The sequence below is a fragment of the Neobacillus sp. 204 genome (assembly GCF_046562815.1).
Classification (GTDB): domain Bacteria; phylum Bacillota; class Bacilli; order Bacillales; family Cytobacillaceae; genus Neobacillus.
Genome location: NZ_JBJORY010000016.1, coordinates 1 through 57,671, shown reverse-complemented (window position 1 = coordinate 57,671; position 57,671 = coordinate 1). Strand labels below are relative to the sequence as shown.

The 57,671-nt window shown below is 37.2% G+C and carries 50 protein-coding genes, 13 tRNA genes and 2 pseudogenes; 16 read left to right on the top strand and 49 right to left on the bottom strand.

Annotated features, from left to right (window positions below; genetic code table 11):
* Positions 1 to 6: 6 nt before the first annotated feature.
* Positions 7 to 141, bottom strand: a complete 135-nt coding sequence (locus ACJ004_RS25305; protein WP_410895891.1) for an FbpB family small basic protein — start codon at positions 139 to 141, stop codon at positions 7 to 9.
* Positions 142 to 587: 446 nt separating this feature from the next.
* Here ACJ004_RS25305 and helD point away from each other — a divergent pair, with 446 nt between their 5' ends.
* A complete protein-coding gene (gene helD, locus ACJ004_RS25300) occupies positions 588 to 2,924 on the top strand; it encodes an RNA polymerase recycling motor HelD (RefSeq protein WP_410895890.1) in 2,337 nt (778 codons plus the stop codon).
* Between the two features lie 106 nt (positions 2,925 to 3,030).
* Here the strand turns inward: helD and ACJ004_RS25295 are convergent, their stop codons facing one another.
* The 3 genes from ACJ004_RS25295 to ACJ004_RS25285 are packed head-to-tail and all read right to left on the bottom strand — an operon-like array spanning position 3,031 to position 4,260.
* The gene (locus ACJ004_RS25295) at positions 3,031 to 3,285 is read right to left on the bottom strand and encodes a DnaB-like helicase C-terminal domain-containing protein (protein WP_410895889.1); all 255 of its coding nucleotides are present in this window, start codon (positions 3,283 to 3,285) and stop codon (positions 3,031 to 3,033) included.
* The gene (locus ACJ004_RS25290) at positions 3,282 to 3,623 is read right to left on the bottom strand and encodes a DnaD domain protein (protein ID WP_410895933.1); all 342 of its coding nucleotides are present in this window, start codon (positions 3,621 to 3,623) and stop codon (positions 3,282 to 3,284) included. The genes ACJ004_RS25295 and ACJ004_RS25290 overlap by 4 nt, the downstream gene beginning before the upstream one ends.
* Before the next feature lie 52 nt (positions 3,624 to 3,675).
* Entirely contained in the window at positions 3,676 to 4,260 is a 585-nt protein-coding gene (locus tag ACJ004_RS25285) for a TetR/AcrR family transcriptional regulator (protein WP_410895888.1), read from the bottom strand.
* A 295-nt stretch (positions 4,261 to 4,555) separates the two neighbouring features.
* On the opposite strand from ACJ004_RS25285, the gene ACJ004_RS25280 reads away from it, so the two are divergent.
* The 5 genes from ACJ004_RS25280 to ACJ004_RS25260 all read left to right on the top strand — a co-directional run bounded on the left by ACJ004_RS25280 (position 4,556) and on the right by ACJ004_RS25260 (position 10,025).
* Positions 4,556 to 5,236 (top strand): NAD(P)H-dependent oxidoreductase, encoded by a 681-nt coding sequence (locus ACJ004_RS25280; RefSeq protein ID WP_410895887.1) that lies wholly within the window; start codon positions 4,556 to 4,558, stop codon positions 5,234 to 5,236.
* Positions 5,237 to 5,778: 542 nt separating this feature from the next.
* On the top strand, positions 5,779 to 7,323 hold the full coding sequence (locus ACJ004_RS25275; RefSeq protein WP_410895932.1) for a spore germination protein: 1,545 nt from the start codon (positions 5,779 to 5,781) through the stop codon (positions 7,321 to 7,323).
* Positions 7,316 to 8,407, top strand: coding sequence for a Ger(x)C family spore germination protein (locus tag ACJ004_RS25270; protein WP_410895886.1), 1,092 nt, complete (start codon positions 7,316 to 7,318; stop codon positions 8,405 to 8,407). Before ACJ004_RS25275 ends, ACJ004_RS25270 begins: the two co-directional genes overlap by 8 nt.
* Entirely contained in the window at positions 8,404 to 9,492 is a 1,089-nt protein-coding gene (locus ACJ004_RS25265; RefSeq protein ID WP_410895885.1) for a GerAB/ArcD/ProY family transporter, read from the top strand. Before ACJ004_RS25270 ends, ACJ004_RS25265 begins: the two co-directional genes overlap by 4 nt.
* An 80-nt stretch (positions 9,493 to 9,572) precedes the next feature.
* A complete protein-coding gene (locus tag ACJ004_RS25260) occupies positions 9,573 to 10,025 on the top strand; it encodes a nucleoside hydrolase (RefSeq protein ID WP_410895884.1) in 453 nt (150 codons plus the stop codon).
* Between the two features lie 412 nt (positions 10,026 to 10,437).
* On the opposite strand, the gene ACJ004_RS25255 is transcribed toward ACJ004_RS25260, so the two are convergent.
* Positions 10,438 to 10,608, bottom strand: coding sequence for a hypothetical protein (locus tag ACJ004_RS25255; protein WP_410895883.1), 171 nt, complete (start codon positions 10,606 to 10,608; stop codon positions 10,438 to 10,440).
* A gap of 399 nt (positions 10,609 to 11,007) precedes the next feature.
* Between ACJ004_RS25255 and ACJ004_RS25250 the strand changes: the two genes are divergently transcribed.
* A complete protein-coding gene (locus tag ACJ004_RS25250; protein WP_410895882.1) occupies positions 11,008 to 11,466 on the top strand; it encodes a BclA C-terminal domain-containing protein in 459 nt (152 codons plus the stop codon).
* 221 nt (positions 11,467 to 11,687) lie between these two features.
* On the opposite strand, the gene ACJ004_RS25245 is transcribed toward ACJ004_RS25250, so the two are convergent.
* The 20 genes from ACJ004_RS25245 to garR all read right to left on the bottom strand — a co-directional run bounded on the left by ACJ004_RS25245 (position 11,688) and on the right by garR (position 37,740).
* The gene (locus ACJ004_RS25245) at positions 11,688 to 12,896 is read right to left on the bottom strand and encodes an acyl-CoA dehydrogenase family protein (RefSeq protein ID WP_410895931.1); all 1,209 of its coding nucleotides are present in this window, start codon (positions 12,894 to 12,896) and stop codon (positions 11,688 to 11,690) included.
* Between the two features lie 15 nt (positions 12,897 to 12,911).
* Positions 12,912 to 14,099, bottom strand: coding sequence for a CaiB/BaiF CoA transferase family protein (locus ACJ004_RS25240; protein ID WP_410895881.1), 1,188 nt, complete (start codon positions 14,097 to 14,099; stop codon positions 12,912 to 12,914).
* A gap of 236 nt (positions 14,100 to 14,335) precedes the next feature.
* Positions 14,336 to 14,665 carry a DUF3870 domain-containing protein gene (locus tag ACJ004_RS25235; RefSeq protein ID WP_410895880.1) on the bottom strand — a complete coding sequence of 110 codons (330 nt, stop codon included), beginning with the start codon at positions 14,663 to 14,665 and terminating at the stop codon, positions 14,336 to 14,338.
* Positions 14,666 to 14,747: 82 nt separating this feature from the next.
* Complete coding sequence (locus ACJ004_RS25230; protein WP_410895879.1) at positions 14,748 to 14,909, bottom strand: hypothetical protein; 162 nt, start codon at positions 14,907 to 14,909, stop codon at positions 14,748 to 14,750.
* Positions 14,910 to 14,978: 69 nt separating this feature from the next.
* On the bottom strand, positions 14,979 to 19,106 hold the full coding sequence (locus tag ACJ004_RS25225) for a carbohydrate-binding protein (protein ID WP_410895878.1): 4,128 nt from the start codon (positions 19,104 to 19,106) through the stop codon (positions 14,979 to 14,981).
* A 78-nt stretch (positions 19,107 to 19,184) separates the two neighbouring features.
* Entirely contained in the window at positions 19,185 to 19,601 is a 417-nt protein-coding gene (locus ACJ004_RS25220) for a hypothetical protein (RefSeq protein ID WP_410895877.1), read from the bottom strand.
* Positions 19,602 to 19,654: 53 nt separating this feature from the next.
* Positions 19,655 to 20,491 carry a carbohydrate ABC transporter permease gene (locus ACJ004_RS25215; RefSeq protein ID WP_410895876.1) on the bottom strand — a complete coding sequence of 279 codons (837 nt, stop codon included), beginning with the start codon at positions 20,489 to 20,491 and terminating at the stop codon, positions 19,655 to 19,657.
* A 13-nt stretch (positions 20,492 to 20,504) separates the two neighbouring features.
* The gene (locus ACJ004_RS25210; protein WP_410895875.1) at positions 20,505 to 21,437 is read right to left on the bottom strand and encodes a carbohydrate ABC transporter permease; all 933 of its coding nucleotides are present in this window, start codon (positions 21,435 to 21,437) and stop codon (positions 20,505 to 20,507) included.
* A gap of 108 nt (positions 21,438 to 21,545) precedes the next feature.
* A complete protein-coding gene (locus tag ACJ004_RS25205) occupies positions 21,546 to 22,805 on the bottom strand; it encodes an ABC transporter substrate-binding protein (protein ID WP_410895874.1) in 1,260 nt (419 codons plus the stop codon).
* Between the two features lie 186 nt (positions 22,806 to 22,991).
* The gene (locus tag ACJ004_RS25200) at positions 22,992 to 24,788 is read right to left on the bottom strand and encodes a glycoside hydrolase family 2 protein (protein ID WP_410895873.1); all 1,797 of its coding nucleotides are present in this window, start codon (positions 24,786 to 24,788) and stop codon (positions 22,992 to 22,994) included.
* Positions 24,789 to 24,812: 24 nt separating this feature from the next.
* A complete protein-coding gene (locus ACJ004_RS25195) occupies positions 24,813 to 26,570 on the bottom strand; it encodes a glycoside hydrolase family 2 protein (protein ID WP_410895872.1) in 1,758 nt (585 codons plus the stop codon).
* Between the two features lie 284 nt (positions 26,571 to 26,854).
* Complete coding sequence (locus ACJ004_RS25190; RefSeq protein ID WP_410895930.1) at positions 26,855 to 27,916, bottom strand: GntR family transcriptional regulator; 1,062 nt, start codon at positions 27,914 to 27,916, stop codon at positions 26,855 to 26,857.
* Between the two features lie 287 nt (positions 27,917 to 28,203).
* Positions 28,204 to 28,995 carry an XdhC family protein gene (locus tag ACJ004_RS25185; protein WP_410895871.1) on the bottom strand — a complete coding sequence of 264 codons (792 nt, stop codon included), beginning with the start codon at positions 28,993 to 28,995 and terminating at the stop codon, positions 28,204 to 28,206.
* A 109-nt stretch (positions 28,996 to 29,104) separates the two neighbouring features.
* On the bottom strand, positions 29,105 to 29,974 hold the full coding sequence (locus ACJ004_RS25180) for an FAD binding domain-containing protein (protein WP_410895870.1): 870 nt from the start codon (positions 29,972 to 29,974) through the stop codon (positions 29,105 to 29,107).
* Positions 29,959 to 30,435, bottom strand: coding sequence for a (2Fe-2S)-binding protein (locus tag ACJ004_RS25175; protein ID WP_410895869.1), 477 nt, complete (start codon positions 30,433 to 30,435; stop codon positions 29,959 to 29,961). The genes ACJ004_RS25180 and ACJ004_RS25175 overlap by 16 nt, the downstream gene beginning before the upstream one ends.
* Complete coding sequence (locus tag ACJ004_RS25170) at positions 30,432 to 32,624, bottom strand: xanthine dehydrogenase family protein molybdopterin-binding subunit (RefSeq protein WP_410895868.1); 2,193 nt, start codon at positions 32,622 to 32,624, stop codon at positions 30,432 to 30,434. Before ACJ004_RS25170 ends, ACJ004_RS25175 begins: the two co-directional genes overlap by 4 nt.
* A 312-nt stretch (positions 32,625 to 32,936) precedes the next feature.
* Positions 32,937 to 33,518: a nucleotidyltransferase family protein gene (locus tag ACJ004_RS25165; protein WP_410895867.1), complete on the bottom strand. Its 582-nt coding sequence runs from the start codon at positions 33,516 to 33,518 to the stop codon at positions 32,937 to 32,939.
* Positions 33,519 to 33,907: 389 nt separating this feature from the next.
* Positions 33,908 to 35,227, bottom strand: a complete 1,320-nt coding sequence (locus ACJ004_RS25160; protein ID WP_410895866.1) for a gluconate:H+ symporter — start codon at positions 35,225 to 35,227, stop codon at positions 33,908 to 33,910.
* A 180-nt stretch (positions 35,228 to 35,407) separates the two neighbouring features.
* On the bottom strand, positions 35,408 to 36,844 hold the full coding sequence (locus ACJ004_RS25155) for a four-carbon acid sugar kinase family protein (RefSeq protein ID WP_410895865.1): 1,437 nt from the start codon (positions 36,842 to 36,844) through the stop codon (positions 35,408 to 35,410).
* Positions 36,841 to 37,740, bottom strand: a complete 900-nt coding sequence (garR, locus tag ACJ004_RS25150; protein WP_410895864.1) for a 2-hydroxy-3-oxopropionate reductase — start codon at positions 37,738 to 37,740, stop codon at positions 36,841 to 36,843. Before garR ends, ACJ004_RS25155 begins: the two co-directional genes overlap by 4 nt.
* Before the next feature lie 309 nt (positions 37,741 to 38,049).
* On the opposite strand from garR, the gene ACJ004_RS25145 reads away from it, so the two are divergent.
* On the top strand, positions 38,050 to 38,673 hold the full coding sequence (locus tag ACJ004_RS25145; protein WP_410895863.1) for a GntR family transcriptional regulator: 624 nt from the start codon (positions 38,050 to 38,052) through the stop codon (positions 38,671 to 38,673).
* A gap of 324 nt (positions 38,674 to 38,997) precedes the next feature.
* Here the strand turns inward: ACJ004_RS25145 and ACJ004_RS25140 are convergent, their stop codons facing one another.
* Positions 38,998 to 39,942, bottom strand: coding sequence for an alpha/beta hydrolase (locus tag ACJ004_RS25140; RefSeq protein WP_410895862.1), 945 nt, complete (start codon positions 39,940 to 39,942; stop codon positions 38,998 to 39,000).
* A 37-nt stretch (positions 39,943 to 39,979) separates the two neighbouring features.
* Positions 39,980 to 40,264 (bottom strand): dehydroquinate synthase/iron-containing alcohol dehydrogenase family protein, encoded by a 285-nt coding sequence (locus tag ACJ004_RS25135; RefSeq protein ID WP_410895861.1) that lies wholly within the window; start codon positions 40,262 to 40,264, stop codon positions 39,980 to 39,982.
* A 391-nt stretch (positions 40,265 to 40,655) separates the two neighbouring features.
* Here ACJ004_RS25135 and ACJ004_RS25130 point away from each other — a divergent pair, with 391 nt between their 5' ends.
* Entirely contained in the window at positions 40,656 to 41,096 is a 441-nt protein-coding gene (locus ACJ004_RS25130) for an iron-containing alcohol dehydrogenase (RefSeq protein WP_410895929.1), read from the top strand.
* An 891-nt stretch (positions 41,097 to 41,987) separates the two neighbouring features.
* On the opposite strand, the gene ACJ004_RS25125 is transcribed toward ACJ004_RS25130, so the two are convergent.
* The 6 genes and pseudogenes from ACJ004_RS25125 to ACJ004_RS25100 all read right to left on the bottom strand — a co-directional run bounded on the left by ACJ004_RS25125 (position 41,988) and on the right by ACJ004_RS25100 (position 47,575).
* Positions 41,988 to 42,224 (bottom strand): hypothetical protein, encoded by a 237-nt coding sequence (locus tag ACJ004_RS25125; RefSeq protein WP_410895860.1) that lies wholly within the window; start codon positions 42,222 to 42,224, stop codon positions 41,988 to 41,990.
* A gap of 683 nt (positions 42,225 to 42,907) precedes the next feature.
* Positions 42,908 to 43,757, bottom strand: a pseudogene (locus ACJ004_RS25120) (transposase).
* A 413-nt stretch (positions 43,758 to 44,170) separates the two neighbouring features.
* Positions 44,171 to 44,368 (bottom strand): hypothetical protein, encoded by a 198-nt coding sequence (locus ACJ004_RS25115; RefSeq protein WP_410895859.1) that lies wholly within the window; start codon positions 44,366 to 44,368, stop codon positions 44,171 to 44,173.
* An 87-nt stretch (positions 44,369 to 44,455) separates the two neighbouring features.
* Positions 44,456 to 45,850 carry an amino acid permease gene (locus tag ACJ004_RS25110; RefSeq protein WP_410895858.1) on the bottom strand — a complete coding sequence of 465 codons (1,395 nt, stop codon included), beginning with the start codon at positions 45,848 to 45,850 and terminating at the stop codon, positions 44,456 to 44,458.
* The gene (locus ACJ004_RS25105) at positions 45,847 to 46,452 is read right to left on the bottom strand and encodes a YitT family protein (protein ID WP_410895857.1); all 606 of its coding nucleotides are present in this window, start codon (positions 46,450 to 46,452) and stop codon (positions 45,847 to 45,849) included. Before ACJ004_RS25105 ends, ACJ004_RS25110 begins: the two co-directional genes overlap by 4 nt.
* Positions 46,433 to 47,575 (bottom strand): aminotransferase class V-fold PLP-dependent enzyme, encoded by a 1,143-nt coding sequence (locus tag ACJ004_RS25100; RefSeq protein ID WP_410895856.1) that lies wholly within the window; start codon positions 47,573 to 47,575, stop codon positions 46,433 to 46,435. Before ACJ004_RS25100 ends, ACJ004_RS25105 begins: the two co-directional genes overlap by 20 nt.
* A gap of 61 nt (positions 47,576 to 47,636) precedes the next feature.
* On the opposite strand from ACJ004_RS25100, the gene ACJ004_RS25095 reads away from it, so the two are divergent.
* On the top strand, positions 47,637 to 48,299 hold the full coding sequence (locus ACJ004_RS25095; RefSeq protein ID WP_410895855.1) for a Crp/Fnr family transcriptional regulator: 663 nt from the start codon (positions 47,637 to 47,639) through the stop codon (positions 48,297 to 48,299).
* 168 nt (positions 48,300 to 48,467) lie between these two features.
* Here ACJ004_RS25095 and ACJ004_RS25090 read toward each other — a convergent pair whose 3' ends face one another.
* Together ACJ004_RS25090 and ACJ004_RS25085 are read right to left on the bottom strand one after the other, a co-directional pair.
* Positions 48,468 to 49,238: a cyclase family protein gene (locus tag ACJ004_RS25090; protein ID WP_410895854.1), complete on the bottom strand. Its 771-nt coding sequence runs from the start codon at positions 49,236 to 49,238 to the stop codon at positions 48,468 to 48,470.
* A 434-nt stretch (positions 49,239 to 49,672) separates the two neighbouring features.
* Positions 49,673 to 50,983 carry a Crp/Fnr family transcriptional regulator gene (locus ACJ004_RS25085; protein WP_410895853.1) on the bottom strand — a complete coding sequence of 437 codons (1,311 nt, stop codon included), beginning with the start codon at positions 50,981 to 50,983 and terminating at the stop codon, positions 49,673 to 49,675.
* 206 nt (positions 50,984 to 51,189) lie between these two features.
* Between ACJ004_RS25085 and ACJ004_RS25080 the strand changes: the two genes are divergently transcribed.
* From ACJ004_RS25080 to ACJ004_RS25055, 6 genes are read left to right on the top strand one after another with little or no spacing between them, the layout of a single operon-like run.
* Positions 51,190 to 51,765: a 2-oxoacid:acceptor oxidoreductase subunit gamma family protein gene (locus tag ACJ004_RS25080; protein WP_410895852.1), complete on the top strand. Its 576-nt coding sequence runs from the start codon at positions 51,190 to 51,192 to the stop codon at positions 51,763 to 51,765.
* Positions 51,762 to 52,067 carry a 4Fe-4S binding protein gene (locus tag ACJ004_RS25075; protein WP_410895851.1) on the top strand — a complete coding sequence of 102 codons (306 nt, stop codon included), beginning with the start codon at positions 51,762 to 51,764 and terminating at the stop codon, positions 52,065 to 52,067. Before ACJ004_RS25080 ends, ACJ004_RS25075 begins: the two co-directional genes overlap by 4 nt.
* Positions 52,068 to 53,330 carry a phenylglyoxylate dehydrogenase gene (locus tag ACJ004_RS25070; RefSeq protein WP_410895850.1) on the top strand — a complete coding sequence of 421 codons (1,263 nt, stop codon included), beginning with the start codon at positions 52,068 to 52,070 and terminating at the stop codon, positions 53,328 to 53,330. It abuts the gene before it with no gap.
* Complete coding sequence (locus tag ACJ004_RS25065) at positions 53,330 to 54,370, top strand: thiamine pyrophosphate-dependent enzyme (RefSeq protein ID WP_410895849.1); 1,041 nt, start codon at positions 53,330 to 53,332, stop codon at positions 54,368 to 54,370. Before ACJ004_RS25070 ends, ACJ004_RS25065 begins: the two co-directional genes overlap by 1 nt.
* Entirely contained in the window at positions 54,358 to 54,648 is a 291-nt protein-coding gene (locus ACJ004_RS25060) for a hypothetical protein (protein ID WP_410895848.1), read from the top strand. Before ACJ004_RS25065 ends, ACJ004_RS25060 begins: the two co-directional genes overlap by 13 nt.
* 32 nt (positions 54,649 to 54,680) lie before the next feature.
* Positions 54,681 to 55,100, top strand: coding sequence for an acyl-CoA thioesterase (locus ACJ004_RS25055; protein ID WP_410895847.1), 420 nt, complete (start codon positions 54,681 to 54,683; stop codon positions 55,098 to 55,100).
* 381 nt (positions 55,101 to 55,481) lie between these two features.
* On the opposite strand, the pseudogene ACJ004_RS25050 reads toward ACJ004_RS25055, so the two are convergent.
* The 14 genes and pseudogenes from ACJ004_RS25050 to ACJ004_RS24985 form a co-directional block, all read right to left on the bottom strand.
* Positions 55,482 to 55,986, bottom strand: a pseudogene (locus ACJ004_RS25050) (DDE-type integrase/transposase/recombinase); the annotation flags it as partial.
* A 381-nt stretch (positions 55,987 to 56,367) separates the two neighbouring features.
* Positions 56,368 to 56,449: transfer RNA gene (locus ACJ004_RS25045), tRNA-Leu, on the bottom strand.
* Between the two features lie 53 nt (positions 56,450 to 56,502).
* A tRNA-Trp gene (locus tag ACJ004_RS25040) sits at positions 56,503 to 56,573 on the bottom strand.
* A 3-nt stretch (positions 56,574 to 56,576) separates the two neighbouring features.
* Positions 56,577 to 56,661: transfer RNA gene (locus tag ACJ004_RS25035), tRNA-Tyr, on the bottom strand.
* 24 nt (positions 56,662 to 56,685) lie between these two features.
* Positions 56,686 to 56,778 (bottom strand) — tRNA-Ser (locus tag ACJ004_RS25030).
* A 21-nt stretch (positions 56,779 to 56,799) separates the two neighbouring features.
* A tRNA-Met gene (locus tag ACJ004_RS25025) sits at positions 56,800 to 56,876 on the bottom strand.
* A 22-nt stretch (positions 56,877 to 56,898) separates the two neighbouring features.
* Positions 56,899 to 56,974, bottom strand: a tRNA-Ala gene (locus tag ACJ004_RS25020).
* Positions 56,975 to 56,994: 20 nt separating this feature from the next.
* A tRNA-Pro gene (locus ACJ004_RS25015) sits at positions 56,995 to 57,071 on the bottom strand.
* 6 nt (positions 57,072 to 57,077) lie between these two features.
* Positions 57,078 to 57,151: transfer RNA gene (locus ACJ004_RS25010), tRNA-Arg, on the bottom strand.
* A gap of 24 nt (positions 57,152 to 57,175) precedes the next feature.
* A tRNA-Leu gene (locus ACJ004_RS25005) sits at positions 57,176 to 57,264 on the bottom strand.
* 5 nt (positions 57,265 to 57,269) lie between these two features.
* Positions 57,270 to 57,344: transfer RNA gene (locus ACJ004_RS25000), tRNA-Gly, on the bottom strand.
* 36 nt (positions 57,345 to 57,380) lie between these two features.
* A tRNA-Leu gene (locus ACJ004_RS24995) sits at positions 57,381 to 57,465 on the bottom strand.
* Between the two features lie 22 nt (positions 57,466 to 57,487).
* Positions 57,488 to 57,563, bottom strand: a tRNA-Thr gene (locus tag ACJ004_RS24990).
* Between the two features lie 21 nt (positions 57,564 to 57,584).
* A tRNA-Val gene (locus tag ACJ004_RS24985) sits at positions 57,585 to 57,660 on the bottom strand.
* Positions 57,661 to 57,671: the final 11 nt, after the last annotated feature.

Genomic DNA, 57,671 nt, shown 5'->3' with positions numbered 1-57,671 from the left:
TAGTACTCATGCATATTTCAACTTTTCCGAATGTTTATCATCAATTTTCGTCTCAATTCTTTCCATTGCTTTAAGGTCACTTTTGATTTCCTGTTTATTATCCATCACCAATTCCTTAAAGCTAAGTTTACGTTTTCTCATTTATTCCTCCGCCTTTCTTTGTTTCTATTATACCTAAGGTATGAACATCAGAATCATCTTAAATATTACAATTTTTTGAACATTAGTAACCTTTCGATTTTTTTATTAGCTGCAAAGACTAATTTGCCCCATATGGAAAAAGAAAAAGAGTAGTATTTACGTTGAAAACGTTAAATACTACTCTTTTTTATACTGAATGTAAGGATAGTTTAATTGATGAAGAAACAGCAAAGCTTAAAACTTAATCGTGCAGATTCTTTATAAGAAAATAGAAATAATCACTCATAAATCAAGTCCAATACATTGAAAAAAAAGAAATCTTGTGGTAAATTTATATAGATACACATTATATATTTATATTTTCATATATTACCCCTACTATAATTATACAACATAATCCTTTCTTTAGTCAACCCCTAAATTTATTTTTTTAAGGAGTGCTTGCTATGAATTCAGAGTTTCAGCAGGAGCAAAAACGAGTCAAAAGTGTAATGGAAATTATTAAGGAGCAAATCAGCAGATTGGAGGAAGAAACTACCCAGCGCCAGAACGAAGTAGTTCATATCCGCAAACACTTTTGGGATGAAATCAAGGTGAATATTGATACCTTCGACGATTTTCTTGAGACCATCATCGGCTTGAGACAAGAGGCTCAAGCTCTGTCCATAAGCCAAAGCACCCATAGACATGCATCCAAGAGATTGTCAACGCTGCACCGTATGCAGGAGGTTCCTTACTTCGGCCGAATTGATTTCATTGAAGAAGGAATCTCAACTCAGGAACATGTCTATATTGGAATCTCCACGCTTACAGATGAAAGTGGAGATAATTTCCTTGTCTACGACTGGAGGGCGCCGGTTTCGAGTGTCTACTACGATTACCAGCCCGGTCCCGCTAAATATTCAACACCTGGAGGCACAATCCAAGGCATATTGGAGAATAAGTGGCAGTATCTTATCCGCGGCGGCGTTCTTCAATCCATGTTCGATACGAGTCTTACCATTGGAGACGAGATTTTACAGCAGGTTCTTGGCAAAGGTACTGACAAACATATGCACAATATAGTAGCTACCATTCAACAGGAGCAAAATCGGATCATCCGTCATGACCGCGGAAGGCTGCTCATAGTTCACGGTGCAGCTGGCAGCGGCAAAACATCGGCCGCTCTGCAGCGGATTGCTTATTTGCTCTACAAATATCGTGATAGTCTGAATGCTGATCAAATTATTCTATTTTCGCCTAATTCAATGTTTAACAGTTACGTGTCCAATGTGCTGCCGGAACTCGGCGAAGAAAATATGCAACAGGTCACATTTCAGGAATACTTGGACCATCGGCTGAGTAAAGAGTTTCAAGTTGAAAATCCCTACGATCAATTGGAATATGTTTTAACCACAGCGAATACCCCTTCGTACAGGTCAAGGGTTACGGGCATCCGATTCAAAGCATCTACTCTTTTTTTTGAGGCGATCAATTCGTATAGGAAGTCGCTGGAGTTATCTGGAATAGTATTCAAGGGCATTATCTTTAGAGGAAAGCCGATCGTTACCGCTCAACAAATTGCAGACAGGTTTTATAGCAGCGACACCTCACTCCGATTCCATAACAGACTTGAAAAGTTAAAGGATTGGCTAATGAAGCAAATAAAAGAAGCCGAAAAGGCCGAATGGACTAAGCCATGGGTACAGGAGGAAATCGAGCTGCTTAGCAACGAGGACTACCATAAGGCACATACCTATTTAGCGGAAAAAAGAGGCTTTAAAGGAGAATCAATTGCCGATTATGAGATCGAGCCTAAAGCACTGGCCCGATTGATTGTTCAACAGAATTTGAAGCTTTTACGAAAACGAGTCCGAGCGTTTCGTTTCGTCGACATTAAGGGAATTTACAAGCAGCTTTTTGCTGATCCCCTCCAGATCAAACAATGGTTAGAGGGAGAAATACCCTCAGAATGGGCGGAGATTTGTCAAGCGACGGTGGAAATGCTAGATGAAGGCAAACTTTCTTACGAAGATGCTACTCCGTTCTTACTTATGAAAGAGATGATTCTAGGCTTTCAGACGAACAGCTCGATAAAGCACGTAGTTGTTGACGAGGCGCAGGATTATTCACCATTTCAATTCGAGTTTCTAAAGCGTTTGTTTCCTTCGGCAAGGATGACTGTGCTAGGTGACTTTAATCAGGCGATATTCGCTCATGCCGGCGAAATGGTTGATTTTCACGCACTTACTGGCTTATACGGGCAGGTTGAAACCGAAGTGATCAACATGACACGCAGCTACCGATCCACAAAACCGATTATCGAATTTACACGCAGACTAGTACCTAACAGCGAACAGATAATCCCTTTCGAACGCGACGGCGAGCGACCCGTGCTGACACAATTGCTCGATCACACAGAACTGCACCGCTGCATCACATCCAAAGTCGCGGCTTTGCGAAGTCTTCGTTATAATAGTATTGCCATAATATGCAAATCAGCTGAGGAAAGTAAGAGTGCATACGAAGCCTTGTCCAACATCGATGATATTAAGCTCTTGAAGAACGGCTCGATTGAATATGAACAAGGAGTTGTTGTCATACCGTCGTATTTGTCCAAAGGCATCGAATTCGACGCTGTCATCATTTATGATGCATCGGAGCAAGTATACGGCGATGAGAGTCTTCGCAGAGTTTTCTACACAGCCTGCACCAGAGCTATGCATTATTTGCAGCTATACAGTATAGGTGAACCGACCCCATTTTTGCAAAACGTCTTGCAGGAAAGTTTCATCCAAGCTTGACTTAAATGGATATTTATGAAAAACAACGTTCCTAAATAATCGAGGGCTTTAACCTACTAAGGAATAAAATTAATCAGCCGAAAATATGCAAGTTTTTATTCGCCGCTTACATATTTTCGGCTTTTTTACATTCAAAAAACATACTGCCATAAACCGCATTTTTTGTTAATAAATACAAATACGACTCACGAAACAAGAATAAAATGACATCGGCGTCCTGCTCAACACTGCCTGATTCCCGAATATCAGACATCATCGGCCGATTATTGGCTCTTGATTCACCGAGCGATTTAGCTGCGCTAAACAAATAAGCTCCGCCTTCATCGAACTCCCTATAAACGCTTTTTTTCGCAATACTCAACACGCTTCACCTGCCGTAAGGTCAAGTTCAAATCCACTTGGAATTACTCTTCCGGTAGGAAACGATTCGGTTGATTGGCTATGCTTGGGTACAGGCTTTTGGTTCTCATGATACGAATCAATTTCTTCTATGGGCAGTAAAGATTCATTTTTCCAGTTTTTCAAGATCCCAACCACATAGCTTAGTCTTCGCTTGTTATTGGCACAAGCAATAGTCATCGCTTTTAAAATCACATCTTTCGGCTGTAAAAAGATAGAATCATTTAACCAAGATAATAACTGTTGTTTGGCATTCACGTTTGAAAAACCAAATCCATTGTGGTCCCAAAACTCAACAATTTCTTTCAGCTTAGTAAGATAAATGGATATTGTGAAAAAAAATGGTCAATAATCATCCTTTAAAATTATTTATTTCCGTCACTATAAAAGGTAAGGCTTTTTTTATATATTGTTCTGCTGAAAGAGAACTATTATTTTCCCAATCCACAGATGCTCCGTAAATTCCCCAACTCAACACAGTAGTACCAATTTTTAAGGCTTCCAAATCCAAGTTAAGTTGTTGTTTCAAAAATAGGGAATAAAATAATTCTCCCAGTTCTTTTTTTATTTTTTGTTCAATTATTGAATAAAAGGATTCCATACTTCTTCTACATTGTGAGCTATATTCTGTACGTTTTTTTGTATGAAACTTAGTTAATGTAAAAAAGATTTTTACAATAGTCTCTTCATTTAACCTATCGTAATGATTCAAGTGTTTCACAATGCTTTCTAATATATCCTCTGTAATGGAGGCATCCATTACGTCGTATTTATCTTGAAAATGAGAATAAAAAGTGGCACGATTTACGGTTGCTTCCTCCGTAATGTCCTTTATTGTAATGTCTTTGAACTCCTTTTTTTGAGCTATTTTTATAAAGGCATCCATTAACAATTTTCTTGTCCGTATAATACGTGGATCTACTTTCATCTCTTCCATATTTATCCCTCTCTTTTCTATGAATAGACAACAATTTAATTTGTTTGTTGTTTAGGCGATAAAACACCAAAACTGATGATTGAGAATAAATGAATTCTATTTTAGAATCGAGTATACAACATCCATTGTTTAAACAAAAGATGTTGGATTCTACATTTTTAATATTTGACAACTGGATGAGTAGGTCAATCTCTTCAAAAATAAGGGAAAAATAATCCTACGATTTTTTTCTTATCGATGGGACTGCTAATAAAGGCTAGCTTATCTAAAACAACTAAGAAGGAAGTGTTTGAATATGACACAAAAAGTGATAAAAAGACAAGAAATTCTTGATGCGTTTAATTTTAGACGTGCTATAAAAACCTTTGATCCAACAAAAAAAATATCAGAGGAAGACTTTAATGTAATCTTAGAAGCGGCCCGACTTTCACCAAGCTCATGTGGGATTGAACCTTGGAAATTCCTCGTTGTCCAAAATCAGGAATTCAGAGAAAAGCTAAAAGAAATTTCTCCAGGCGCACAAGGTCATCTGCCAACTGCGAGCCATTTCGTTATCATTCTTTCAAGAACAAGCGAGGATACAAGGTACGACTCAGAATATGTAAAAAATCAAGTGCTTAATGTTATGGGTGTTCCAGATGAAATATCTGATCAAATGATAAAGGGTATAAGAAATTTCCAAGTAAACCAACAAAATGTGTTTGAAAATGAGCAAAAAGCGTTGGATTGGGCTAAAAGACAAACCTTTCTTCCCTTTGCCAATATGATGACTGTAGGAGCGTTACTAGGAATTGACTCTTGTCCAATAGAAGGATTTTATATCGATAAGGTAGAAAAACTCCTTGCGGAAGAAAATTTACTAGAGGATGGTCACTTAGCTGTTTCGGCTATGGTCGCATTTGGATACCGAGCAAATGAGCCTGAATTCCCTAGAGGAAGAAAAGACATGAAGGATATTGTGCAGTGGATTAATTAATGATTTCAGACAGGTTGGAAAGAGAGTTCTTTTTTAAAAAACAGATGCCCTTTGATTCTTGTCTGTTTTTGTATAAACTTTATTGTCCTTGGACATTTATTCAGAACTGTAGAAACCATTCTACAGTTCTTTTCCTTCTTTAACTAAATGGCCCGATTGTTGAATAAAGTATAGAGGTGATACATGATAGGATATCACCTATTTAAACATTTCAAAATGATTAGCTACCCATATTTTATTGTTGTCAGCAATATATTGCTCTGCTTGAATAAGTCGTTCTACACGTTCTTTCTTAGATAGCTTCATAAATTTGTTTTCAACATTTTTTAAGTTTCGGTCTGGATTTATTCTACGAAATCTATTTCATCAAGGTTTACATTACGGTTAGGTTTAGACTTACCGATTAATGTCGAAGCGAGTATATAATTTAGAAACTTACAAAAGATAACATAAAGGTAAATTACTTTAATATAGTGCTTTTTAGAATGAAATATAGGCACTAAGAAAATAATAAACGACTGTTCGATTAAAATTAAATAATGATGATATTCTATTTCCCTCAAAAACTAAATTATTATTGCTTTTCTTGGAGTGGTTTTTCTTTGTTTAGAAAACAAAATCATAAGAATAAACTAATAAAAAATATAGATGAATTTTTGATACAAGCATCAAAATCTAGTGATTTCAAAACACTTCATTTAGATAAACCTAATATTGAATTATTCTTTTTCAGCACATTAATCGATGAAGAAACACTTAATCATTTTCTATTACTCCCACTACAAGAGCATTCACCTTTTGAGAACCTAAATGATGTAATTAAATATATACCAATTAGTGAAGTTCACCTATGTTCAGAAAACCCTGAACAAGCGGGAGAAAAGATTCGCAAAGGTCACATTTTAATTCGGTTAAAAAGTAATAAAACAAATTTTGCTCTTGTTAATGTAAAGAACAGCAGACGTGGGCTTAGAGAAAACAACGATACAGAGAATGAATTTAGTGTTGTGGGACCAAAACTTGGCTTCATTGAAGATATCGAAACGAATATGAAATTATTAAGACAACAATTTTCAGGCTCAAAATTAATATTTGAAGAGTTGACAATGGGTTCCATGACTACCACTCGGGTTGTTATTGGATATATAGAAGATATAACAAACTCAGAACATGTAAATACTGTTAGGCAAAGACTACGTGACCTGGATCTTGATTTTGTCGAAAGTGCTCTGATAGACCAAACGATCTCAGATCATACGAATACCCCTTTTCCTTTATTCTTATCCACAGAAAGAGTAGATAGGGTGACGTATACCTTACTTTTAGGCCAAGTGATTATTATCTGTGATGGCTCTCCCTATGTCATTACAGGTCCCTCCACTATTTTTGATTTCTTTATCTCTCCAGAGGATTACTACTTACCTTGGATTGTGGGGTCTTTTTTTCGAATCATCCGTTTTTTTGGAGTATTTTTTTCGATCATTGCTACACCTTTATATGTCGCCGTTCTCACACATCATTACGTTATTATTCCAAAGGATCTTCTCGGTCCAATCATTGAGTCTCGAGCAAATGTACCATTTCCTCCCTTTTTAGAGGTGATATTTCTAGAAATAACAATTGAATTACTACGTGAGGCTGGGGCCAGATTACCTACTAAGGTAGGTCAAACGTTAGGGATTGTTGGTGGGATCGTTATAGGACAAGCTTCAGTAGAAGCAGCATTGTCAAGCAATATCCTTCTGATTATTGTTGCACTTTCAGCTTTAGCCTCTTTTACCACGCCCATTTTTAAAATGGCAAATACGATTAGGCTACTAAGATTTCCATTGGTATTATTAGCAGCCGGGTGGGGCGGATTCGGAATAATTGCTGGTTTTACATTGATGCTGGGTCATTTAATGCGATTAAAATCATTTGGCACACCATACTTAGCTCCAATATACCCTTTTAGAAATACTGACCTCAGGGATGGCTTTATTAGATCTCCATTTCGATATACAACTACAAGACCTAGTTTCTTACGCCCCAAAAAGGAACGTAGGTATCAGGTTAACGAGGGTAAGGATGAATTTGACGATGAATAAAACTAATTTTTGTGTGTGCTTTCTGATTATACTTTTGTTATTCCCATCAACAGGATGTACACGCGACAAGGTTATAGATGAAATTATAGTTATCGATAATATGGGATTTGATTTAGAAGACGGAAAAATTCTTGGAAGCGCAACTTATCCAAGTTTTGATGTACCAGGCCATAAGGGACCAGATGTTGTTCATGGTATTGCTAGTACTAATACCGGTATATTAACTTCTTTTAACAACCAAGCCGCTTCTCCTATAGAGGTTGGTCAAACAAGGATAATTGTAATAAATGAACGATTAGCTCAAAAAGGAATCGGAGATTTAATTACTACCCTTAAGAGAGACCCTATCATTGGAAGTAATACTTATTTGGTCATATCAAAAGATAAGGCTGATCAGATTTTGTCTGTATCAGTTGATAAATCCCCATTTTATCTATCTAATCTAATAAAGCAGAATGAGGAAAACAACAATACACCTCCAACAAACCTCCATTCAGTTTTTTATCAGTATTACGGAACCGGACAAGATATCTATATACCTTTTATTAAGATAAACAAGCATAAGATAGTTGAATTGGATGGATTAGCTATTTTTAAACAGGATAAAATGAAAATGAAAGTTAGCCAAAAGGACTCGATATTCTTCAAATTATTAAAAAGTAAAAAGAAAAATGGGAATTTTGAGTTCCCCTATTCAGCTAGCGGTGAAAAAAGGATGTTAGATATTCGAACGGTGAATGGTAAATCAAAATTCACAATAAGTAATCAAACATCCAAACAACCAAAAGTTAATGTTACATTAAGACTGAGTTGCATAATTAAAGATGCACCTGAAGATATTAACCTGAGTAACCCCAAAAGAATGAAATCTATTCAGAACCAAATAGAAAAAAGGGTTTCCAAAAAAACGAAAGATTTAATTATCAGCTTACAGTCCAAAAATACAGACCCCTTTGGTTTTGGAGACTTATTTAGAGGAAGAGATCGAAATTGGAACGAGAAAGAATTTTATAGGATTTATCCCGACATTAAATTCAAAGTTAACGCACATGTTAATTTACTACAATCGGGGGTAGGAAAGTGAATGTCACGAAGATAGATGAAAAATATTTAGTATCAACCTTTTATGTTTTTTTCCTTATCCATGCTTCTCAAACTGGTATTGGTATGTTGAACTTTCAAAGGGTTGTCGCCCAATATACGGAACAAGACGCATGGATATCTGTTATTATTATGGGTTTAAGCACACATCTTATTGTATGGATGATTTATAAGATGTTGTTACCCTCCTATGATATTTTAGCTATTCATGACCTTTGTTTGGGTAGAATTCTTGGTAAAGTAATTTCAACTGGTCTCGTATTGTATTTTCTTCTATTGTCTGTTGTGGTATTTAGAACCTATATAGAAATTATCCAACTTTGGATATTTCCATGGATAAGTACTTGGGAGCTGGGCTTATTTATTGGGTTTATTATTTATTACTTTGTGTCTGGAGGATTTCGTATATTAACCGGGTTAGCGTTTTTTGGTGTAGTACTGCCAAGTATTTTATTTTTCACTCTTTATTTTCCACTCAGGTATGCACACCTAGATAACCTACTACCAATACTTAATCATTCTTTTATAGATATATTAAAGTCTTCAAAATCAACAAGCCTAGTATTTGTTGGTTTTGAAACTTTGGTGGTCTATCTTCCTTATATTAAGAATCCAGAAAAATCAAAAAAGTGGGCTCATATCGCTCTTTTATATACAACGTTTTTATATGTAGTAATCACACTCGTTACATTAGTGTACTATAGCCAGGGACAGTTACAGGAGACACTTTGGCCAACAATTTCGATGACAAAAATCATTGAATTACCCTTTATAGAAAGGTTTGAGTATATCTTCATTTTCACTTGGTTTTTAGTGATCCTCCCTACTGTTTGCATTCCGATTTGGTCATGTACACGATTATTAAAGAAAATGTATAAAATGAGACCTAAACTATCTTTACCCTGTCTTATGATATTCATATACATTGTCTCGATCTGTATTGAGAATCGTGCAATGGTAGATACCTTAGGGAATCTAACAAACGAAATAAGTTTTTACTTTGTTTTCCTATACATACCGGCCCTTTTTTTCTTGTTTTCCATAAGAAGAAGACTTACTAACATTTAATTACTACAATACGCTATAAACTTTAAGAAATATCAAAATAAAATTCCTCAATGCATAATTTTCAAGGTGTACTCATATCGTTGAAGTATTTAAATATACTTGATCTCCTAGCATCGGGGTGTTTGATTTGGATAAAAAAAGTACTCTTGTTTGGGGACTTTGGAATTGATGATACAATAGCATTGTTATTTTTACTGTTCAGTAAAGAAGTTGAGATTGTTGGAATCGTAGCGGATTATGGGAATGTAGAAAGAAGTAAAGTTTTGAGGAACTTAAATTATATCAAGTATTTGGGGAATCTTAATATTCCAATATTCGCTGGAGCAGAAACTGCATTAACTGGAATAGAACCAATCTATTACCCTGAAGTTCATGGCCCGGAAGGTTTAGGGTCTATCATTCCACAGATTCCAGAAGAAATTGATATGCCTATCTATGAAATTGAGTACCTAAAGCCTTATATCCGGAACTTAAATTATGATATTACGATTGTAACATTAGGAAGACTTTCATCTTTAGCTGCGATAATGTAGCTTTCTGCCGCAGTTAAGGCATCAGCCCTCTCGGTTTACTAACTTTATGGAGCTTAATCCCTTCAACCATTTGGCTTTCGGCCCGCCACCTAACTGTCTACGCTTAAAGACTAAAGTTACCTTTAGTCCTCCAAGACTTGCTACGAGCTAATGGCTAGTTCTTACTCGACGGGAATCCCACCCGTTATATGATACTACCTAGGCTCGGCCGCACAACTGCCCCTTTAGTTTAAGTACAATCCTTCACAAACTCTTATGAAGAGTTAACATAAATATCTAATTTCGTTCGATATTCTTGCTCCATTAAATGGCCTGTTTGTTGAAAAATAAAATAAACTCCTTAATGATAAAAGCCTTTGCTTTCGTTGAGCAAAGGCTTTTTTTGACGAGTTTCTTCTATTAGATAATCATATTAATGATGTTCTAGGAATTTAATGGCTGACCGAATAGACCGAATAAGACTTGGTCCGATTAATTCTGCTATATCCAAAAAGAGATCAAGGAATTCCCACCATATTGATTCTTTACCTTCTTCTTTTCTCTTGTCTCTTCGGGCTTTTCTTCTCTCTTTAAATGTATTCACCATACTCTCTCCCATATCGTATTTATATTTATAACATTTATAATAGTTTATTTTTGCACCTTTTATTTTTTGTTTGGTATGTGAAATATACCCATGTCTTCTTTAATAATATGGTAAATGTTGTGAATTTCATAGCACTCATTTATAGTAAAAATAAATAAAGTTAATTTTCACATTATCTTTAAGCAATTGCTTATGTAAAAAGGTGCATTAATCCGTGTCTAGATTAATGCACCTTTTTGTGCCGCTATTTGGACTAGCCCTTTCCAATAAACATTGGATATACCTTTTACCAAAGTACAAACAAAATGGAATTCGATGTTAAGTTTTAATGGTACAAACATTTCTTACATTCTCTAATATCATATATTAGTATATTGAAAAGGTGGTGATTTAAAAGTGTCTGATAAAAATTGTAAGAAATCATCAGCGGCCTATGGTTATTTTACACTTGTAGGAACCGAACCTATCTTAGTGGGTCCCAATGAAAATATACGATTTAATCAACATAGTTCATTGAAAAAAATAAGATTTTCCCAGAATAGCAATACTTTAACCGTTTTAAAATCGGGAGACTATAAGATAGAATTTACTTTACTCATTGATGGTCCCGCTTCAACTTCGGTATATAGTATTTTCTTGAACCATTCTTCGGTTCCTGGAAATCTAACCAACTTTGGCATAAAACGGCAAGTGGATAATGCTACTCTAATGCTCGTAGGACAAGCAATTATCCATGTTCCCAAAAATTCCACAATTGAGCTTAGAAATATAGGAACTGCTACAGATACATTACTACCTATTTTAGGGAACAATAGAATAAATGCCGCTTCATTATCGATTGTAAAACTTAGTTGATATGTGATGTTTACTTAGATAACCGTCAGGATAAAAGTCAGCTATTTTTGGATTTGAAGATTCTAATTGTTGATGATGATACCGGCCCTCATAACTAGGTATTTCGGAGCTCAATTCCTTCAACCTTGCTCCGTCGCTCTGTAGGCACCATCTATATTATCCCAACAGCCTAAAAAAAACCGGTCAATGACCCATTTTTTAAGCTTATTTAATTCTTGCATCTAATTAGTTATGGAAGCTTGTTCAAATGGCCAGGCAGGTAATTGCTTCCGTAGAAGTTTATCCTCTCGATAACCTAGGGCGTACTCTCCTTGCATAATCGTGTGAATTTCCCTAGTACCCTCATATATTACAGGCGCTTTAGAATTCCTTAAAAAGCGCTCCACAGGGTACTCATCAGAATAACCATAAGCTCCATGGATTTGAACGGCATCATTGGCTGCATCAAAAGCGGCATTACAAGAAATCCATTTTGCTAGGGACGTTTCCTTTGTGTTCCGTTTCCCCTGATTCTTTAGCCATCCTGCTTTAAAAACTAGAAGTCTAGATATTTCAAGATTTGCGCTCATATTTGCAATCATTTGCTGAACAAGTTGGTGCTTACCAATCTCTTTCCCAAATGTTTTTCGTTCATGACAATATTTTAGACTTGCTTCTAGACTGGCTGATATTAGACCAACAGCTCCAGCAGCAACTGTAAATCGACCGTTATCTAGGGCAGACATGGCAATTTTAAATCCTTCTCCTTCTTCGCCTAATCTGTTGGCAACAGGAACTTTTACATCCATTAAAAAGACTTCTCCTGTATTTCCTGCCCGAATGCCCAATTTCCCCTTTATTGCCTTTGTTTGTACTCCATCAAAACTACGTTCAACAATAAACGCCGTAATCCCTTTATGTCCCAAATCATGATCTGTTTTTGCAAAAATCAAGAAATTATCAGCAACATCACAAAGAGAAATCCATGTTTTAGAACCGTTTAAAACATAATAATCTCCATCCCGTGTTGCAGTTGTATTCATCGCCGCAACGTCAGATCCTGCATTTGGTTCTGTCAGACCGAACGCAGCAATTTTATGACCTAGTGCCTGAGGGACTAAGTATTTTTGCTTTTGTTCCTCTGTTCCCCACTGTAAAATCGTCATACTATTCAATCCTGTGTGGACAGATACGGCCGTACGATAAGCAGTATCTCCACGTTCCAATTCTTCACATACAATAGCCAAAGTGTTATAATCCATTCCAACTCCGCCATATTCTTCGGGAATGCAGACACCCATTAATTGCAATTCAGCCAATTTCTTAAGGATGGCCGGTTCAAAATGACCGTTACGGTCCCACTCCTGAATGTTTGGAATGATTTCTTTATCAACAAACCTTCTCACCATTTTCTTTACACTTTGCTGCTCTTCTGTCAATTCAAAATTCATCATAATTCATTCCTCCTAAATAATATTATTTTCTTTCATTCTTGTTATTTCTTCAGTGTTATATCCGATTCTCTTAAGCAGTAATTCTGTATGTTCGCCTAATAATGGGGGATGATGCCTCATTGTTACCGGTGTTTTTGATAGTTTTAACGGGGACCCTGTTAATTTAAGATTCTCGATTAAGGGGTGTTCCATCTCCACGACCATTTCTCTCGCTTTTATCTGTGGATCCTCAAACATTTCAGCAATTGTGTTGATTGGGCCATTAGGAACCCCAGCAACATCTAATTGTTCTTTCCATTCTTTTTTCGGCTTTTTTGAAAGTAGTTCTTCACAAATAGCAACCAGTTTATCGTTATTTTGCAAACGCTGTTCGTTATGAATAAATTCTTCCATATCCGCTAATTCAGGCCACCCCAGGACAGCAGTAAATCTCTTAAACTGCTCATCATTCCCTACTGCAATGACAAGTTCCCCATCCATGGTCTTAAAAACCTGATAAGGGGAAATATTTGGGTGCCGATTCCCCATCCGTTTTGGAATCACTCCGCCACATAAATAATTGCTCGCTACATTAATTAATGAAGAAATCTGGCAATCCATTAGTGAAATATCAATTTCTTGTCCTTCTCCGGTCTGGTTCCTATATTGCAAGGCCCCTAATATCCCTATACAGGTATATAATCCCGTTAAGACATCTGCGATCGCCACTCCCACTTTTACAGGCCCTCCATCAGGCTCGCCAGTAATACTCATCAGCCCACTCATTGCTTGAATGATATAATCATAACCAGGTAAATCTTTATATGGGCCCGTTGACCCAAAACCTGTGATGGAAGCCAAAATCAGCCCGGGGTTATTGTCTTTTAGTTGCGAATAGCCTAGACCCATTTTTTCAAGTGTTCCAGATTTAAAGTTTTGAATAACGACATCGCTTGTAGAAGCCAGTTTCACAAAAATCTCTTTTCCCTCTTCAGATTTAAGATTAAGTGTCATACTTTGTTTATTCCGATTGGCACATAAATAGTAAGCACTTTCTCCATTTACAAAAGGTGGTCCCCAGCCTCTAGTTTCGTCTCCTGATGCATAATGTTCAATCTTAATCACTTCTGCTCCCAGGTCACCGAGGATCATTGAACAAAATGGTCCTGCCAGTACCCGGGAAACATCCAGAATTCGGATCCCATCAAGTGAACCCTTCACGCTATCACCTCTTTCCAACTATTTTATAAACAAAAAGAGCCAGCAAAACAAACAATGAAATATCATTGATTGCTTTACTGACTCCTATTCATAGCTCGTCTCTCGGCAAAGAAAGTTCAAGTGAACATAGTCAATACTTTAATTTAATCATTTTTTTACGATCAATCTGGTCATGCAGCAAGGACATTGCTGTCACCCAGTTGTTAGTATGATTATACATTAATAGTTTGAATTTTTCAACAACTTTTTTCAGTAGATTTTATTTGCTGATAATGAAGATCTAGATCTTTTAATGCCGCCACCAATGCATTGGTAGCCTTCCCTCGATAATACATTTGTAGCGTTTCAATAGCTTCATCAATGCCGTCGTTTAAACTCATCCCTCTTAAGACCCGTCCGACAAATTCTCTGCCGTGTTCAGTAGCCAAAGTACAGGAGGCCTCGACTATGACCCCATATTTTCTATCAATTTCTGCTGTAATAGTCAATGTTTCAAATACACTTTTAGCTGCCATTCCTTGGGGTAACCTTGCATGTCCGGCAATAAACAGAGTTTTTCCGTTCATCATCTGAATCTACCTCCCTTTTCCAAAAATGAATTTCACGATCTATAGTGAATCTTATATTTATCTTTGATAAAAATTCCCTTCAAAGAACATATAGTGATAGTTCATTCCTCAATAGAATCTTCTCTTGTTGTTCAATCACTTGAACTAGTTCTTCAATAATATTGTTTAGCTTCATTTCACTAGTATCTTTCCCTAAAATAATAGAAGTTTTATAATGTAATATTTTTTCCTGTTCTGTCATTCATATTCCCCCGATACTCTTAATAACAATTTTAAAGAAGGATTTAAAAGGACTATAAGGTAAATTATTTTACGAATGAATTTTTATTTCTATTTTCTTGATCAGCCTAAGAGCATCTTCCTCAAGTAACTGTTTCGCCTCTTCTGATATTATCTTATTTTTCTCCGAAACCTCTCGAAAATCATTTAGATGTTTAATAGATTGAGTGAAATTTCCTTTTTCAAAATGTTCCATTGACTGCTTTAACTTATTTGCTAATATCTTATGCAGACTAGTATCAACATCACCAGATTCTACCATCAAATCAAGATTGTTTTTCATAGATGAATGGGTTATTTCTAAAGGTTTTAGAATAAAATTATCAAATTTCGTATAATTATGGTTTGATCTAAGACCTACTTTCCCTTGAGTAAACGGTGTGCTGCTGTTGTCTGTATAATCTATTATTGGTGTATCCATATCTCCAACAAATATTTTAATATTTGTTCCTTTCGCTACAACTTTCAAATGCTGCCATGTATTTATGGGCTCACTTATTTCTGCACCTTTTAAGTAAGTCCAATTATAATTGAATTTCCCTAAATGAACACCATCCCGATTGATATAGGCAATATATCCTTGCATAAAATCCGGATTATTTTGACCCAGTTCAATACCATTGGCCGGATTATTCACTCTAAATATGATCCCACCATCACCTGTTCCGGTTCCAATATTAATATCTGCCTCTACTGTATAATCCTTCCATCTACTATCTCCGATTATAGACTTTGCAAAGGTACCTGGTGCTGTACTGTACTCCCCTTCAGTGGCTGGTGGCTCTTCTCCGTTCTCTAATGAAAAATTAATGCCTCTAAAGTCAAATTCTCCTTTCACCATCTCGACCTTAATCGTATGCTTTCCAGCTGGTAAAGAGACATTTTTCTTAATGACACTTTCCCAGTTATCCCAACCTCCCGTTTTTGGGACATCAATGATACCTGTTAAATCAACTTTTTCATCAAGCCAAAGTCTAATTTGGCTTCCCTCAAGTTCAGTTGCAACTTTAAAATCTACTTGATAATTGTCCTCTTTTTCAATATCGACATTATATTTTAACCATTCTCCCGCCTGATTCCAGCCAACATTATAGCCACCCTCTGGATTGTTTCGAATATCTACAGAATCTCTCCTATATTTACCACCAATATTTTCAGACGAATTGTCATGATAACCAACACCTTCACCACCTGTAATATAATCGGCAGCCATTATTTTTCCTGGCAACTTCTTATAGTTATCAAACCTTTGAAGTGCAAATCTAGAAATATCAAATTCTCCCTGCAGAGTCACTAACTTTAATGTGTGTTTTCCAGCTGGTAATGAAATGTCCTGCAATGAAATGTTTTTCCAGTTATTCCAATCGCCTGTACTTGGTATACTTATTTCACCGGTTAAATCAATATCTTGATCTAATATGAGCTTTACCTTTCCTCCATTCTCAATTGCAGAAGTAAGGAGATCAAGATCATATGCGCCTTCTTCTTCAATGTTTACATTATACGCCAACCATTCACCTGCTTGATTAGAAGTAACGGCATACCCACCTTCTGGATTAACTCGTATATCTACAGAATCGTCACGATACTTCTCTCCGATATTTGCTAAGGTGTTATCATGGTAGCCTACACCTTCACCACCTAAATTGTAATCTTCAGCTTCAATGATTCCAGGCACTGGCTTATGAATATCAAACGATGAAAAATCAAGACTAGTAAAATCAAATTCTCCTTCTACGATTTCCACTTTTATCGTGTGATCACCCTCTGGCAATTTGATTCCATTTTTAATAACAGGCTGCCAATTATTCCAATCCCCTGTGTTTGGAACATCTAGGACACCAGTTAAATCAGTTTCATCATCTAGCCATAATCGAACCTTAGCAGCATTAAATGTTGTTGCTGTATTTAATTGAACATTATAGAGACCTGTTTCTTTTATGGATACATTGTACTTAAACCATTCTCCTGTTTGATTCCACCCGACTGCAGTTCCACCTTTTGGATTGTTACGAATATCGACAGAATCTCCTCTTAATACACCACCAATATTTTCAGCTGTTGTTTCATGGTAAGCAACCCCTTCTCCACCAGTTATATAGTAGGCAGCGGCAATTGATCCTGGTATTGGTTTATATGCATCAAAAGAACTTGGTTTATTGGTTTTAACCGTCCAAAACCCTTCAATTTCGTCCCAACCATCACTTGTTCCATCATTAAAATTTGAGGATAACTCATTTACTTGTTTATTTTCTTGAAAATTCATCGTCGATAAATCAAATGTTCCATTTTCAACCACAACTTTTAGAGTGTGTTGACCTTTCGGTAAATCTACTCCTTCGATCGAAAATGTTTTCCATTCATCAGTCTTTGGTATATTTAATACACCCGTCAAATCAGTCGAGTCATCTAACACTAATTTCACTTGTGCGTGATTGCTTGACTCTGAAACTCGTAGGTCTACATTGTAAGTACCATCTGCTGCAACATTAACATTGTAATTCATCCATTCCCCAGTATTATTCAAACTGACGTTATATCCACCTTCGGAATTTGTTTTTATTTCAACTGATTCCTTTCTATATTTACCACTAGTATTCTCTTTGGTTGTATCATGATAAGCCACTCCTTCCCCACCTGATTTAAAATGCACTGCCTCAATCTTTCCTGGTAAGGGCTTGTAAGCATTAAACACATTGCTTCCGTTCACTTTATTGCTAAATGCGGTATAGCCAAATGCGGCATGAACATCAGATGTTACGTAGCCTATTTTCCCTCCATTAAGCTCAGTAATCTTACGTGTTTGCTTATGCATTCCATCTACAAAAATCTTAAAGGTTGAAGAAGATTTTTCTACTCGAATTTGGTGAAGCTTAGTATAATCATAGTCTTTTGGAAGAACTGTTACTCCCTTCTTTTGTTCCACTCCGTTTACTACAAAGGAGGTTTCTAATTGATTTTTATTAGGTTTTAATACAGCTAATCCATAATTGTTTTCATCTTTATAAGAGAAAATAGCACCAAAGTATGGATCACTGCTCAGACCATTTTCAATCGATTTCATATTAAACTCTGCAGTGTAATCTGAAGAAGTAGATGCCTTTGTTAACTGTTTGAATAATGTAGTATTATTCATAGTTGATTGTTGAAGCCATCCATCCATATTGGAAGTAACATTCCAGCTTCCACCGCCAATTTCTTCCCAATTTTCACCAAATGAGGATTGGGTGAAGCGCTCACTAAAATCTGGCAAGTCTGGGTTAGGTTGTTCTGTACTTGTTGGACCTAAAACGAGCATTTTATCTCCATTCCATGCGATTCGATCTAGGTTCAAATATCTTCCTGGATTCGCATGACTGTGATACACCATATACTCAGAATCAAGATCTGGTCCTCTAACGACTGAATTATGCCCTAGTCCGACATTCGTCCCTTCTGTCTTTAGTAAAATTGGATTTTGGCCAAATTTATCAGAGAAATCGGAAATTGGACTTTCACTACTTGCATAGTCAACACGATAGCCCTTGTTCCAAACATGGTTTCCTGTGTAAGTCATATAATATTTGCTATTCCTTTTAATAATGGTTGGTCCTTCAGTCCAGCCGTTCATTTTTGCTCCAGTGTCTGTCGCTTGACCAAAGGTATAGGGATCTGACATAGGACGTGCATCAATTCTTTGATTTCCCGTACTGTAGAAATACCATTTTCCATCATCATCAATAAATACATGACCATCAATTCCCATGCCTAGGTTATTTGTTTGCTTCACAAAAGGACCTAAAGGACTTGAGCTTTTGTACACATAATGTCCATTTCCACCAGGTGATGTATACATATAAAACTCACCATTCCAGTAAACAACTTCTGGTGCATATGCAGCTTTTGTTGTTGGTTCCTTCGTAACTAAGCCACAGTACTCCCAATTCACTAAATCTTCTGACTTCCAAGCTTTTACTCCACTCTTATCATCCACGGTACTAACATATAAATAATACGTACCGTTAAACTTTAAAATATAGGGATCTCCTTCTCCATAAAACACACCTGTATCCCATGTCCAAGAATTTGATAATTTAAATGGATTACTATAGGCAAAGGACGTTAATGGGGCGGTCAATATAAAGCTAGCAATAAATATCGTCATAAAGATTTTTTTCAAAAAAATCTCCTCCCTTTTATTTCAGAAAGAAAATAATCAAACAACAATTTGATGAATTGTAGGCTGATTATGTTTTTATTAATTTTGTAACTGATAGTTTACTAGCTTTGAAATGGATTTATTTTTAGCAATTGCTAGAATTCCTCCGGATAGGAATAAAAAAGCTCCTAATATATCCATTACGAAATATGACAGAATTCCTAATAAGATAAACCATATTGGTTTTCTTACTTCAGGTTGATCATCTTTCAATGTTTTCGCTAAAACCAAGTTTATAATTCCTAATATAACGAATAACATTCCAAAGGATACTGAAAACATATATAAACTGCCGAAAATGGATTGTGCTGCCTCAAGTTTCCCTAGAGTGTTAGACGAAGCGTGTAATCCTTCATTTTTAATAAAAGATGCATAAACAAAAATTGTAAGGAGACCGGATAGTATTTGCCATAACGAACCTACTATAACTAATTTTCTCTCAAGATTTCTATTCAATATAAAACCTCCTTAACAAGTTTTCTCAAAATCAGAATTATGAACTTGCTCTATCACCCTTTAACCCCTGATGATAAAGAAAGTGAATCCATAAAGTATTTTTGTGTACATAAATAAAGAATAAATGTAGGCACAATAGCAATCAATGCTCCAGTTAAAGCGTGTGCAACATCGAGCGCATACATGCCCTGCAGTAATTGTAGACCTGGAGTAATTGGCATTTTTTCAATATCATTAAATACAATTGACGGCCATAAGAAGTCATTCCATGAGGCTGTAAAGGTGAAGAGTGCTACAACTGTCAGCACTGGTCTTAATAAAGGTAATATCAACCTAGTGAAAATTTGAAAATCGGAAGCACCATCGACTCTTGCAGATTCATCAAAATCAATCGGGATCCCTTGCATAAATTGTCTTACGAGAAAAATATTAAATACTGCAGCCGAACCTGGAACAATCGCTGCTAAATAGTTATTTACCCAGCCTAAAGTATCAATAATTTTATAGAGCGGAATAAGATTTACCACTGCAGGAAACATCATCGTTGCCATTAAGAAGACAAAGATCGCATCTCTTCCCTTAAATTTCATTCTCGAATATCCATAACCTGCTAATGAAACAATTACTAATACTAGCATCGTTTGCGATACCGATATAATTAACGAGTTTATAAACCATTTGGCTACAGGAGCACTGGTGTTTTCAAAAAGGACATCTTGATAATTCCCTATTACCCAATTAATTGGTAGTATTGTGAAGGCACTTGATTGAATGTCAGCTTCACTTTTAAATGAAGATAAGAATGTATACAATAAAGGGATTACCCATATTAGCGCCATTAATAATAAAAAGAGAATAGAAACGAATTTTGAAACTGTTTTTTTCTTCAAGAAAAAGCACCTCCTAGTCACGTTGTCTTAAAAAGAAAAATTGTATCGCTGAAACGACCATAATACATAAACCAAGGACTACAGCCATTGCTGAGCCAATACCTGCAATAGAAATTCCAGAACCAAATGCGTTTTCTTGTATGTACATTAATAACACTGAAGTCGAGCTGGTAGGTCCACCTTTTGTTAGCATGAGTGGCTGTCCATATACATTAAATTGAGCAATTGTCGTAATTACAAGGGTATATAATATTTGTGCTCTTATGCTAGGCAGAGTAATTCTAAAAAATTTTTGAATGCTATTTGCTCCATCTATAGAGGCAGCTTCATATAAATCTTTTGATATTCCGTTAAGAGCCGCCTGATATATAATCATATTCGCACCCATTGTCCACCACACTGTTACAGTTACTAATGCTACCCATGCATATGGTTGAGTAGCTAACCAGTTAGTATCAACATTTAAATAGTGATTGATCGGACCAAAAGATACACTAAAAAGCATAGAAAACACAATCATTACTGCAGAAACCGAAAACAATGTAGGCATATAGAATAATGCCTGAAAAAACTTCAATCCCTTTGGTTTCGTATTAAGACCTGCAGCTAAAAGTAATGGAACAATAATACAGGCTGGAACTGTAAAAAGAACAAATTTGAATGTATTTCCTAAACCAACACGTAGTTGTTCATAGAATGTAGATTCTTTGTTAAATAAAATTTCTGTGTAATTAGCAAATCCAACAAATTCCGGATCCCCGATTAAATCCCAGTTGGTAAAGGATATATAAATACCATAAAAAGTGGGGACTAGAAAAAAAATAGAAAATAAAATGAGATGCGGCCCAATGTAAAGATAGGGAGATAAATTCAATCGTTTTTTATAATGATTCTTTTCAAGATCTGCAGACATTGGTAATTCCTTTGCTTCTTCAATATTTATCATATATTTAGCTCCTATTCTTTTGTTATCGAATAGAGAGAGAAACCCTTAAGCAGTTATAAGGATTTCTCAATAAATTTCACTTTATATTCACCAACTAATTCCAGAAACTTATTTCTTATTATTTGTTGCTATCTTATCCTCAACTGCTTTTTGAGCAGCTTTTAATCCTTTGTCAATATCTAATTTTCCAAAAATAGCATCTCCAACTAATTTATCAACTTCTTCAACTACAAAGCCATTGTACTTATAATCAAAGATTTTAAGAGATTTCTGGAATTCAGGATCTTCAACTAAGAAAGACTGTGGCATTTCCTTATATTCTGGATTTTCCAATGTCGCTAAGGCTGCAGGATTTTGCCCAGCTTTAGCCCATGGAAGAGAGTTTTCTCGAACAAAATCAAGGAAATCCATCATACCCTTCGTCTTCTCTTCTGATCGATTTTCGTCGTTAAACATGACGAATTGATGAGAAGATGTCCAGTTTACAATTTTATCAGGTGAAATTTGAGGAAAGCTTGTTAATCCCCAATTTATTTTTTTCGATTCATTTAAGCTGTTTTGCATCCAAATACCTTCTGGATAAAATATGGCTTTACCGGATTTAAATAACTGACCAGGGTCTTCCCCATCCTTGTTAGCAATTTTACTGTCGATAAGACCTTTTAATAATTGCAGTGCTTCCTTCGCTTCTGGTGTATCTAGAGTTGGCTTTTCACCATCACTAGTGATATCTCCTCCAAGTTGATTGTAAATGGATAAGAAAATTGGTCGGGTCCAAGTTATGCCGATACCTGTGATCTTGTCTTTTTTGCTTTTTTCTCCTGCTTCTCTTATTTCATCAAATGTTATTACCTTATCATCTAGTGCATTGGGAGCATATTTTTCTAATAAATCCTTATTGTAATACATAACAAAACTGTGTACATCTAATGGCACGCTATATCTACTTCCATGAATGTCACCAATATCCCATCCTGCTGGTACATAGTTTTCTGCTTTAATTTCAGGATAATCAGCTAATTTATCATCAAAAGGTATTAAAAGATCATTGTCAACGAATTGTTTAATCCTCTCAGCATGCACAATGGTTAAATCAGGAATCCCTTTTCCTGAGTTCACTACAGTTGGAATCTTTTTATACATATCATCTGCTTCAAGTGATACATTTTTTACCTTAAATTTTGGATTTGTCTTGTTATATTCATTTACAATTTGTTTCATATTTTCACCATCAGGACCTGTAAATGGATTCCAATAGATGATCTCGTTTTTAGTTGGGCTAGAACTTGATGAACTCGAACTACATCCTGATAAAGCAACTAATAACACCAAAATAATTGAAATCATTGAAACTACCTTTTTTCTCATTTTGTTTCCCCCTGATTTTTTATTAATATATTCCCTTACCAACCAAAATCTTTTTTTCTCCTATTTTAGCAATTTTATTAAATAAGGTTTATTCTATATATTTATCATCCGACTGATTATTTTGAATTTTCAATCAGATGAGAATATACTTATCTATTTTTCAATAAAAAAATTGGATTGAATAGGCTATTTAACAATATCAACATGCCACATATCATTCATCATTCGAATCTTTCTTAAATCACACTTAGGGGTACGATCGTATGTCAATATACCATTAATCTCCTGCTCAACATCTGTTAATTGTGTATAACAGTAACCATGCAACGAACTGGATTCATATATTGCTTTCATGACTCGTTCATAATCAGCTAGATATTCCTCTTCATTCGAAACAGTAGTGTAACCCCAACCTTTTTCATTATTTAATTTAAATCCAATCCCGCCAAACTCAGTTAATAGAATTGGCTCGCCACAGTGGTTAAATCCTTCCGTATAAATCCTTCTGCCAGCGGGTCTGGAGTTAAGTAAATTTTCTTTACTGAGTAGAGTATTACGAAACTCATTGTATTTCTCAATTTCGTCTTTTTGTCCATGGTTATAGTTGTGAATGGCACAAATATCAGTTCTTGTTAATTCCCATCCATCATTTGAAATGACTAGCCTAGTTGTGTCAAGTGAATGTATTAAATGATACATTGCTACCGAATGGTGCTTTTGTTGTTCATTATTACAAATAAGAGGAACTCCCCAGCTCTCATTCAAAGGAACCCAAGTTACAATGCACGGATGGTTGTAGTCACGATTTATGATTTCAATCCATTCATTTGTTAGACGTGCAACAGCATCTTCACTGTAAGATGGAGACGCAGCACATTCTCCCCAAACTAGGAATCCCAATTTATCTGCCAAATATAGAAATATTGGATCTTCTACCTTTTGATGTTTTCTACAGCCATTAAACCCCATTTCTTTTGATAGTTCGATATCTTTCTTTAAATCTTGTTCAGTTGGAGCAGTTAGTAAACCTTCTGGCCAGTAACCTTGATCAAGTACTAATTTTTGATAGTATGGTTTATTATTTAGATAGACCATCCCATTTTCAGTATGAATTTTTCTCATACCAAAATAAGAAGTGACTTCGTCCAGAATTTGTTCCTGTTCTCTCACTCGAATTTTCACATCAAATAAGTTAGGACTTTCTGGTGTCCAATTCCATCCTGTATGATGGAAACCAGTTCTAAATATTTTCCTGTTATATAGGTTAATAGATCTTCTTAAGTACCCATCAGTGATGATTACTGTATCCTTTGCTACATTTTCTCCTTGAAATTTAATATCCACTTCAAGAATTTTTTCTCTATATTCTCCTGTTAATTCAAAATCTAGTATAATGTCACCCTTATCAATATCTGGAGTATATTTAACCTTCTTTATATGCGTTTTATTTACTCCCTCTATCCATACCGTTTGCCAAATACCAGTAGTTCGTGTATACCAAATCCCATCTGGTTTATCCATCCAATACTGCTTACCTCTAGGAATCGTTTCCTCACTAGAAGGATCTTCAACCCTCACGACAACTGATTGGATTCCATCTATTAGGTAATTAGTTATGTCGAATGAGAATGGTGTGTGTCCACCTTCGTGTGTACCTACCAGTTTTTCGTTGATAAAAACCATTGCCCGATAGTCTACAGCACCAAAATGCATAATAATTTGCTTTCCTACCATTGTATCGGGTATGGCAAATTCTCTACGATACCAGACCCAATCATGAAATGATGAATCGTTGATCCCGCTAAGCTTTGATTGAAAAGCAAAAGGGACATTTATTTTTTTGGTGTATTCCTTATTTTTTTCAAACCATCTTTCTTCTAATCCAATATTCTGATCATCAAATTCAAAATCCCATTCGCCATTTAAATTAGCCCATTCCTTTCTTATGAATTGTGGCCTAGGATATTCTTGTCTCAATGCCATAAACTTCTCCTTTAATGTTGAAAATTATTTAAGGTTAATTGTTCTTATTTTCTTAAGGTCTACTTTCGGTACTCTGTCTTCACTTAATAATCCATTAATCTCTTGTTGCACATCCGTAAGTTGCGTATAGCAAAACCCACTTATATATGAAGTATTTTTTATACATTGAGTAATAGATTCATATCGATGTAAGAAGTCCTCTTCACTTTTTACTTGATTACCATAACCCCAACCTTTATCTGAATTGAATGCAATTCCTCCATACTCACTAATAATGATAGGCTGACCTTTATATCTATAACCTTGTGCCATAGCATGCTTAGATTGATTAAATGCTATATCATTATTAACAATTTTTTCTTTATTGTTATATCGCTCTAAAAATTTATCTCCAAACTCTTCATAATCGTGTAAGGTGATAATGTCTGAAATAGTATGCTCCCATCCATCATTGACAATAACAGGTCGCATACTATCCATAGCTTTAGTCAGATAATAGATTCCCTCTGTAAACGTTTGTTGCTTACGATCAGTATAAATATTTTTAATACCCCAAGATTCATTAAAAGGCGTCCATGTTATGATACTCGGATGGTTATAATGTTGTTTAACAACTTCTATCCATTCCTCTGTAAAGTTTTGAACCGCCTCATCTGAAAACTCATATGTTGCAGCCATTTCAGACCAAACAAGTAACCCCTTTTTATCCGCCCAATATAGGAAACGTTGATCTTCTACCTTCATATGCTTTCTTACACCATTAAACCCCATCTCTAGCGTTCTATTAATATCTTCAATAATCGCTTCTTCTGAAGGGGGAGTTAAATGTGATTCAGCCCAATACCCCTGATCTAAAATAAGTCTTTGATAAAGCGGCATGTTATTAAGCAATACATTTCCGTTCTCAATAGAAATTTTCCTCATTCCAAAATATGACTTCACATAATCTACTTCTACACCATTCATATATAATGTAAATTCAATATCATATAAATTGGGGGATTGAGGACTCCAATGGAGAACTCTCCAATGATGAAATTCACTCGAAATATTTATAAGAATAGTTTGAACAGGACGATTGATGGTTTGTTCGAATGATTTTACTCGCTCTCCCTTAAAAGATATGGATGTCTTTAACACCAGGGACTGATTAATGTCACCTGAAACTTCATATACAAACTCAACTGATTCTTTATCAATATCAGGTGTTATCTTGACCGATTCAATATGTGTCTCGTTTAAAAACTCAAGCCATACAGTTTGCCATATCCCAGTTGTTTGAACATACCAGCACTCATAACTGTTTTCCAACCATCTTTGTTTTCCTCTTGGCTGAAAACAACTCTGACTATCCTCGTTTTTAACGACAATATTTAATTCATTCGACTCATCTAAATAATCAGTTATATTAAAGGAAAAAGCGAATTGTCCGCCTTTTCTTTTTCCTACAAAAGCTCCATTGACCCATACCTTCGTAATATAATCAGCTGCCTGAAAATGAAGGATAATATTTTTTTTATCATAATTGCTTGGAATTGTAATGCTTTTTTGGTACCAGACATTAGGACAAAATGATTCCTCGCCAATGCCACTAGCTTTTGTTTCATATGTAAAAGGAACAATAATTTTTTTATCAAAGTTTGCTTTTTTGAACCATTTTTCCTTTTCACCTCTATTCTCTCGATCAAATTTAAAATTCCATTCCCCGTTTAAATTCATCCACTCATTTCTTTCAAATTGTGGGCGGGGAAACTCATTTCTTGGTATATTTTTTTCCATCATTCTACAAATCTCCTTTATGGGAATTTCTAAAGATATAAAGTATTTTCGCTTATTGAAAGTGTTTACATTTATATATTATAACAACGGAATTGACATTAATATACTAAGGTTAGTATAATTTATACTTTTTTGCAATTAATTAAATTACTTAATGAAACTACTTTAAATTGATGAAAGAATAAAACCCAAACCTCGACTAAAAACTAATCAAAATTTGGGTTTTACAATTTAATTAAAAAAGATAGCCAATATAAATGATATTAAATTACTTAATATTAGAATACCTATCTTATAATTGTTTCTAACATATCCAAATTCTCACTTGGTTTAAGTTTCACAGGCACATATATCCTTTTCGGATTATATGTACCACCAATTTGTTCTAGCAAGAGCTCTACTGTCTTTTTACTACATTCATCAATATCCTGCTTTATAAAAGAAACTCCTGATATTCCAGGTGGGTCAAATGTCAGTAATTCAATATCTCTACCTTTTTCATTCTTTAGAGAGCTTATGACTAAATGAGTATACAAAGCTAATTCAGCGTTCATTGTAAACACAGCTGTTATTTCAGGTTTACTTAAAAGAAATTCTTTAATTAACGTTGGAGTTTTATTCTGAGAAATCTCTGCAAATTCTAAAGTAAGCCATAGATTTTTATTGATCGTTGTTTTTCTTTTTAGAAAAGCATTTTCAAATCCCTTTGCCCTTTCTTCAGTTACCGTATTTGTTATTAACGGAGATACAAGTCCAATATTTTTATGTCCTTTATTTAACAAGTATGTTATAGCTTCAAGTGTTCCGACTTCATTTTCAGATGTCACACTATAAGTTAAAATATTCTCCATATATCTATCAATTAATACAAAAGGAAATTTATCCAGTGAAAGTCTCAACACAGCTTCATTATAATTTTCTTTTTCAGTAGGAAAAATAATCATTCCCTTAACTTCCAGTTTTCTAAATACCTCTATTGCATCTGCTTCTTCAAATTGTGACTCTCTTGTTATTTTTATGATCAGATTATGACCATTCTTTGTCACATATTTTTCAATATAATTAACAAACTCTTGTTCAACCTTCGTTTTCATACTAGGTAGAATAAGCCCAATTAATCCTTTTGGTTTATTCAGTGGATTGTTCGATGATGAAAGATTGCTTTCACGAACAAATGTCCCCTTCCCTTTAATTCTTTCTACAATTCCTTCCTCCGCGAGACCAGCAAGCGCATTCTTGGTAGTGATTTGACTAACATGATACTCCTCTGTTAACTCTTTTTCAGAAGGAACCCGATCACCAACTCGCAGCTTTCCAGATTGTATTTGTTCTTTAATTTTATTTTTTATTTGTAGATATAGAGGTTCATTTCTAATCTTAACTCACCCTTTACTCTTCTTACCTTAATATTAAGTATACTACATTTAATATATAATACTATAATATAATATATTTATCTAAAGAGAAATTTATTGTTGAGACAAGCAGTATTTAAGGACGAGGGTTTTTATGGTGGTTCAGACCTTGTAATAAAATCTGTTTGAGTGAATTTGGTGCAACCTTCTAAGAGTATTTGTGTGAAATAAAAAAAACGTTCCTTACAAAATGTAAGAAACGTGGGAAAATATTCTACTTATCAACTTAACTGTTTCACTTTCATAGGCTTATTTTCCTTGCTTACTTTGATGATCTCACTGATTATACTTATGGCAATTTCTTCTGTTGTTTCCGAGCCCATTTCTAATCCGATAGGAGAATGGACTTGCTCTAATTGTTCTTCTGTAACTCCTTCACTTTTTAATTTTTCAAATATGGTTATGACCTTGCGCTTGCTGGCGACCATCCCAACATAGGCAATCGGAAATTGCAGTGCCGTTTTTAAGACAATATCATCTCCATCTTTTGTAACAATGACCACATATGAGTTTTCATTTAGGTCGGCTGCCAGTAAGGCCTTTTCAATATCCTCGTTCACATAAAGGTTAGTTGCATTAGGAAAGCGTTCCTTCGTACAATAGCCAACGCGATCATCGACAATGCAATAAGGAATTTCAAGGAAATCGGCAAGTTTTGCCAACGCATGGCCTAAGTGTCCGGCTCCGCATAGAACGAGTTCAGGCCTGCTTTTATAGACTTCAATAAACACCCGCAACGTTCCTCCACAATTCATTTGAATACCGTCTTTTGCATGTTTATTTAGTTTGTATTCAACGATTTTCGATTTGCCATCTTGGATCGCCTTAACACTCTCTTCGATGATATAGTATTCAGCCAAGCCCCCTCCGACAGTGCCTTCAATCGTACCATCACGGTATACAATCATTTTTCCAACATGCTGGGGAGTCGAGCCCTTTGATTCGATGATCATGGCTAAGGCAAAAGTTTCGTTTTGACGGTTCAGTATGGCCACTTTTTCCATCAGTAGCATGATTAGCTCCCCCTTTTTTGATAGGCTGTGTTAAACTGGACAGTTGTTTTGCGCTCCAAACAACATGCTATAAAATCAAAAATACCTTTAACACAGACTTTAGAAAAAATTAATTTGGTTGATATTGCTTCATGCTCAGAAAATATCGTAAAAGATTTAAGGCGACGGTTTTTCTGTATAAAGCAGTGGAGCGCTGATCGTCGATTGGTCTAATGATCTTATCGAAAGCTGCTACAACCTGAGCGATGTCTGCATCGGCTAGTGGTATGGTTTTTCCGACCAGCGTCTTTTCAATATCACTGGAACGAACCATTGTAGGTCCGACTGCCCCGAAGGCAAAGCGAACATCCTCGATTCGAGCACCGTTTATCCGTATAAATCCTGCAAACCCTACTTTTGCAATGGCATCAGCGTTGCGGTTACCTACTTTCTCGAAAACAACATAGGCACCTTCCTCTAAGACGGACGGCAAGATGATTTCAGCCAATATTTCATTGTGAAAACGTTGAACCCTTCGTGGTCCTTGAATAAAATCGCTAATAGCTACTAAACGATCACCATTAACGGAGCGCAGCAAAAGTTTTGCGTTATATACATATAATAATGGCAGTGTGTCACCAGCCGGAGAAGCGTTACAAATATTCCCGCCTAATGTCCCTCTGTTTCTAATGGCCGGGGCAGCAATGGTTTTAATTGCGTTCTTTAATGGCTTTGGAATTAACGGATGTTCAAGTAATTCACTATAGGTACAGCAAGCACCGATGTGGAGATCCTTCTGATTTTGATAGACCTGCTTTAGTTCAGAAAGATGATTAATAAAAATAAGCGGTTTTGGGATTTTCGGAGGTACTCCCCTTCCACTTTTGTGAAGGACCATGACATCAGTTCCACCAGCCATGATGGCACAGTCTTCCTTGTTCAATTGGCTTAAAGTGTCGTCTAAATGATTGAAGCGATACGCGGTTATTTTTTCTGCCATAAGCCGTCCCCTTTTTTCGCTGCTAGGTTAATCGCGTCAACAATCATATTGTAGCCCGTACATCGGCACAGATTTCCGGAAATACCTTCACGGATTTCTTCCTCTGAAGGATGAGGGTTTTTGAATAATAAATCGGCACTTGCCATGACCATCCCCGGAATGCAGTATCCGCATTGCACCCCTCCGGCTAAGCTATAGCTCTCATCTAATATCTTAAATTGTTCCGTTTCCATGATCCCTTCTATCGTTTGAACATCGGCACCAACAATCGATCCTATGGGAATCAGGCAGCTGTTTTGCAGGAGGTTATTCACAAAAACGCTGCAGGCTCCGCACTCCCCTTCACCGCAGCCTTCCTTCGTCCCGATTAACTCAAACTCATCTCTTATTAAATCTAGTAATCTTACTGTGGGAGGGGCCTCAGTTTCTACCGTTCTTCCATTCAGAGTAAATTTAATCAACCTTCTTCACCTTCTTTCACCCAAAGACTTTCAATAATGACTTCCGGTGTAATCGGAATTTGCTGAAAAGAAATTTGCAGTGCATTCTCGATTGCCGCTTGGACTGCTGGAGCGCCGCCGATTAACGTCAATTCACCTGCGCCCTTCGCCCCGTATGGACCATCCGCATAGGGGTTATCGAAGACCTTGCTTTCGATTGGAACAACGTCCAATGAAGTCGGCGGTCCATAATCCGATATGCTTTTTTGTTGGATCTTGCCAAGATGTGACGTCATCTTTTCTAAATAACCGTACGCTAACCCTTGAGCCAAACCACCGTCAATTTGGCCTTTCATAATCCGTTCATCGATGACCTTCCCCACTTCATAATTGCCGTATACTTTTTCTAGCTTTACATTTCCTGTTAGCGTATCCACTTCCAATTCAACAATATTCACACCCCATGAATAAGCCGGGTAGGCATCTCCAGTAAAGGTCAACTCGTTCCAAGGAATCATTTCACGATGAACATAATGCTCCACAACTTCTTGTTCCACACCTGTTTGCCACTGATACTTCAGTTTTTTTGCGGCCCGTTCAAGCAATTTTCCAACAATCATCGTCGTCCTGGAGGCTACGGTCGGACCGGAGTCGGGAACCTCTTTTGTATCGGGATAAGGGTACAAAACATCTTCATAAGGGAGGTCTAGTTCTTTGGCGACAATTTTACATAGCGTCGTCAAAATGCCTTGTCCCATATCAGAATTTGAGATTTTTAGCGAGACCTGGTCGTCCTTTGATTTAACCAACTTCACCGTTGCTTTAATATGGTCTCGTTCGCCACTGCCTGTAAATCCACAGCCGTGGAGGAACAAAGAAGTTCCAATGCCTTTTTTATAGCGCTGACTTTGTTGATTGAAACGCTGAAACTCCTGTTTTTTCTTTTTGTATTCTGACGAATTGAGAAGGTCCTCAATCATTTCTTCTACTAATATTGGATCGCGGAATATACCTTTGGTGATGGTGGGGTCTCCTTGTTTGACGAGGTATTTTCGTTTATATTCAAGTGGTTCGATGTTTGACAGTTTACTAAGATGGCCCATATGACTTTCGATACCGGCAAAGCTTTGTGGAGCACCAAAGCCTCTGAAGGCGCCATTCGGAACGGTATTGGTCTTTAAGACATAGCCTTTTGCATGAAAATGCGGAATTTTATAAACACCAGCACTGTTTATTAAGGCGCGCTGCAGCACGACAGAACTCAAACCCACATTCGCTCCACCATCGAGATAGATGTCCACACACAGGCTCAAAATATTTCCTTCCTGATCTAGGGCCGTTCGATAGTTGAGTTTGGCTGGATGCCTTTTCGTCGTAACCACCATATCCTCAGAACGGTCGAACACAAGCATCACCGATTTTTTGACTGCTTTTGCAGCAACGGCTACGTGACAAGCCATCATCGAAGGAAAGTCTTCTTTGCCGCCAAAACCTCCACCAGTAGGGCTTTGAACCACTCTGACTTCATCGTCATCACAGGCTAAGGCGCTTAGCAAGGCATTTTTTATATAATATAGACATTGCATGGATCCCTGAACTTCAATTTCATCATCCTTATATATGGCGAGCATTCCTTGTGGCTCAAGGTAGACATGCTCCTGATAACCCGTATCATATTCTTCTTCGATTATTTTGTGAGCTCTCTGCTCGATTGCTGAAATGACATCTAAGCTTTCCCCAAACTCATAGCTTGCCATAGTAACCCCAGGTTTTGATTTTTGATTGATCGCTTCGTCCAATGTGTAAATAGCCTGATTCTCTTCAAAATCAACCTTCACTTCATTTAGGAACTTATACAGGGTATCTAGGTCATCACCCACGAGCATCAGAATCGGCTCACCAATATAATTGACCCACTCATTAGCAAAAATGGGCTGATCTTCTTTGATAATTTTGACATAATTCGGACCAGGGATATCCTCTGCTCCAACCGCTTCATATCCTTCAGGAAGGTTTGGTAATTGTATCGACTTGATTTTTCCATAAGCAATGGACGACCGATACAAAACACCATAAACCATATTTTCCACTTTCACGTCACTAATATAGGCCAACTGGCCCGATACTTTCCCACCATGGTCCTTTTTGGGCACTGAGGTGCTTATGTCTTTTAGATTCATTCCAACAACACCCTTCGACTGATTTTTCACATGAGACATATTATTAATTGAAGCCTCTTCCTACGATTTTATAAATCAGAATGATATTTTATGATTAATTTCATTCAAGAATTTTGTTGTTTTAATTATATTTTAATATCGGGAAGCTTAACCTATTTATGTAAGAGTGTTTGACATAGTATTTTCATTTCATTTGCTTATTCTTTTCCGCTTCATTCAGCATCGTTTTAAAAAAACACTAATAAAAAACGCAGCCACATCCGATCTGCCCGTTTGCACTAAAACAAGCCGATTGAGTTAAGCTGCACCTAATAAATACTTATAAAATTATTTGGAGATACATTAGTGATAATATTGAACTGCTGTTTGGTAATCCTCCGGTGTATCCATGTCCATCAGTACTCCCGGATCCTCTACATTTAGATACTTCTTTTCATAACTGTTAAGGACCACACGCAAATTACTCTGTGGATTGGTCTCGAGAATTTTCTGTTTCACTTCACTTGATAATTTGATAGGGTGACCACCTTTATAATGAAAGCTGGGAATAACTACGTTCCCTTTGTGTTCTGCGATTAGCTGAACAGTCTCTTTTTTAACAAGAGGACAATCTCCGGGTGTAATAAAGAAGGTTGGGGCATTTACTTCGTTACAGCCCTTTTGAATGGAACTAAACATTCCCTGGTTAAAGTTTTCATTGTAAACAAATTTTATCTGAAATGAATAAGCATTTTTATTGTTGATTTTTACAATTTCCTCTTGGATGAGTTCCGCTTGAAACCCAGCTACGACGATGACCCTGCTGCATAATCCTTCAAATTTAGAAATCGTTTGCTCCAACACGCTCATTTTCCCCAGTGGCAAAGTCATTTTAAATGCATTCGCTCGGCTGGAATATCCAGCAGCTAGGACAATTGCTTCCATTTTTATCACCTTCTATCTATCAATTTATCTTACCCTATTAGTCTTGTAACTTTATTCCCGCATCGACTACATTCCCGATCCTGAGTAGATACTCTCTCATCTTATTTCCAGTTCTAACCTTCAATGACATTTTCTTTAATAATCCTTATTATAAATAATTCTTTTTTTAACGTCACTGATTTGATAAGTAGAGCTTCCAGCGCACTCCATTTGGAAGCAGTCGCTAATATTATATTAAAAGAAGGCAACTAACCCAATGGGCAGTTGCCTTCACATGTTCTAGTAACTGATTAATAAAGCTGTATTAAATATGGAAAGCCACAAGTGATCTTCTCAACCCGAGAATGAGGACTTGCGGGGTCAATTCCTTTATGTTTAGGACATTTTTTCTAAATAAACCTATCTAAGATTAAGACACCAACGAGTCCGACTAAAGAAATAATCGTTACCATAACGGACCAGGTTTTAATGGTTTTTCCAATAGTAAGATTAAAGTATTCCTTATAGATCCAGAAGCCAGCGTCATTCACGTGTGAAAAGGTAACGCTTCCTGCACCAGCAGCTAATACCATCAATTCTGGACTTGCACCTGTTGAAGCGACAAGAGGTGCAGCAATACCTGCTGCGGTCATACCTGCTACTGTTGCAGAACCTACTGCGATCCTTAGGATTGCTGCGATCAACCAAGTTAAAAGCAGCGGTGAAAGAGTAGATCCGGCCATTATATCAGAAATATATTTGTCAATATGGCTGTCAATCAATACTTGTTTGAACGCCCCTCCAGCAGCAATGATTAATAGAATCATCCCGATTCCGCTTACAGATTCACCAAGAGATTGCATAATTTCCGGCATTTTTTTACCAAGATTTAAACCAAATGTAAAGATGGCAACTATGACTGAAATTAAAAGGGCAATATTCGCATTACCGATAAAATCAGTTACCGATGCAATGGCTGTTTCAGGTGCAAATATTTCTACTATCGCTTGTAACGCTATTAAAATAACAGGTAAAAGAGCAGTGAAAAGACTGATTCCGAACTTAGGAAGTTCTTCTTCTTTAAATTTCTTAGGATTGAATAGTCCTTTTGGAATTTCGATTTCTAATGATTCTTTTTTAAATAATTTTGTATAGACGGGACCTGCAAGAATAAATGCAGGAATCGCAATGATGATTCCCAAAATCATCGTTAAACCGATATTTGCACCAAAAACATTTGCAACAGCAGTTGGACCAGGGTGCGGAGGTACAAATCCATGCATGGTGATCAGCGCAGCAATTACTGGCATACCAAGATATAGGACTGGCACTCTAGCAGCTGTAGCAATGGTAAATACTAATGGAATTAAAACAACAACTCCAGTTTCAAAGAATAAAGCGATTCCAACAATAGCCGCTGTAATAACTGCAGCCAGCTGAACTCTTTTTTCTCCAAAGGCATTAATCAAAGTTGTCGCGATACGCTGAGCACCGCCTGAATCGGTCATTAACTTACCAAGAACGGCACCAAAGATAATAATCATGGTAAGATGTCCAAGTGTTCCGCCAAGACCAGCTTCAATGGATTCGACTGCCTCAAGCGGTGTCATTCCTTCTAGAATTCCTACCGCTAGCGAAACAATAATTAGTGATACGAAAGCGTTTAATTTTAAGCCCATCATTAATACTAATAACAGGGCAACCCCTAATGTAACTGAAATAATTGGCATTTCTTCTCCCTCTTCTCCTTTGTGGCTTCATATAAAGAGGCCGCCTCCGTAAGGAGCTTACTCAAATTCTATAATCTAATTCTTGTGATTATTAATTCTTACTGAAAGACTATAGGATGAGTGTTTACTCCTTACTTCAGGGCCAAACCATTTTTTTGAAAAATTTATTCCCCTTTTGGATTACTTTTTACTTAGCATTTCAACAACTTCTCTTAAATCTGTTTTTGTCCCAACGTTTCCTGGGAAGATAACATATGAAATTCCCGGAAACTTACTTTCGCTGCCTGTTGTCCAGACTGGTATTCCAGGTCGAATTTGACCTGCTACTGTCGCTCTTTTCACTTCTAGACCGTTTGTCCCAATATCACTTGAGGTAATACCGCCTTTAGCAATAATATAGGAAGGTCTTACTTCTAACCGTTTTACGATACTTGTAACGGCATCGGAAATTTTCACAGAAAGTTTTAATTCCTCTTCTTTTTTGCCTTCTCCGAGATCCATTCGTTCTCTTCTTGTATAAACGGCAACATTTTTTCCTTCAATAATAAGCTTATTAGTCGTCTCTACTACTCTATCAAGTTCTTTTTCGAATTTTTCTGGTTCTAGTACAAGATGAACATTGAATTCAATAAATTCAACGGCATACGACTTTTTCAGCTCTTCAAATTGTTCTGTCGTTTTTTTAACATGCGAGCCAATAATGACTAATCCGCCATTGTTGGTGTTTTCACTCATGATTTCCTCCCGAGTGAGCAGGTTTTTATCGCTTACGCCTCCGATTACTTTCGTTAGTGCGGCTGCGCTTCTGAACATGAAATTCTTTCCTTTATTCATCGCTCTAATTAAAGCGATGGTAAAGATTTTAACATCAGCATAATCAACGGCATTCACAATAACTTTATTAAAATCTTCCACTTTCAAAAGCTGCTGTTCAATCGTTTCAATATCAAGTGCACGCAGGCTATCAATCGAAATATACGTCATATTCTCGGCTATATATTCACCGTTCGATTTTTCCTCAGCCCACTCGCCTAAATGCGATTTGGTATAGCCGAAGGTACGGTCTTTCGCAAATTCTGTTTCCCCCGCAGGGACTAGGCACTCATCATATTGAACATAGTGGATATTATCGATTGTGAAGCGTCCGCCTTCTTTAAAGAATGGAAGGATTACCTCACCATCAAATCTCGCATCGGAGCTTGCTTCAACCGATTCTTTTAACACTTGAGTTTCGAGCGGGTAATGCCCTCTTAATGTTGAATCACCGCGGCTGATAATGGTAAAATCGCGATTGTTTCTCTTCGCAGCTTCAACAATATTAGCGGCAATTTCTTGATGCGCTTTTGTTGTTTCTGCAGCTGTAAATCCACGTGAATTTGTTAAGATAAAGAACATGGAGTTCTCTTCTTGGAAGCCTTTGTCGATACTGTCCAAAGACCAATCTGTATAAACAGAAATTCCATGTACCGTTTGAACACCGGTTGGGTCATCATCCAGTACGATGATTTTTTTATTTAAATTCTTTAGTTCCTTTTCAATCATTTCATTCACAAGGGTTGTATCAACAGAAGGTATCTTGCTAAAAACTTCTTCTACTAATCTTTTATTTGAAATCATTGATTAGAACCCCTTACTTCAACATTTGCTAATTTTTCATAATGCTGAACGATACCGCCGTGATCATCCATTAATTTTCCATCCACTTTTAATGCATGGAAGATTTCTAACAGATGGCTTGATAATGGAAGCGGTACGCCAATTTCATGTGCAGTATCCATTACGTTCGTAATATCTTTCATATTGATGGCAATGGTTCCGCCTGGCGCAAAGTTTCTTTCTAGAATTAATGGAACTTTTGCATCAAGTACGGCACTTCCTGCTAACCCGCCTCTAATGGCTTGATACATTTTTTCAATATCAATTCCAGCTTTAGCTGCTAGAACAAGTGCTTCAGACATTGCCGCAATGTTAAGGTTTACAATTATTTGGTTCGCTAATTTTGCTGTAACCCCACAGCCGCTGTCTCCAACCAATGTAACCGCACTTCCCATATCAAATAGAATTGGTTTTGCTGCTTCGAATACGTCTTCCTTACCACCAACCATGATCGCTAATGTACCATCATTTGCTTTCGGTTCGCCACCGCTGACTGGCGCATCCAAAAACCCAACGCCTCTTTTTGCAGCTTCTTCTGCAAGTTCAATTGAAACAGCAGGGGTAATTGAGCTCATATCAATAATAATGGAGCCTTCTTTTGCTCCTGCTAAAATTCCATTATCACCTAAAACCACAGCTTGGACATGTTTCGATGCAGGAAGCATAGTGATAATAATTTCACTATTTTTTGCTACTTCTCTTGCTGAAAGTGCTTCTGTTGCACCTGCTTCCACTAGTGTTTGTACTGCATCTTGATTAAGATCATTAACCGTTAAAATATGTCCTGCTTTAATAAGGTTTAAAGCCATAGGTTTTCCCATTATTCCTAATCCAATAAAGCCGATCTTTCTTGTCATTCTGTGTTCCTCCATTCATGATGTTATGAAAAGTAATAACTACTTTAAAAAATGGACTAATACTCAATTTTTCCATCAGTCGATTTACTACTTTTGGAATTAATAGTTTGAAAGCAATCGCTTACATGATGTTCCATGACTAGATTGTATACTAAAAAATATATTTTGTATACATTTTTTATAATTTTTGTATACATTTTTATAAAAAACGTATACCTAAAGATGTTCTATTCTTCATTTTTATGTGATTTTTTTAAAAAAATTTGGTACTATTGATATAATTAGGAAATAGATGCAGAGGTGAATTTTGTGCTTGAAAGTAACAGCTCACGACCGGCGTATCATCATTGTTATGAAATCCTCCGTGATAAAATTTTAACTGGTGAGCTTCCAGGCGGTACCAAGGTAGTGGAAGAAAAGATCGCTGCTGAACTGGGCGTTAGTAGAACACCAATAAGAGAATCAATAAGAAAATTAGAAAATGAAGGACTTATTGTTAAAAAGAAAGTGGTAAAACCTACGGAGAAGGATTTACGAAACATGTTTAGTGTCCGGATTCTATTAGAAGGGTACTCAGCACGATGTGCAGCGAACTTTTTAAAAGAAAAAGAAATTGAAAAACTATACGAATATGTTGAGATTGGCAGGAAGGGGAATAAGGAAGAAATCATGTCCGCCAATGAAAGTTTCCATAATGATATTGTGAATGCAAGCAATAATCCCGTGATGATAGATATCATTGATCGGATGCAGGCGATTATTTACTTGTTTCGAAAAACCGTTGTTATATATAATCGTCCTCATCTTATTGATGAACATGAAGAAATTTATCATGCGATCAAGACTAGAGATGGAGAAAAGGCTGAATTTTTTATGAAAAAACACCTAGAAACTGACTTGAACTTTTATCTGCATGTGATGAGTAATGAATAATGGTGTTTCTGTATACCAGTTGATTTAAATAGTAAAAGTGCCCTCAGGCTCAGTTCTGAGGGCACTTTTTCATGAACGACGTAAAAATTTATTATTTGATAAGGCTCTTTTCGTAAACTTTGTTGCTTTTGGAGCTTAATAAGGGTCATGTACTAAGTTTCTTGGCAATTTTCGCAAATGTTCTTACGAAAAGATGCCACGAAGTATATATTTATACGGGTTGATTAACTTTATACGAAAAACAACAATCTTTGCGAGAATAGCCTTTGATAACAAGTGGACAAATTTCGTTTGCATTTCTACCATGCCCTGTACGCCGAACTGTTATAACAGCAAAAATTCTTTGATTTTATTAAAGACCTCATCCGTCTCCGGCAGAAGTGGAGGCATCGGATGCAGGGCAGGGAAAGCGTGCCACAGTCCATGGTATATATGTGTCCGCACATCAACACCATTCTCATGCATCTTTGCGGAGCATTCGAGCGTGTCAGAGCACAGCACTTCCGTATCTTCTGCGCAGAAATATGTCTTCGGAAAACCTGTGAAGTCGCCGAAAAACGGAGAAACGTCCGGATTGTCAAGCCTGTCTTCGTCCGCATAAAAACGTATTACCTCTCTTACCCCGTTTGGGAAGATGATATCCTTGCCAAGGTTGTAATGATGACTTTCAGATGACATATGTAGATTTGTCGAAGGTGAATAAAGGACGAACCCTATCGGCATCGGCTCACCATTTGCCTTGATTCGAAGTCCTAGAGAAAGGGCAAGGCAGCCGCCTGCTGAGTCACCTGCAATGATCATCTTCGCAGGGTCATAGCCGAGATCGTCAACGAGATAGCGATACGCTGCGGTGACGTCTGTGATTGCCGCAGGTTCGCGGTTTTTCGGCGCAAGTCGGTATTCGCAGCATGCCACGGGAAGGCCCAGCTTTTCGAGATGAATCATCGCGTTGCAGCGGTTGTACTTTCCATTGCCGCGAATGTAGCCACCGCCATGTAGATAAAAAACCAAGCGGTCTTCACCGACGTGTTTCGTTTCATCCTTATAGATATATAGCTTATTACCGCCTTTCATCTCAATGTCACTCCGCGTGATCCCTTGTGGTGTCGTATCGTCCAAGTAGTCCATCTCAACGCCCGGACCCATCGGGTACGCGGCTCTTAACTTAAGCATTTCCGGCTTCACGATTTCCGATGCCTCTTTGGAAGGCTCGCCGGCTGAATAAGTCAGCCACGGCGCATCTTGATACTTTTCAAACAATGGGTTCATGTCCTTACCTCCTATTCATTAATTATGGAATGAACTCTTACTCTCTCTCTGATTTTTCTACGATTACGCCGTCGAATGCAGATTTATAAATTTTATAGATATCCTCTTTTAATAAAGGCATTGGTCTACGAGCTGATATTCGTTTTTGTTCAATCGCATCATTTGTTAAACCTTCAAGCGCATCAACCGGTATGTTAAATCCTTTTAAAGTAGATGGAATATTTTCACCTTCTACTAATCTTTTTAATTCCCCTACACATCTATATGAAGCTTCTTCTTGTGATAGACTTACAGAGCTTAAGCCTATTGCATCATAAACCAAGAATTTCAGCAGTTCGTGTAAAATTTAATTCCTGGGACGCGATTCTAATAATCTCCAACTGCTTGATTTCCATGGTATTCACTCCTAAATCGATTTTACCGATGATAATCATCATAATGTTTCTATTTAGCGATTAAAGCATATTTGATAACATAATTATAAATCATTTATTCAATAATTAAAATTTTCACTAAAGAAAGGTTGGAACGTTTGAGACACGCATTTGACTTTAGCCTACCAACTAATATTAAAATAGGAGAAGGTTTACTAGCAGAAACTGGTAAGATAACAAGGAAGAGGGAAATAAGATTCTCATCGTAACAGATTCAGGCATAAGACGTACTGGAATTGCAGATAAAGTATGGAATTCACTTTATAAGAAGGTTTTTCTATTGAAGGGTTTGATTCCGTGGAACCGAATCCAAAAGATAAGGATTGCGAATTAGGAGGAGAGGTAGCAAGGCATTGGAAAGCTGATGTAATTGTTGCGGTAGGTGGAGGTTCTGTAATTGATTCCGCCAAAGCCATTGCACTCCTTCAAACTCATACCGGATGTATTCAGGATTTTAAGGGAAGTAACCGAGTTACAGGTAAAGTAACACCCATTGTGGCAATTCCTACTACTGCAGGCACTGGATCAGAAATTACGCATTCCACTGTAAACGGCCTTTCTGATAAAGAGTCTGCTGAACTTTTAGTAGAGGAATTAAAAATATTGGCTAAAGATATTGGAATTCCATCGTTTCATATCCTGCCATATGTTAAACTTTCAGTTTCCCCAACTAGCTGCCGTTTCTCATTCAAATGGGTCAACCCCAAGCAATTGCCGTGAAATAAACCAAGAAGATTATCTTAATCTTTTTTATAGGAATTATGAATAATAATTTAAAGGAGCAGTTAGTTAATCTGGCAACCATGTCAGGGACGAATGAAAAAAAGAGTTAAGCAGCTAGAAGATGATTCCTATATGTACCTGTTGCCCCTGCTGGTGTGCTGGGGCTTAGTTGCTTTTCATTCTGTCGTTTATGTTAATTACCTTACTACGTTTTATTATGTTTTCTTCATTATCCCTTGCTATTTGTTCAATTCCTCTTATTAAAGAATCCCTTAACCATAGTGTGTTAACAATGGATACTATAGCACCAATGACTACTATTAAAACTATCTCCATTATTCGATTACTTTTGGTATTCCACATGGAAAAAAAACCCTTTGCGTTATTTGTAAACTTAATGTGAGTTAAGTTAACTTCTTTTATTCTAGGTTAACGTATTTTTTTTGCTTACCCAAAACTTAGTCTCAAAAAATAAACAAGTAAAAAAGGCACCTTTAGCCTCTCTAAAGAAATAAAAAAGGATACTGCAATACCAGTACCCCCCTAAAGGTTAAAGTAGTCTAATATGAAAATTATAGCAAACATAAAAGATGCTAAATAATTTAATAGATAACTACCTCTTATTTCTTTTAATAAATAACTTTCAATTCCCGTTAATAAAAACATTAGTGAAAGTAATAGAGTACCAAATGAAGTATTGATGCCTGTGAAATACATTGAAAAATAACCGATTATTAAAACAAGCTGTAAATAAAAAAAGGGTTTTATCCTTTTCTTCTTTTTTTCAAATAATTTATCCAAAAGTCCCATTGTCAATCAATCCTAACCTAAAGTGTTAGTGCAATTATATACTACAAGTAAGGGCACTTTAAGTCAGCCCTAACCTTCCTATTCTTCATCAGGTTGGGTCAATACCTTTATAGTCTTGAATGCTGGAATCATCTTAAACCTTAAATCATAGTCCGATTGAAATATTTCCAACTCTTGTTCTGTCGCTGAAAATTGTATTGAAACAACATTATGCTGATCTAATAGGACATACGAATTGTCGTTTGAAAACAGCTTATATGATTTATGTGCTATCAGTGTCCATCCATTTAGTAGTTCATGACTTTTATTTGCCATTTCTACACCCCCTATTTAAGATTATAAGTTAAAGAAGGACTGTTAGACTATAAAATAATGCCCCCTTTATATTAGGGAACTAATGGATATTTTTATTAACAAGAATCCAGAGGACATTGAGGGCGTCACTTTTTACATACCCAAGTATAGCAATATATATTTTAATATCTAGAATTAAAATATGTGAAACATTGAAAGATAAAGTTTTTTTCAATGTTAATATATAAACAACGTCTTTTAATTTCAGCAAATGATAAATTCCTTCTTCAACTCCCTCAGTTTGATGCGATTAGCTCTCGAATGCTTACTTATTCGCAGGATTTCATAACCCTTGTAATTGGATTTACGGTTAATTGAAATGAGTTCAGATCACATTTTGGCTTCGTGAAGGCATAGTTAAAAACGGAGTCAGCTTCCACTCCATATTTTACCATATAATGCACATCTCCACGCCCCTGGAGGCTTTCCCTCCCATGTCTCAACGGGTCAATTGCCCTCTTATTCCTTCGTCATGCCTATCCAAGGGGTGGAGGCCAGTTATGCTAAACTGATGGGTCACAGTGCCCTTTTGTTGAAGAAACCTGGTACTCCTTACATATTTGAAATCCTAACGAATAAGACAACATTTAAAATAAAAGTTAACTATTTTAAAAGATACATTTTATATAATTAATGCTTTATTTCTATGCTGCTATTCGGGCTAATACTTGGACTTTACTTGGACAATAAGGCTCGTTTTGTCGTGCTATTCCTACAAAAATCTTTGCTAGTTTGCCTATCAGTTTCATGATTGACTTCATTTTCTTTAGCTTCTTTACCTTCACATTATGAGAATGGATGGCTTTAAACTCAGGGTTATTTATCACAAGACTCATAGTTGCTAAATAGAGGAATCGTGGTAATCTTGACCTACCACGCTTTGAAATGACAATCTGACCTTTCCACTTACATGAACTTGCTTCGGCTAGATGCAATCCCGCATGACGTAATAGAGAGTTTCCGTGAGAGAAACCACTTAGATCTCCTGATTCACCTAGTATCCCGGCTAATGAAATTTCACTTATTCCTTTAATCATAAGAGGTTTTTTTGCAAATGGTATTTTGTAGAGAACTTCTTTAACTTGTTGTTCAACTCTTTAGAGTTGTTTTACAGCGAGGTCATATTCCTCTAATAATTGTTCTAAATGGAATTTATAAGCATCTAGAAGCTTGTCCGGTCCCAATAGAGGATTTTGCTAGATTGATTAGTAATTGAGCCTTCTTGGGTCCTGTTTGTCGTTTCATTAAAGACTTCCAACCCCACTATTGTTGAATCTAAGTTTTTTAGTTTTTGTAAGTTTTGAATCTAGCTTAATAGTTTTAGAAACCCCTCTTCATTATTTTCAAACGTAAGAGGATCCCCAACTACAATTCCACGAAAGTTAACAGCACGAGCAACGTGTAATTGTTAGGCTATATCCACACCTACAAAAGATGTGTATCGGAAATTTTTTCAATTAGTTGATTTTGTTTGTCTTGCATTTTAAAATTCATAATAGGGCTTCCCCTTAAGACTTTGAGTTAGATTGGACTCTATACTCGTATCTTACTAAGGGGCTCTATTTTACATCATTTAAACATCTTTTTCATTTAAAACATTGCCTTCCACAAAACGGATTTGCTTCTACTGTATCGTCATACGACTACGATTCCGAACAAAGGGTGTCACTGAAAGAACTTTTTATAATACCTGTTCGATTAACTGCAAGCCCGTTGCACCAGTCGCTCCGAAAATTAAAATTTGCATGGAAGCTTCCTGTTAATTTTCTGTATCAAAACCCACTGCCTCACTTAGGTAACGCCATTTGGCATCCTCTTCTGCACGATGCTGTGCAGCTGCTGCTGCAAACTGTACAGCATCCGAACCAATTAATAAACGAAGTGGTACTTCTTCTAATTCTGTTTAATCAGAAATAAGTTCGCCAATTTTTTACAGGATTACTTGTCCCATTACCTGATGCTTCACGAACCATTTTCGCGAATTCACCAACCGTTTGTTGATATGGCTCACTAATTGGGGGAATTGACATTGATGAACCAGAAAAGTCTGTACGCATACCACCTGGCTCAATGATCGTTACTTTAATACGGTTACTGCACGTCACCTTAGCATCTCCATAAAAAATTCGCTCCACCTTCTCAAAAACATAAATCAAAAAAAGCTGAATCCAATTTCGATTCAGCATTTCAAATTAAGATTTTAGGTGTCTAGCGAAACCGGAAACGTTTTTACGACGTAATAGGTATGTTACGCTAATAATAATGATAAAAGGTAACCCGACAATCCATGCAACTCGGAAATCAGGTGAAAAGGCCATTGTAATAAGGATGGCGCTTAAGAATAGAATACCTATCCATTGCAATATGGGAAACAAAGGAGCTTTTACAGGTAGTGGTCCTGAATGATATAAATGAACGCTTTTTCTAAAATTCAAATGGCTTACTAAAATAATAATCCAGACTAGGATTCCTCCGAATAAAGCTACTCCAAACAGGTAATTAAAGGCCATAGGGCTAAAAAAGGACACTAGACTTGCTATCAAAACACCTCCGCTTGAAGCTAGAATAGCGTTAGTAGGTGTTCCATTTTTACTTAAATCGCCTAATGCTCTTGGAGCGTAGTTACCTCTGGATAAAGAAAAGAGCATTCGTGAAGTAAGGTAGAGGTTTGTGTTCATACTTGATAGAGCAGCCGTTAAGACAACAAAATTCATGATTCCTGCAGCATATCGGATTCCGGAGCTCTCAAACACTTTTACAAATGGACTTTCTTGTACAACATGTGCCCCTGCATGTGTCCACGGGATGACAGCAAGGATAATTGCTAGGGATAAAATATAGAATAGAAATAAACGAATGATCATCGTTTTCATTGCTTTTGGAACAGCTTTCTGTGGATTTTTCGATTCACCTGCTGTAACGGCAATAATTTCTACACCGTAAAAAGAGAATATGGCCATAATGATTCCCATCCAAACTCCTTTTAATCCATTTGGAAAGAATCCATTATTATCAGTGTAATGGTTGAACCCCAATGCATTTGAATGTCCTATTCCCAACACTACTGATATACCAAAAATAATAAATAGAACAATAGCAACGACTTTTATCATGGCAAACCAGTATTCGATTGTACCAAAATTACCTACAGAACGACTATTAACGTATATAATAATAGCCCCAAAACCAAGTGTCCATAACCAAACAGGAATGACAGGAAACCAATACTGCATATAAATACCTACCGCAACGGCTTCACTGCCGATTGCGATTACCTGCGCTGCCCAATATGTGTATCGAACGATATATCCTACCAAGGGATTAATATACATTTCAGCATACGTTCCAAAAGAACCAGCCGTCGGGTGAACAACAGCCATTTCAGACAAACTAAACATCATAATGACAGCGATACATGCGGTTATAACATAACTAAGGAGTACGCCTGGTCCCGCATAGCCAATCGCTATTCCGCTTCCCATAAATAATCCGGTTCCAATTGCTCCTCCTATCGCAATCATTGTTAATTGACGATCTGTAAGAGCACGTTGTAACCCCTCTTCTTGTTTTATTAAGTGTTCAGTCATAAAGTAGCCTCCTTATTCGTTTTGAATTGAATATACGCTAATGTCCAATCTACACTTTTTCCTGCGATGATCATGCTTACAAAGGTAAGAATCAAATGGTTCAATCCATCTGTAACAAAGGTCAAAATAAGTACACACCCGTTTATCATCATCATTGTTTTTCCAATGGTTAATTGAGGATTAATTTTTGCAATCACGACACTGGCAATATCCAGGCCTCCTGTTGTACCTCCAGCACGAATGACCATTCCTATTCCAATCCCAGAAAACAATCCACCAAAAATACAGCCTAGTATAGGAGATGTGAAAGTAGGAAGATGTGATAAAAAGGTCAAAAATAAAGTTAGTGAACCCATTCCAACAAAACTAAGAAGAGTAAACGTAAAACCTGCTATGCGGTATCCAATTAAAAACAAAGGAATATTGAGAATGAAATAAATAACACCTAAAGGCGTAGATAGAAATTTAGCAAGTATGACTGCAATACCACCTAATCCTGGAGCAGTAATACCATTGGGTTTTTGCAAAATATAATAGGCACAAGCTACAAGCAAAGTACCAGCCAGAATAGCCGCCACATTTTTACTGTGTGATAAGCGCATGGGAAACAGCCTCAATTGTTTTTACGATTTCTTCTTCGGTGTTATAGAAATGAGGAGCAATTCTAATCACATCATTTCGGGCTGAGACGATTATCCCCTGTGATTTTAAATGTTGTTCCATAAACGTTGCATTTTTTACCCGTATCGCTGTATTGCTTCCTTTTTGATGAAGATCTAAAGGACTTACAATTTCTAACTGGTGTTTTTGTGCCGTTTCAATGCAAACTTTAGATAATTGCTTTAAGTACTTCTCGATGTGATTTACTCCGATCTGATTTAGCAATGAAATTCCTGCTTGAGCGGCATAAGCATTGATCATTGGTGGAGTACCTGTATCGAATCTTCTTGTTCCTTCTGCGTAATCTAAAATCTGATTTGTAAACGCAAACGGATTTTGACGACTAAACCATCCAGTTGTAAGAGGTTCTAATTTATTAGCTAGCTCTCTTTTAATGTATAAGAAACAAATTCCCGGAACTCCCAGTAAAAACTTTTGTGCACCTGCAGCTAATGCGTCAATATCACTTTCTTTAACATCTATTGGAACACTTCCAGCAGACTGATAGGCATCGACAAATATAAAAGATCCATTACTATGCGCTAGTTCTGAAAGTGATTTTAAATCCTGCTGAAAGCCGTTATAATAAGATACATGCGGAATAGAAGTCACGAGCGTTTTCGAATCAATAGAGCTTTCGTAAGATTCGAATGAAATGGTATGGTCTTTTTCTTGAGGTACGAACGTTACATCTGCGTTTCTTCTTTCATGAGATAACCAAACATGACCAATGCATGGAAAATCAATATCTGTTGTTACCACTTTATTACGTTCCTTTGAAAAAGGAAGAGCACTTGCAAATGCAGAGGCAGCATCAGACACACTAGATAAAACAGCTATTTCATCAGGGTATGCATTGATTAATCTAGCAAAATCTACTTTTGCATTCTGTACTTGATCCATCCAACCTAACCAGTCCATGCCGTTGTCAGTCCAGCTTGTAAGATAAGAATTGATGGCTTCTTTAACTGGTATACTAATGGCACTTTGTGAACAGCTAGATAAATGGATTGCGTTCGTTAGTGTAGGAAACAATTCTCGTTGCTCTTTAAAAGGGAAATTCATATGAGTTCTTCCTTTCTATATAAAAAATCTTTTTTTCAGTCAGGTTGAAGGGGGTGTATTTGTGAATTTATGGGTAGAAAAAGGAATTTGGGATCCATCATTATTTCAAAACTATGGAACTATGAAAACTTACTCAAAAGGTGCTTGTTTATTTTTTCAAAATCAGCCCTTAACCGACATATATCTCGTTATCTCTGGAAGAATAAGGTCCTATTTACTGTCTCCTTCAGGAGGAGAGCGGCACTTGTTTGTCGTAGGTCCAAAAAGTATGATAGGAGAATGCAATGTATGGTCGAAGAATACTTATGATTATTGTGCTACTACCTCAACCATCGTTGAGGCTATCAAAATACCAAAAGCAATCTTTCAAGATATTGTCAAGAGTACACCCGGTTTTTTTGAAAAAACCCTACAATCCATGAGTCAAAAACAAAATACTCTACTAATACAAACTCATTTAATGAGCTTTTCAAACATTGAAGAGCGGGTGATGTTTATATTAGTTCAGTTGGCAGAAGCGTATGGACAAAGTATCGGAGATACGATTATCATAACGATTCCATTTACACACCATGAGCTATCTCAGATTGTTGGAGCTTCTAGAGTAAGCGTTTCCAATGTTATGAACTCCTTGCAGGATAAGGGGATTATTAGTAAAGCAAATAAAAATTATATCATTCATTCATTGGCCCATCTTCAACCCGAAACCTTACAATTAGTTTAGCCAATAAAACATGAAGATTCTGTAAAGCATTTTACAAAAAATTCAGAATTTTAATATTTTAGTTATTCTAAATAAAATGAGAGTTTCTATCCGTTAGCAAGAGAGTTGTTCCCGATTCACTGCTTGAGATTGAAAAAGTCGCCGTTCCAATCGAAGTGGCTCTCATCTTTAACGTGTCACTAACGCAATCGGCCGAATAGGACTTCCGCTTCCTCCCGTAATTTTTAGTGGAGTTGCAATAATGATAGCTCCTCGTGGAGGCAATTGATCGACATTTGCTAGTTGAACAAGACCATAGCGATTGGCTTCATGCATATAGTGATGATTAGGAAATGGAGGATCAAATAGTGCGGCAATTCCTGCATCCGTTCCAACCGTTTCAACACCTACTCCTAGAATGTCGCGTTCGTTAGCAAGAAATTGTGATGCTTCCTTTGAAAAACCTGGAGTATGCGGCATACCATCTAAACCGATATTAAAGAATTTTTCAGGATCCTGCCCATATTTACCCCATCCCGAATATAAAATCACCCAAGATTGCTCTGGTATATGTCCATAATTCTGTTCAAAAGAAAGGATATCTTCTTTCGTCAATAGATAGTCAGGATTGGCAGCGCATTGCTCTTTCACATCAATTACACAACCCTCTCCTATCATATTTTTGATGGGAATTGTATCCACTCCGTCTCTTTCGCGCCCGGTAATCCAATGGTTAGGCGCATCAAAATGGGTTCCGACATGCTCTCCTGCGACAAAATCATTCCAATACCACCCCGGTCCTGCATCGTCATAATTCGATAATCGCAGATACTTAAATCCACTGGTATTGGAAAATGGCTCTGGTAATTTAATAACAGGTGTTTGTTCATTAAGAGGTTGAGCCAAATCAATCACTTCAATTTCCCCACTTATAATACCTTTTAGCATGTTAACTAGCATAATAATCTCCCCTTTGTTTGAAATCTAAAATAGTGTTCTACTCTTACATCCCTTTTTATAAACCGGCAATCAAGTATCCTGAGGTTGCATCTATCCTCTCACTCTAGCCGCGCCAAACAAATACGGCCATATCATCTACATACCTTACCTGAACCATCCGATTTGTTCTAATTTTAGATAATATCTTTTAATAATACTATTAACTAATTAACGTTAATCCTGAATGAGTACGGAAGGTGCAGAGCAATTATTACAAGAAATCCAACATTCATTTAAACTAGTAAAATAAAAAAAATCCAGCTCTGTTTGACTGGATTATTTTCTTTGAACATTCATGTGGGGTTTAATCATGTACTCGTTAGTTTTCCAAAGAACTATTTTCTTTTGTAACGTTAAAAACATTCCATCCATGAAAGTTCTACCAACAATAGTAATCATACTGCTGCGTATTTTTTTAGCACATCTGGCCTGCGGATGATAAACCTTCTTTTATTAATATCAATCAATTGATCATATTTCCATTTTTTTATGATTTTATAAACGGTGATCCGGGTCAGACCTGCATAATCAGCCAATTCCTGCTGAGTAAGGTTAATTTCATTCGTTTGGCATGAATCCATTAATTGGAGAAGTGAAAAAGCTACTTGCTGTTCAGATGTAACCGTTCCCAAAATAATTCCGTCTAAAAGAATTTTTACTTTTTGAATAGCTGAGTTAGCAAAAAGAAGAAGGAAATCGGGGTACGTATTCATTAAATTTTTGTATTGATCAATTGTAAAATAGTAGACAACTGAGTCTTCTATTGCTATTGCAGAAGAAAAGTAAGGCATTTGGTCGATTGCCTGCTCACCAATCAAGAATCCTGATCCCCTAATATCCAAAATTCTCTCTCTTCTCTCTGATGTAGGAGTCAAAATTTTGATGAGCCCTTTATTTATAAAATAAAATCCTTTTCCGATATCACCTTGCTTATATAGAATTGATTTTCTCTTTACGAATTTCCTTTCCCCATATCTTAAGTAGGACTCCCATGAATTTAAGTTCTCTTTTTGTTGAGGGACCGCATGTACCCATGTAGCCTCCTTTGTACTGTAGTTGCAGTTTGCTTCAAAAGATAAAGTGGAATCATTCTTAAAAATAGATTCGATACGATCGATATCAAGAAGATAGATCGATCGATTGCCGATGTAAATCAAATCCTTTTTAAGCCACTGTTTCAGAATCTTATAGATACTGATACGAGAGGTTCCGATGTATTGTGCAAGTGAAGTTTGGTTTATGGGTATTTGGGAACTTCCATATTTGTGGTGAAGCTTATGCAGAAAATGCGCTATTTGCAATTCCACTGGGCTGTTTAATAAGGAGACGGTTTCAGCAAGTAAACGGATCTTTTGGATCAGTGAATTCATATACAGTATTCTTACAGATTCATGCTCTTTGTACATTTCTTGGAAAGTTTCATTTGAAAAGTAATAAAGAATGGACTTTGTTTCGGTAATGGCCGTTGTCATATATGGTTTTTCTAGAAATCCCTGCTCACCAATCAGAAAACCTTCAGGAATATAGTCGACGATTCTCTCAATTCCTTGATCGGAGAGAATTTTGATTGTCACCTTACCTTCTGCTAAATAATAAAAACCTGCTCCAAGCTCCCCCTGCCGATATAATAATTGATTTTTTTTTAGGTCACGCTTTTGGCCATAGAGTAAATAGGGCTTCCATTGATATCGAAGTAGGTTTTCCATTTTTTCACCCTTTCAACAATTAGCAGAAAAGAAGGAATAATCTAATAATACATCCAGTTTATATTATATTGAATTTTTATTATTTATCAAGAAAGTATTTTCCCCTAAGTGCACAATGATCGCTGTAAATATTCTTAATATTCGTTAAATAGTTTATATATTTAATCGCTAATCCACTTTAAAATGATTGAAAAAGGAGTGATGTTATGAAAGAAATCCGATTCCATGGGCGTGGTGGACAAGGTGCGGTGATGGCTTCTGAACTTCTTGTTCATGCCCTTGTTCATAAAGGCAATTATGGACAATCGATTCCCGCTTATGGGTTTGAACGGCGTGGGGCACCCCTGCAGGCATTTGTAAAACTTGATAATAAACCAATCAGGGAACGTGTTCAGGTCTATCAACCTGATGGCATTATTGTCTTGGATCAATCGCTAATGACACAAATTCCTGTGTATGAAGGATTGAAAGATAACAGTTTTGCTGTGGTTAACTCTAGCAAACAGTTGGATTTTGCGAATTCGCCACAAGAACTCCAACTTATGGCTTCAGTTAATGCGAATCGGATAGCCTTAGATATTTTCAATGCACCAATTACAAACACAATTTTGTTAGGCGCGTTTGCCGCCGCTACTGAATTGGTTGAGTTAGACTCCTTAAAACAGGCTATTAGCGATTTTTTTCCTGAAAAAATTATTGATAAAAACTTAAAAGCTGTAGAACGAGGATTTAAGGAAGTTTGTGTAATCAGGAAGTCAAATGTCTTAACGAAAGCGAAGTGATTGAGTTGAAACTAACAATAAAACTGAAGCAAATTTATAAAGAAACAGGTGATGACGTTGCATCTGTCGGAAGAGGTTTATACGTTGTAAATACTGGATTATGGCGCTATCAACGACCGGTAACAGATCCTGATTTATGCAAAAGATGTTCAGCCTGCTATATGTATTGTCCGGTTGGCTGCAAAATTGAATTATCAACACATTATGATACGGATTTAGATTGGTGTAAGGGTTGCGGGATATGTGCCGAGGTATGTCCGGCGAATGCCATTAAAATGTATGAAGAAAGGGGTGACGAATAGATGGGAAAAGTTAGTGTACTAAACGGGAACAAGGCGGCTGCATATGGTTCAAAATTAGCGAGAGTAGAATTGTTAGCTGCCTATCCGATCACTCCGCAAACTCCTCTTGTAGAGTATTTGGCAAATTTTGTATCAGAAGGAGAAATGGATGCGGATTTGGTTGAGGTTGAAAGTGAGCATTCGGCCTTGAGCGTTCTTCAAGGAGGTGTATTGGCAGGTGCAAGAACTTTCACAGGAACAAGTTCGCAAGGGCTTGCCTTAATGTATGAACCCTATATCAGAACAAGTACCATGCGGATGCCTATTGTCATGGCTTTGGTTACGCGAGAAGTGATTTCTCCACAAACCGTTTGGGGCGGCCAACAAGATGCGGTTACGGTTAGAGAGGCCGGATGGATCCAAATATGGTGTGAATCAGTACAAGAGATTCTTGATTCTGTCATTCAAGCTTATAAGATTGCGGAAAACAAAGAAGTCTTGTTGCCTGTAAATATCTGCTATGATGGTTTTTCGTTATCCCATATGGCTGAGAGGGTGGAAATCCCAGATCAGGAAGCTGTCGATCGATTTCTACCGAAACCCGATATTACCCATTTAAAATTAGATCCTGCTGCCCCCATGTCTGTTGACCCACTAACTGCAGGTCCCATGCTAACAGAATTCAGACATAAGCAAGTGAAAGCTATGAACAGGGCTAAGGAAGTCATTAAAGACGTCCACCAGGAATGGAAGGAACTTTTCAATCGCGAATATGGCGGCCTTATTGATACGTATCAGATGGAAGATGCGGAAATTGCTATGATTTGTTTAGGTAGTCCGGCAGGTACAACAAGAGTCGTTATAGATCAAATAAGAGAACTGGGTATCAAGGTCGGGATGGTACGCATTCGAGTGTTGCGGCCATTTCCTTCGGAAGAGATCCGTGAGGCACTCGCCAATGTAAAAGCGATTGGGGTAATCGATCGAAATGTTTCATTTGCTGCTGGTTATGGTGTTAGCTACTTGGAGCTGAAGCAAGCGTTTGGAGGCATGAGCATGCCGCCCATCTTAGATTTCATTGGTGGTTTAGGCGGTAGCGACGTCACCCTTGAGAATATACGTGAAGCAATTCTCCTCACTCAGCATGTATCCAGCGGAGGAAAGTGGAAGGATGTAACTTGGTTTGGACTAGATGAGATAGATCTCGTACAAATAAATGTCAGTAGGTTAGAGAAATTGAGTAAAATAGGCGGTTATGAAACGGTAAAAGGGGTGCTTAGCTAATGGGAGTCCATAATGGAGAGAGAGACAATTCAAACTATTCAACGATACCTAAAGGAGCAAAACCAACACTTGAAAAGAATGACTCCTTTTTCACCAGGAAACGGTTTGATTTTATTTTTAAAGAAGAAAAACAACTGAAAGAGGCATATAAGGAAATCACGAAAGTTGAAGACTTATTGTCCCCCGGCAATTCAGCCTGTCTTGGATGTCACGCCGAATTAGCCTTACGGACCACACTGCGCGTGCTTGGACCAAATACCATACTCGCGATTCCACCGGGTTGTATGGGTGGAATTGGAGTTGTAGGTTTCCAAGGAGGAGCAGGTACGAAAATTCCCGTTTTCTTTCCACTGTTAGACAATACGTCGGCAATGCTTGCAGGAATCAAGCGTGCATACCGCAGGCAAGGGCGGGATGATATTAATGTGGTCGCATTTGCGGGTGATGGCGGGACGGCCGATGCTGGTTTCCAATCCCTTTCCGGCGCTGCAGAGCGGGGAGAAAATATAATCTACATCTGCTACGATAATGAAGCTTATATGAATACTGGGGTTCAGCGCAGCGGAACCACGCCTAAATGGTCCTGGACACAAACAACACCTGTTGGTGAAGTAAGCCGAGGAAAGTCCCAAAAGGGCAAGGATATGCCGATGATTATGGCTCAGCATGGTATTCCCTATGTGGCAACTGCAAACCCTTCCTACATGCCGGATTATATTGAGAAGTTAAAAAAGGCTATGCAAGTGAAAGACGGGATGGCCTATATTCACTTATATTCAGCCTGCCCAACGGGTTGGAAGTTTCCAACCGAGAAGACCATTGAAGTCGGGAAGCTGGCTGTAGAGACCAATTTGTATCCATTGTGGGAATGCGAAAATGGAAAGTTTCGAATTACCCACAAGGAGAGAAAAAAACGACCAATTGGGGAGTATACCCAATCGATGCAAAAATATCAGCATTTAACAGAACATAATCTTTTGGAATTGCAAGAAGCGGTTGATAATAATTATAGAAGGTTGGAAAAGCTATGCAAAATGTAGCGAAAGACCATTCTAGTTTTCTAGTCGAAATTGAAGCAACTGCACACGCTTGGAGAATGCCTTTTGTTGCTCTTTTTGAAAAGCTATTTCGTGCTGGTGATGCAGTTCGGATAGGTAAAACCACGCTTTTTGTGAAAGATCATGCAGGTAATGTTCTCCATCAGGAGTATTATGGAAAATCACGCAAAGAAGCCTGGTATAGAAAACTTGAAATTGAACAAAAGATGACATCCATAAATAAAGAAGAATTTTTGAAATGGCTGACAGATAATAAGTGAGTATTTGATAAAAAACTTGGGAGGCTGTTGGAATGGTACAAAACACTGAAAACCTGATAGTTAATTGGGGTGACACAGATATGGCGGGGATCATCTATTATCCCAATTATTTTAAATGGTTTGATATAGGCAGCCTTCGGTTGCTTCAAAAAATCGGACTCCCCCCCAGAGAACTCATGTCCGAACAAAAAATCAGCTTTCCACTAATTGATGCGGGTTGTACTTGCTATAAACCGCTTTATTTCAACGATGAAATTCGTGTAGAAACAAAGATCATCGAAGTGAATAACAAAACATTCAAGTTGGAGCATGAGGTTTATCGGGGAGATGAATTAACCGGAAAAGGACATGAAGTACGGGGATGGGTTAGCTTTTCTGAAGAAAAAATCAAAGCCTATCCTATCCCTAAGGATGTGAGAAAGAAATTAACTCAAGTAGAAATAGAAGTTTAATATGAATAATTTCATGGCGAGTCGATGAGACGTATGACATACCACAGGGACGTTTCTAATGGTTTTTAATGTGGTTTTTGCCACCTGAACCGTCCCCATGGTCTTTTCCAATTAGTTAGGCATAAAAAATACACCTCATATAGGTGCTGGTTTCTTTAATAGAATGATGCTGTTGGGATTCCTACTTAAAATCTTTCGATGTAAAATCAAGCGTTAAAACTCTAACATGTTTTTCTTGATCAGGTTGGCTCATCATTTTAGTTGCTAATTCTGGTTTTCGAAAACAAAATAATTCTTTGTAAAATCCAAACTTATTAAAAATTTCTGGTCTTACCGAATGTATTCCACATCTATTATTATGTAAATCATAAAATGCTAGCCCTTAATAAACTCAGTCTTGATAATTTTAAACGTTGCCTCGGCAACTGCGTTGTCATAAGGACACCCTTACATACTTAAAGAACGTTGAATATTAAATGTCTCTAATTCTTCTTCTATTTGCTTATTGTCAAATTCTCTTCCACGGTCGGTATGGAATACTTGTATTTTACGATGATTCCCTCTTAATAGATGCAAAAGCACGATAGACCAGTGCTGCATCCTTATTCGGTCCTATGCTGAACCCAATAATTTCTCGGTTAAAGAGGTCAACATGTCCTTGTTTTTTTTCGACTTTAATCTTACGAGTCCATAATTTTGGCGACTCTCATGAAAGATAGTCATAATTAATGTTGTAATATCATCCTCTAAAGCCCTTTCTTTTGCTTCATAATTAGTAGGTACTTCGTGGGAGTTATAGGACTTTGCACATTGCTGATATTAAGTATTTGTGTTGGTTATTTTTAATCACATTTACTTTCGTCCTAGTAACAGCACGGCTTGCTTTAAAATATCGTTCTCCATTTGTAGCTCTTTATTTTCTTTTCTAAGCTTAGCTAGTTCTTTTTGTTTCAGGTGTTTGAGTGTCCGTGAATGATCCAGAAGTTTGAATTTGACTTACCCACCTATCTAAAGACGCGGGAGTAAGGTCCTACTCTCGAAATAATATCTTAATCTCGCAGTATGCTTTGAGGCATTGTGCTGCTACATGCTTCACAGCTTTACCTCTTCTTCTGATAACGCACCTCTTCTTGCCATAATTCCACTCCTAAGCGTAAGATTTAGCACGTACGATTTTGGTGTTTGGAATCTTATGCGAAGTAAACAAAAAAGACTTCCAACAAATGTTGAAAGCCTTGATGTATAAGGATTCTCTCCTTACTAGTGATACCGGTGGTCGGGGTCGAACCGACACTCCAGAAGGAACACGATTTTGAGTCGTGCGCGTCTGCCAATTCCGCCACACCGGCATAATAAAAAATTTCATAGAAAAACTATGAAATTTTAGTTGAGATTCATTTAACAGGGGCAGTAGGAATCGAACCCACACTGAAGGTTTTGGAGACCTTAGTTCTACCTTTAAACTATGCCCCTAAATGGTGGAGGGGGACGGATTCGAACCGCCGAACCCGGAGGGAGCGGATTTACAGTCCGCCGCGTTTAGCCACTTCGCTACCCCTCCACATATAAAAACAAATAATAAAACTGGAGGAGGAAGAGGGATTCGAACCCCCGCGCGGTGTTACCCGCCTGTCGGTTTTCAAGACCGATCCCTTCAGCCAAACTTGGGTATTCCTCCAAAAATATAAGTTGAAGTCTTTGGTAGCGGCGGAGGGGATCGAACCCCCGACCTTACGGGTATGAACCGTACGCTCTAGCCAGCTGAGCTACACCGCCATAATATCATCTTTAAATTAATTGGTGGAGTCTAGGGGGATCGAACCCCTGACCTCCTGCGTGCAAAGCAGGCGCTCTCCCAGCTGAGCTAAGACCCCAAACTATTTTAAACAAAAACTGGTCGGGAAGACAGGATTCGAACCTGCGACCCCTTGGTCCCAAACCAAGTGCTCTACCAAGCTGAGCTACTTCCCGTTAAAGTGCGCCCTGAGAGATTCGAACTCCCGACCTTTTGATTCGTAGTCAAACACTCTATCCAGCTGAGCTAAGGGCGCATATATGGTATTAATTAACTTAAGTGGTGCCGAGGACCGGAATCGAACCGGTACGGTAGTCACCTACCGCAGGATTTTAAGTCCTGTGCGTCTGCCAGTTCCGCCACCCCGGCACTTTTGGAGCGGAAGACGGGATTCGAACCCGCGACCCCCACCTTGGCAAGGTGGTGTTCTACCACTGAACTACTTCCGCAATTATGGTGAGTCGTTTTGTTTTCGCAAAAAACTTTGGTGCGGGTGAAGGGAGTCGAACCCCCACGCCTTGCGGCGCCAGATCCTAAGTCTGGTGCGTCTGCCAATTCCGCCACACCCGCATATTTTATCTAAAAATTAAAGTGGTGCCGGCGAGAGGACTTGAACCCCCAACCTACTGATTACAAGTCAGTTGCTCTACCAATTGAGCTACCCCGGCGTAATGTATGAGTGGTATATATGGTGGAGGATGACGGGATCGAACCGCCGACCCTCTGCTTGTAAGGCAGATGCTCTCCCAGCTGAGCTAATCCTCCATATAAAAACC

What these genes read in the sequence shown, in the direction of transcription:
- ACJ004_RS25305 (WP_410895891.1), bottom strand. Translation starts at nt 141, where the DNA reads ATGAGAAAACGTAAACTTAGCTTTAAGGAATTGGTGATGGATAATAAA.
- helD (WP_410895890.1), top strand. Translation starts at nt 588, where the DNA reads ATGAATTCAGAGTTTCAGCAGGAGCAAAAACGAGTCAAAAGTGTAATG.
- ACJ004_RS25285 (WP_410895888.1), bottom strand. Translation starts at nt 4,260, where the DNA reads ATGGAAGAGATGAAAGTAGATCCACGTATTATACGGACAAGAAAATTG.
- ACJ004_RS25280 (WP_410895887.1), top strand. Translation starts at nt 4,556, where the DNA reads ATGACACAAAAAGTGATAAAAAGACAAGAAATTCTTGATGCGTTTAAT.
- ACJ004_RS25275 (WP_410895932.1), top strand. Translation starts at nt 5,779, where the DNA reads ATGATATTCTATTTCCCTCAAAAACTAAATTATTATTGCTTTTCTTGG.
- ACJ004_RS25270 (WP_410895886.1), top strand. Translation starts at nt 7,316, where the DNA reads ATGAATAAAACTAATTTTTGTGTGTGCTTTCTGATTATACTTTTGTTA.
- ACJ004_RS25245 (WP_410895931.1), bottom strand. Translation starts at nt 12,896, where the DNA reads ATGAATTTTGAATTGACAGAAGAGCAGCAAAGTGTAAAGAAAATGGTG.
- ACJ004_RS25235 (WP_410895880.1), bottom strand. Translation starts at nt 14,665, where the DNA reads ATGAACGGAAAAACTCTGTTTATTGCCGGACATGCAAGGTTACCCCAA.
- ACJ004_RS25230 (WP_410895879.1), bottom strand. Translation starts at nt 14,909, where the DNA reads ATGACAGAACAGGAAAAAATATTACATTATAAAACTTCTATTATTTTA.
- ACJ004_RS25210 (WP_410895875.1), bottom strand. Translation starts at nt 21,437, where the DNA reads ATGATAAATATTGAAGAAGCAAAGGAATTACCAATGTCTGCAGATCTT.
- ACJ004_RS25205 (WP_410895874.1), bottom strand. Translation starts at nt 22,805, where the DNA reads ATGAGAAAAAAGGTAGTTTCAATGATTTCAATTATTTTGGTGTTATTA.
- ACJ004_RS25200 (WP_410895873.1), bottom strand. Translation starts at nt 24,788, where the DNA reads ATGGCATTGAGACAAGAATATCCTAGGCCACAATTCATAAGAAAGGAA.
- ACJ004_RS25195 (WP_410895872.1), bottom strand. Translation starts at nt 26,570, where the DNA reads ATGATGGAAAAAAATATACCAAGAAATGAGTTTCCCCGCCCACAATTT.
- ACJ004_RS25185 (WP_410895871.1), bottom strand. Translation starts at nt 28,995, where the DNA reads ATGCTACTGATGGAAAAAGTGGCCATACTGAACCGTCAAAACGAAACT.
- ACJ004_RS25180 (WP_410895870.1), bottom strand. Translation starts at nt 29,974, where the DNA reads ATGGCAGAAAAAATAACCGCGTATCGCTTCAATCATTTAGACGACACT.
- ACJ004_RS25165 (WP_410895867.1), bottom strand. Translation starts at nt 33,518, where the DNA reads ATGGAAGCAATTGTCCTAGCTGCTGGATATTCCAGCCGAGCGAATGCA.
- ACJ004_RS25160 (WP_410895866.1), bottom strand. Translation starts at nt 35,227, where the DNA reads ATGCCAATTATTTCAGTTACATTAGGGGTTGCCCTGTTATTAGTATTA.
- ACJ004_RS25155 (WP_410895865.1), bottom strand. Translation starts at nt 36,844, where the DNA reads ATGATTTCAAATAAAAGATTAGTAGAAGAAGTTTTTAGCAAGATACCT.
- garR (WP_410895864.1), bottom strand. Translation starts at nt 37,740, where the DNA reads ATGACAAGAAAGATCGGCTTTATTGGATTAGGAATAATGGGAAAACCT.
- ACJ004_RS25140 (WP_410895862.1), bottom strand. Translation starts at nt 39,942, where the DNA reads ATGAACCCATTGTTTGAAAAGTATCAAGATGCGCCGTGGCTGACTTAT.
- ACJ004_RS25125 (WP_410895860.1), bottom strand. Translation starts at nt 42,224, where the DNA reads ATGGCAAATAAAAGTCATGAACTACTAAATGGATGGACACTGATAGCA.
- ACJ004_RS25110 (WP_410895858.1), bottom strand. Translation starts at nt 45,850, where the DNA reads ATGACTGAACACTTAATAAAACAAGAAGAGGGGTTACAACGTGCTCTT.
- ACJ004_RS25105 (WP_410895857.1), bottom strand. Translation starts at nt 46,452, where the DNA reads ATGCGCTTATCACACAGTAAAAATGTGGCGGCTATTCTGGCTGGTACT.
- ACJ004_RS25100 (WP_410895856.1), bottom strand. Translation starts at nt 47,575, where the DNA reads ATGAATTTCCCTTTTAAAGAGCAACGAGAATTGTTTCCTACACTAACG.
- ACJ004_RS25090 (WP_410895854.1), bottom strand. Translation starts at nt 49,238, where the DNA reads ATGCTAGTTAACATGCTAAAAGGTATTATAAGTGGGGAAATTGAAGTG.
- ACJ004_RS25085 (WP_410895853.1), bottom strand. Translation starts at nt 50,983, where the DNA reads ATGGAAAACCTACTTCGATATCAATGGAAGCCCTATTTACTCTATGGC.
- ACJ004_RS25080 (WP_410895852.1), top strand. Translation starts at nt 51,190, where the DNA reads ATGAAAGAAATCCGATTCCATGGGCGTGGTGGACAAGGTGCGGTGATG.
- ACJ004_RS25070 (WP_410895850.1), top strand. Translation starts at nt 52,068, where the DNA reads ATGGGAAAAGTTAGTGTACTAAACGGGAACAAGGCGGCTGCATATGGT.
- ACJ004_RS25065 (WP_410895849.1), top strand. Translation starts at nt 53,330, where the DNA reads ATGGGAGTCCATAATGGAGAGAGAGACAATTCAAACTATTCAACGATA.
- ACJ004_RS25060 (WP_410895848.1), top strand. Translation starts at nt 54,358, where the DNA reads ATGCAAAATGTAGCGAAAGACCATTCTAGTTTTCTAGTCGAAATTGAA.
- ACJ004_RS25055 (WP_410895847.1), top strand. Translation starts at nt 54,681, where the DNA reads ATGGTACAAAACACTGAAAACCTGATAGTTAATTGGGGTGACACAGAT.